Origin of the sequence: Arthrobacter sp. ZGTC212 (genome assembly GCF_002929255.1) — a bacterium.
GTDB lineage: Bacteria > Actinomycetota > Actinomycetes > Actinomycetales > Micrococcaceae > Arthrobacter_B > Arthrobacter_B sunyaminii.
Genome location: NZ_PJIJ01000002.1, coordinates 1 through 57,671, shown reverse-complemented (window position 1 = coordinate 57,671; position 57,671 = coordinate 1). Strand labels below are relative to the sequence as shown.

Below are 57,671 nucleotides of genomic sequence, written 5' to 3'. Positions count from 1 at the left end.
ATCCAGCTCCTGGAAGATGCCGGGCTCACTGCGGAGGTGCTTCCCGATCGGGTGAACAGCCGGGACATCCCGGACGGGTCCGTCGCCGTGCAGGCTCCGGCCTCGGGACTTGTGGACCGCGGCTCCGCAGTGACGCTAACCGTGTCCAAGGGTCCGGTGATGGTGCCGGTTCCGAACGTGGTGCGCCAGTCCCCCGACACCGCACGGGCGCAATTGGAGGACCTGGGCTTCCAGGTGCAGATCAGTGAACTGCTGGGCGGGCTGCTGGGCATCGTCCAGTCGCAGGATCCCAGCGGCGGATCCATGGCGCCGGAGGGTTCGGTCATTACGCTGCGCGTGGTTTAGGACCGCGGCGGCTGCGTTCAGCTGAACCTTCGTAACAGCGCAAAAAGTGCACGCCCCGCAGGGCGTGCACTTTTTGCGCTGTTAAGGACTACCCGTGCCGGGAAGAGCCGTCAGCTGTTAGTCCTTGCCGGACAGGCTAATCCTTGCGGGACAGGGCACCGGCAACGAGGAACGCCATTTCCAGGGACTGCATGTGGTTCAGCCGCGGGTCACACACAGACTCGTAGCCTTCGAGGAAAGCTTCCTGGTCAACGGGATCCGCGCCGCCCAGGCACTCAGCCACGTCGTCGCCCGTCATCTCCACATGCAGACCGCCGGGGAAGGTCCCCAGCGAACTGTGCACCTCGAAGAAGCCGCGGACCTCGTCCATCACGTCGTCGAAGTTCCGGGTCTTGTATCCGTTGGGTGACGTGACAGTATTGCCGTGCATCGGGTCCGTTACCCACAGGACCTGGGCTCCGGAAGCGGTGACCCGTTCCACCAGCGGAGGAAGCTTCTCGCGGATGTTCTGCGCCCCCATGCGGGTGATAAACGTCAGGCGGCCCGGCTCACGTTCCGGATCAAGCTTGTCGATCAGGGCAAGGGCATCCTCGGGCTTGGTGTTCGGGCCTAGCTTCACGCCAATGGGGTTGCGCACCTTGGAGAGGAAATCCACGTGGGCGGAGTCGAGATCGCGGGTGCGTTCTCCGATCCACAGGAAGTGGCCCGAAGTATCGTACGGACGGCCGGTGCGGGAATCGATCCGGGTCAGTGCCCGCTCGTAATCCAGCAGGAGCGCTTCGTGGCTGGCGAAGAACTCGACGCGCTTCAGGGCCTCGAAATCCGCTCCGCAGGCATCCATGAACCGAACCGCGCGGTCAATCTCGCGGGCCAGCGATTCATAGCGTGAATGCGCGGGGTTGGAGGTGAATCCCTTGTTCCAGTGGTGCACCAGACGCAGATCAGCAAAGCCGCCCTGGGTAAAGGCACGGATCAAGTTGAGCGTGGAAGCGGACGTATGGTAAGCGCGCACCATGCGCGCAGGGTTGTGCTCACGGGATTCGGGGGTGAAGTCGTACCCGTTCACCATGTCACCGCGGTACGCCGGCAGGGTCTGTCCCGCCCTCGTCTCATCGTTCGACGAGCGGGGCTTGGCAAACTGCCCGGCCATCCGTCCCATTTTAATCACCGGAAGGGATGCTCCGTAGGTGAGGACAACCGCCATTTGCAGGATGGTCTTCACCCGGGCGCTGATCTTGTCTGCGGTGGCGCCGTCGAAGGTCTCCGCGCAGTCTCCGCCCTGCAGCAGGAAGGCTTTGCCCTGGGCCGCTGCCGCCAAACGGTCACGGAGAATGTCCACTTCGCCCGCGAACACCAGCGGAGGCACCATGGACAGTTCGGCAATGGCTGCGTCATAACCCGGGTGATCGCGCCAAGAAGGCTGCTGTGCGATCGGCAACGACCGCCAGTCATCCAAGCCCGGATAGTCCGCCGCACCCTGCCGTGCTGCGGAGGAGGAATCTACTGCGTTGTCAACTGGAGTGTAGGTCACGCCTTTAAGGGTACTGTCTGGACGCCGCCCCGGCAGAAGTGTTCAACCTGCGGGCGTAACCTTGCGAGGCTTCGACGCAATATTGTTCCGCCGCCGGCCACTCCATCCGCCGGACCCGTCCGGGCCGCTGCACGCCGGCTAGCTATCTGCCGGGCCGGGCGGCCGGGCGCGCGCTCCGCCCCGGCAGGTCTCAGGCGCTGTGCGGCTCAGTGTCCTCGGGTTCGATGCCGGCGTCCGCCGGCGGCGTTTTCCGGCGGCCGATCGTGGTGACCGTGCCTGGTTTCCGAAGCGACCGCCGCGTGGGCGGCGGTACGGCTGCAGTCTTCTTCTGCTCGACTGCCGGTGCCGCGGGGCTGCCTTCGCCGTCGGCGCTGGCATCGCCGCCCGTGTCTGCGGCTGCCGGGACCGGCGCAGCAGCAGTTGCCGGCGTCGCAGGGCGGGAACGGCCTCCAGGCTGAACCGGCTGCGGTGCAGCCGTTCCGTTGCCAGCGCCGGCCTCACCGGAACGCGTTGCGCCGTGGTCGCTTCCGGGCAGGCGCACCGCCGCGCTGCGCGCTTCGGACCCCTTGGAGACCTTGCGTGCAGCAGCCTGCTTTTCCTTCATGGTGCTGGCATACACATCCACGTATTCCTGACCCGAAAGCCGCATCAGTTCGTACATGATCTCGTCAGTCACAGAACGCTGGATAAACCGGTCATTCTCCATGCCCGCGTACCGGGAGAAATCCAGCGGCTCGCCCACAATGATGCCAATGCGGCGGATATTGGGGATCTTGCGGCCGATCGGCTGGACCTTGTCCGTTCCGATCATGGCGACGGGGATCACCGGCACACCGGTCTTCAACACCAGCTTGGCCACCCCGGTCTTGCCGCGGTACAGCCGGCCGTCAGGGCTGCGCGTTCCCTCGGGATAGATGCCCAATAGACCGCCGTTCTCCAGCACGTCCACGCCGGCGTTCAGGGAACTTGCCGATGCGGCACCGCCGGAGCGGTCCATCGGCAGCTGATTGGTGAGCCGGAAGAAGGCGGCGGTGAGCTTGCCCTTGAGTCCCTTCCCGGTGAAGTACTCGGACTTGGCCAGAAAACTCACGGGGCGCGGCACCGCAAGCGGCAGGAAGATCGAATCGGAGAAGGACAGGTGGTTGCTCACCAGTACAGCCGGCCCTGTTTCGGGCACGTTGTCCATGCCTTTGACCCAGGGCCTGAAGAGCAGATTGACCACCGGCCCGATGAAAATGGTCTTCATCACCCAATAGAACACGTAGCCAGCTCTCCCGTCCGGACATAACAAATCAGGGACCCGGTTTGGTTTCCCACCTCCTACTCTATGCGCCCACTTGCCCCGGCTGTATTTAGGCACTCGGACGCGGCGCAACTTTGAGCGCTGCAGGGGTGGAAAAGCCGGTCCCGGATGCAACCATAGAGATATGACTTCCCCACCGGGCGCAGCCGCCTTTTCCAGCGACGGGCAAGGCGCAAACGCCGCCACAGGTGTTCTCCTGAGCCATGGGTTCACCGGCTCTCCGGTCAGCATGGCGGCTTGGGCACGGCACCTTGCAGACCAGGGGTACGCAGTGAGCCTTCCCCTCCTCCCCGGGCACGGAACCACCTGGCAGGATCTGGCACGCACCCCCTGGGAGCGCTGGTATGAAAGCTACGACGGCGCTTATCAGCAGCTTGCCGGCCGCACTGACCGCGTTGTTGCCGCCGGGCTGTCAATGGGCGGAACGCTCGCCCTGCGGCTCGCTGCCCACCGCACGGTGGCCGGGGTGGCGGTGGTGAATCCGGGCCTGACCATTGATGATCCGCGGGCGCGGTACTCCGGACTGCTCAAATATGTACTGCGGTCCGTGCCTGCCATCGGCAACAACATCAAGCTCCCGGGCCAGGACGAGGGCGCGTACTCGCGGACCCCTGTGGGCGGCGTCCACCAGCTGATGCGGCTGTTCAGGGACACGACGGCGTCCCTGCCGAGGATTACCGCGCCGGTCATTGTCTTTCGTTCCGCAGTGGACCCGGTGGTCCCGGAATCCAGCATGGATGTTCTTCGCCGGCATCTTGGCAGCGGTTTGGAGGTGGTCCCCTTGGAAAACAGCTACCATGTGGCCACCATGGACCACGATGCACCCTTAATTTTTGACCGTTCCCACCAGTTCATCCAAAGAATCAGCGCAGGTGCTGCAGCATGAAAGAACGTGAACCGGAGCGCAACGAATCCACCGACGAGGCGGTTTGGCTTGACCTCGTTTCGCGGCTGCAGAACATGCCGGCCGATGAAACCCACGGTGGACGGTCTGCGCCCAGTCCTCCCGGAGCAGCAGGCGTAGACGGACCGAAGGATGAACCGGCTGCCGGGGACAGACACGACACCGGGGGAACCAGCGGCCTCGGTGAAGCAGACAGCGGCCCGGCTGCTGCCGACGGTGCGGGCGGCGGTCCGGTTCCCCGGTCCGCCGCGGAGCGCACGCGCGCCATTTTCGAAAACCAGCCTTTCCGGACAGTTCCTCCCCGGGGGCCTCGCGACTACGACGAGCCGGAGGAACTCGAATCCGAGGGTGAGTTTGTGCCGCCGGAACCGCCGCCGTTCAGCACGGGTGAGCCGCTGGTGGTCCTGGCCTGGACGGGTGCGCTCGGCGGACCGATCCTGCTGCTGCTGTTTGCCATGTTCTGGCGGGGTGCGCCGGTGGCCGTGATTCTGGGCGTGATCGTGCTCTTTGTGGCTGCGGCCGGTTATCTGCTCTTCCGGCTGCCCCAGCACCACGACGACGACGGCGCAGCCGTCTAGCACACGGTCCCGCCGCCGCGTCCGACCCCGGAACGGGGCAGCCGTCGTCAGCGCCGGGCGGCGATCCGCGACAGGTCCGCTGCCCCGATCATTCCTGCAGCGGGCCCCAGAGCCGCCAGTTCCAGGCGCGCGGCCGGGCGGAACCCCCGTCCGGTCAGGTTTCGGGCAAAGGACCGCCGGGCAGGCTCCAGCAGGAGGTCCCCGGCCGCGCTCAGTCCGCCGCCCACCACAAACATCCCCGGGTCCAGGGCAGCAGCCAGGTTTGCCAGGCCAAGGCCCAGCCACTGGCCCACCTCTTCCAGCAGTTCCACGGATGCCTGATCGCCGTCGAGGGCCATTTTGGTGACCACGGCGCCGGTAATGTCGCTGATGTTTCCGTCCACGGCACGCAACAGTTCCTGTGCCACCGGAGAGTTGGCCGCTGCCAGTTCACGGGCCTCACGTCCGAGGGCATTGCCGGAGGCATACTGTTCCCAGCAGCCGCGGTTCCCGCACTCGCAGCGCTGTCCGCCGGGCATGATGATTTGGTGGCCGAATTCCCCGGCCACGCCAAAACGTCCACGCTCCAGGCGGCCGTCCATGATCATTGCGCCGCCTATGCCGGTGCCGAGCGTGACACAGACCAGCCGGCTCTGCCCCAGGCCGGATCCGAACCGCCATTCGGCCCAGGCTGCGCCGTCGGCGTCGTTGACCAGGTAGACACGCCGACGCAGCAGCCGTTCGAGGTTCTCCCGCAGGGGCTCGTTGCGCCATGCCAGGTGCGGGCTGAAAAGTACTGTACTTCCGGCCAGGTCCATCCAGCCTGCAGCACCGATGCCCACGGACCAGACATGGTGGTTGGCAGACAATTCGGCCACCAGGTCCTCGATGACCGACTCGACTTCCCGCGGGTCCTGTCCGGGCGTTGATCGGCGCGCCTCCGCGAGGACCCTGCCGTCGCCGTCGATGAGGCCGGCGGCAACTTTGGTGCCGCCAATGTCAATCCCGATGGCCAGCCCGCGCCGGCGCATCCGGTTGGGCAGCCGTATGGGCCGGCGTGCGGGAAAAGGTTCAGTTCCGCGGCGCTGCCACGGGATGGGTGACGAACGGGGTACGGGCGCTGGGGTTACGGGTGGCATCAATAGTCCATTCTATTCGCCGCTGCCCACACTCTGAAAGCGTTATTGGTTCGAGAAGTTACCGTCCGGTACTTAATGTGATCCACGTTATAGGCTGTTCGGTAATGTCTGCGTAATCGTCCGCGGGGCAGCCGGATATCAAAGGAGCTATCGTGCGTGAATACAGTGTTCCCCCTCTGGTGGAGTCTCCGCTGGAGTCCAACACCACCGATCTATTGCTGGAGCAGGCGGCCAAGCCCTCCAATCCGGCCCTGTTCTCGGTGCCGGGAGCGGACGGAGCGTGGGCCCCCATTACCGCCACTGAGTTCCTGAAGGATGTCCGGGCCCTGGCCAAGGGGTTTGCCGCTTACGGTGTTGAGCCGGGTGACAGGGTGGGCATCATGGCCCGCACCCGGTACGAGTGGACACTGGTGGATTTCGCCCTGTGGTTTGCCGGGGCGGTCTCCGTTCCGGTTTACGAGACTTCCTCACCGTCCCAGGTCGCCTGGATTCTTAGCGATTCGGGTGCTGTGGGCGTGGTTGTCGAAGCTCCCCGGCATGAGAACGTGGTCCGCCAGGCAGCCGTGGAGGAGGATCTGGCCGCTGTAAAGAACGTCTGGCAGATCGATGGCCCGGGGCTCGATGAGCTCCGGACGGCCGGAACAACGGTGTCGGACGAAGACCTTGAAGCGCGCCGCGCCAAGGCCACTCTGGACGACACCGCCACGATCATCTACACCTCCGGAACCACGGGCAGGCCCAAGGGCTGCGACTTGACGCACGGCAACTTCGTGAATCTGTCCCGCAACGCCGCCGCCGCCCAGCCCGAGGTGTGCCGCGAGGGCGCCCGAACCATCATGTTCCTGCCGCTGGCCCATGTGTTCGCGCGATTCATCTCAGTGTTGTGCGTGACCGCCGGCGCCACCGTGGGCCATACCCCGGACGTGAAAAACCTGCTTCCTGACCTGCAGAGCTTCCAGCCGGACTTCCTGCTGGTTGTCCCCCGCGTCTTCGAGAAGGTCTACAACTCTTCCATGCTCAAGGCCGAAGACGGCGGCAAGGGCAAGATCTTCCATGCCGGAGCCAAGACGGCCATCGAATGGTCCAAGGCAAAGGAAGCCGGCAAGGTCCCGCTGAGCCTCAAGGTCAAGCATGCCGTCTTCGACAAGCTTCTCTACGGAAAGATCCGCACTGCCATGGGCGGACAGGTCAAGTACGCGATCTCGGGAGGTGCACCGCTGGGTGAGCGGCTCGGCCACTTCTTCCACGGAATCGGCGTGACGGTGCTGGAAGGTTACGGGCTGACCGAAACCACCGCTCCCGTAACCGTCAACACCCCCAAGCTAACCAAGATTGGCACCGTTGGCGCGCCGCTGCCCGGCAACGCTGTACGCATCGCTGACGACGGCGAGATCCTGGCCAAGGGCATCAGCGTGATGAAGGGCTACTTCAACCGCCCGGACCTCTCGGCTGAGAACTTCACGGACGGCTGGTTCCACACCGGTGACATTGGCCAGCTGGACAGCGACGGCTTCCTGAAAATCACCGGACGCAAAAAGGAAATCATCGTCACCGCCAGCGGGAAGAATGTGGTTCCGGCGCTGCTGGAAGACAGAATCCGCGCCGATGCCATTGTCTCCCAGTGTGTCCTGGTGGGCGATCAGCGGCCTTTCATCTCGGCCCTGATCACCTTGGACGAGGAGGCCCTGCCGGGCTGGCTGGAACGGCACAAGCTGCCGGCCGGGACAACGGCAGCTGCAGCGGGCGAAACAGAGCAGCTGCAAACCGAGATCCAGGCGCTGGTGGACCGGGCCAACAAGCACGTATCCAAGGCCGAAGCCATCAAAGTGTTCCGGATTGTCCCGACTGACTTCACCGAAGCCAGCGGTCACCTGACGCCGTCCATGAAGATCAAGCGCGCCCAGGTTCTGAAGGATTTTTCCGCCGTGGTGGATGAGATCTACAGCGGCCAGAAAGTGTAACTGAGCGATACAGATGCAGGAGGCCGGTCCGGGGATACCCCGGCCGGCCTCCTGCATGTTGCGCTGAAGTTCTTGCGCCGCTCGCGGCCCTTAGTCGTTTTTGCCCGTCTTGAGGGAGAGCAGGGCATTCTCCACGACTTCGGTCAGGGCGGGATGGATCCAGTACTGGCCGGACGCCATGGACGAAGCATCCAGCCCGAAGGACATGGCCTGGATCAGCGGCTGGATCAGCATGGACGCTTCATGGCCCACAATGTGGGCGCCAAGGAGCTTTCCACTCTCTTTTTCGGCCAGCAGCTTCACGAAGCCAGTGCTGTCTTCCATGGCCCAGCCGTAGGCGGTGGACCCGTACTCCTGGACGGCCAGTGCCAGTTCCACTCCCCGGGCCTCCGTGTCCCGGCACGCTTCCTCCTCCGTCATTCCCACGGAGGCGATCTGCGGACTGCTGAAGACTGCCGAGGGAACAAAGCGGTGGTCGCTGGCCAGCAGATCGCCGGGGTGCACCAGGTTGTGCGCCACCGTGCGCGCCTCATGGTTGGCGACGTGCTTGAGCTGGAAGTCGCTGCTGACATCGCCGAGCCCCCACACTCCTTCAACCGGTTTGCCGTCCTTGAGCACACGCTGGAACTCGTCCACCACCAACCGTCCATCGGGGCGCAGGTCAAAACCGGCCGCTTCAACGCCGAGACGGTCGGTGTTGGGCACGCGTCCCGTTGCCACCAGGACCAGGTCGATGTCGAGCGTGCTTTCCCCCTCGGGCCCTCCCAGGGAAGCCTGCACGGATCCGTCGGGATTCTCCACCAGAGACCTAACCTCAGTGTTCAGCCGCACATCCCACTGTTCGGAGGCTGCCTCGGTGAAACGCTCGGATACGGTGGCATCCATTGCGCGCAAAAGGGGGCCGGACCGGGCGGCCATGGTGACTGTGGAGCCGAACGAGGAAAACACGAAGCCAAACTCGGCGGCAATGTAACCGCCGCCGATGATCAGGATCCGCTCAGGAAGTTCGGGGATGCGCATGACTGTGTCGGAAGTATGCACCTGGGGCAGGCTGATGCCGGGAATGTCCGGCAGCACCGGCCGCGATCCGGCCGCCACGACAATTTGGTCGGCTGTGATGCGCTGGCCGTCATCAGTCTCCAAAGCATGCTCGCTGGTGAAGCGGACGTAGCTGTCGTAGAGAGTGACGTTTTCCAGTTCATCTGCCCGGTAGCTGCGCCCGCCGGCGGAAATCGCGTCAATGCGGGTAAAGATGCGGTCGCGGATAGCCCGCCAGTGCACCTTGTCCAGGGTCAGGTCCACCCCCAGACGGGCGGCGTCGGTCCCGGTTGCTGCCAGCTGCGCGGGATAGACGTACATCTTGGTGGGAATACACCCCACGTTCAGGCAGGTCCCGCCAAAGGTGCCGCCGTCGATCACCGCCACTTTCCTGCCGTCCCAGTCTGGCGTGATCAGGGAGTTGCCGGAGCCTGAACCAATAATGGCCAAATCAAAGTGAGTCACGGGTCCAGTCTAGGGCGCAAAAAGGCCCCGTGATCCGTCAGCGGAATCACGGGGCCTTTCGCAGGAGCTACTGGCCGCGGGTTAGCCGTCGCTGGGCTCAATCACCACCAGGAGATCTCCACCCTGCACCTGTTCGACAGCCGAGATCGCCAGCCGGGCAACCGTTCCGGCAACCGGCGCCGTGATGGATGCTTCCATTTTCATGGCTTCGATGGTCGCCACGGTTTCACCGGCCGCCACTTCGTCTCCCGCCTTTACGGTGACGGTGACGGCTCCGGCAAACGGAGCCGCGACGTGACCGGGATTGCCCGGGTCCGCCTGCTCGGCAACCTTGACGTCGGATTTCACGCTGCGGTCGCGGACCAGCACGGGCCGCATCTGTCCGTTGAGCGTGGTCATCACGGACCGCATGCCCTTTTCATCCGGGTCGGAGACCGCTTCCAGGGTGGCGATCAGGCGCACACCCTTTTCGAGTTCAACCACGTGCTCGACGCCCTGCTGCAGTCCGTACAGGTAGTCGCGGGTGTCCAGCACGGAAACGTCGCCGTAGGTCTCGCGCACGGTGGCGAATTCCTTGGCCGGGCCGGGGAACAGCAGCCGGTTCAGCGTTTCCCGCCGGGTGGCCGAATCCCCTGCGAGGCCGGCACGGTCCACCTCGGTGAGTTCGGCGTCGCGCACCTTGATGTTGCGCCCCTGGAGGGCCTTGGTCCGGAAGGGTTCCGGCCATCCCCCGGGCGGGTTGCCCAGCTCGCCGCTGAGGAATCCGATGACTGAGTCCGGGATGTCGAAGTTCTGCGGGTTCTCTTCGAAGTCTTCAGGCGACACATTGCTGCCGACCAGCTGCAGAGCCAGATCGCCGACAACCTTGGAAGACGGGGTGACCTTGACCAGCCGGCCCAGGATGCGGTCCGCCGCGGTGTACATGTCTTCGATGGCCTCGAACCGCTCTCCCAGCCCAAGGGCGATGGCCTGCTGGCGCAGGTTGGAGAGCTGCCCGCCGGGGATTTCGTGCTGGTAGACCCGGCCGGTGGGTCCGGCCAGACCGGATTCGAACGGAGCGTAAACCCGGCGCACCGCTTCCCAGTACGGTTCCATGGCACTGACAGCGTCCAGGTCCAGGCCGGTGTCGCGGTCGGTATGAGCCATCGCTGCCACCAGGGCGGAGGCGGAGGGCTGGCTGGTGGTGCCGGCCAGGGATGCAGTGGCCACGTCAACCGCGTCCACACCCGCGTTGGCCGCAGCCAGCAGGGTGGCGAGCTGTCCGCCGGCGGTGTCGTGGGTGTGCAGGTGCACGGGCAGATCGAACCGTTCACGCAGGGCGGCCACCAGCTTGGCTGCGGCGGCGGGCCGCAGCAGTCCCGCCATGTCCTTGATGGCCAGGATGTGGGCTCCGGCGTCGACCATCTGCTGGGCCAGGTCCAGGTAGTAGTCCAGCGTGTACAGCTTCTCGTTGGGATCCATCATGTCCGCCGTGTAGCACAGGGCCACTTCAGCAACTGCCGTGCCGGTGGCCCGGACGGCGCGGATGGCCGGTTCCATCTGTTCTACGTCGTTAAGGGCGTCAAAGATGCGGAAGATGTCGACGCCGGCAGCGGCCGCTTCCTGGACAAAGGCTTCAGCCACCTCGGTCGGGTACGGGGTGTATCCCACGGTGTTCCGGCCGCGCAGGAGCATCTGGATGCAGATGTTCGGCAGAGCCTTGCGCAGGGATGCCAACCGTTCCCAGGGATCCTCGCCCAGGAAGCGGAGGGCGACGTCGTAGGTGGCACCGCCCCAGGCCTCCACCGACAGCAGTTGGGGCGTCAGCGCGGACACTGCGGGCGCAGCCAGCAGCAGGTCACGCGTGCGGACCCGGGTGGCGAGCAGCGACTGGTGCGCGTCCCGGAAGGTGGTGTCCGTGACGGCCAGCGCCTGCTGGGCGCGCAGCTCTGCCGCGAAACCCTCCGGGCCAAGCTCCTCCAGCCGCTGGCGCGAGCCGGGCCGGACTTCCGGCAGGTTGGCCGGCAGCTTGTCCGCGGGGTCGCTGTGGACGGGGAGCTCTCCGTGCGGCTTATTCACCGTGGTGTCGGCCAGCCAGTTCAACAGACGTGAGCCGCGGTCTGCGGAGCCGCGGGCGCTGAGCAGTTCAGGACGTTCCTCGATGAAGGAGGTTGCGACGTCGCCGGCAATGAAGTCCGGGTCATCGAGGACGGCCTGCAGGAACGAAATGTTGGAAGAGACGCCGCGGATGCGGAACTCGGCCAGAGCCCGCCGGGCACGGTTGACGGCTGCCGGGTAGTTGCGGCCGCGGCAGGTGAGCTTGACCAGCATGGAATCGAAGTGCGGGCTGATGTCGGCGCCGGCATAGACAGTGCCGCCGTCCAGGCGCACCCCTGCGCCGCCGGCGGACCGGTAGCCGCTGATCTTTCCCACGTCGGGGCGGAACCCGTTAGCCGGGTCCTCCGTGGTGATACGGCACTGCAGAGCAGCGCCGCGCACCCGCAGTTCATCCTGGCGCAGGCCAAGGTCCTCCAGTGTCTCGCCGGCCGCGATCCGCAGCTGCGACTGCACCAGGTCGACGTCGGTGATTTCCTCGGTAACCGTGTGCTCCACCTGGATGCGGGGGTTCATTTCGATGAAGACGTGCTGTCCGGCGCGTTCTCCCACCGTGTCAACAAGGAACTCAACCGTGCCGGCGTTTTCATACTTCAGCGCCTTGGCGAACTTCACGGCGTCCCGGTATAGGGCCTGCCTGATGTTCTCGTCCAGGTTGGGCGCCGGAGCGATTTCAATGACCTTCTGGTGGCGGCGCTGAAGGGAGCAGTCCCGCTCGAAGAGATGGATAACGTTGCCCTCGCCGTCGGCCAGGATCTGGACCTCGATGTGACGGGGGCGCAGCACTGCCTGTTCCAGGAAAACGGTGGAATCACCGAAGGCGGTGTCAGCTTCACGCATGGCTGCGTTCAGTGCCTCAGGCAGGTCCTTGGCGGTGTCCACGCGGCGCATCCCGCGGCCTCCGCCGCCGGCAACAGCCTTCACGAAAATGGGGAACCCGATGTCCTCGGCTTCAGCGAGAAGCTTTTCCGGGTCCGAGCTGGGCTGCGTGGAGCGCAGGACCGGGATGCCGGCTTCCCGCGCGGCATTAAGGGCATGGACCTTGTGTCCGGCCAATTCAAGGATGTCCGCGGCAGGGCCCACGAAGGTGATGCCTGCTTCCTTGGCTGCCCGGGCCAGCTGCGGGTTCTCGGAGAGGAAGCCGTAACCCGGGTAAATGGCATCGCACCCGGATTCCTTGGCAACGCGGATGATCTCATCCACGTCCAGGTACGCACGGACGGGGTGCCCCTCCTCGCCAATCAGGTACGCCTCGTCAGCCTTCTGCCGGTGAATCGAGTTGCGGTCCTCCTGCGGAAACACAGCTACCGTCTTGGCGCCCAGTTCATAAGCGGCCCTGAAGGCTCGGATCGCGATTTCACCGCGGTTGGCTACCAATATCTTCGAGAACATTGCGCTCCTGCATCGTTGCGGGTTGACGGCAGCTCGAAAGCGCTGCACTCTTCCGTGATTCTAGACCCGGCACTTCCGGCAGCAGCCAGGAAAGTGTTCCGGATCACCGTAAGTATTCTGCCTATTCTCCGCCACCCTGCAAAACCAGCGCTGCAGGAGTTACCTCCGGGCGTCACATAGAATGAGACAGCAGCCTCACAAGGGCCCCGCTCGTGATCCCTAGACACGTTAGGTTTTGGTTCAACAAGTGCAAGTAGTGAGCATCAGCAGTCTGAAGGGCGGCGTGGGCAAGACTTCCGTGACGCTTGGGCTGGCGTCGGCTGCACTGGCAGCAGGAATACCCACCCTCGTAGTGGACCTGGATCCGCACGCGGATGCGACCACCGGCCTGGGCGTCACAGCGGCAGACAAACCCGGCATCGGCGAAATGCTCAAGAACTCCCGGCGCGCCCAACTGGGGGACAACGTTGTTCCCAGCGGCTGGGTGGCTACTGACCGGCGTGCCAAGAACTCCGATCCCAAACACCGCCCTGTCCTTGACGTCGCCATGGGGTCCGCGTTTTCCGGCATCTATGACCGCCCGGATTTGGGCCGCAGGGACCTCAAACGCCTCTCCACCCTCCTGTCCCGTGTCAGCGGCTACGGACTGGTCCTCATCGACTGCCCGCCGTCACTGAACGGCCTGACGCGCATGGCATGGACGGCCAGCAACCGTGTCCTGCTGGTGGCGGAACCCGGACTCTTTTCCGTAGCAGGAACAGAACGGACAATGCGGGCACTGGAACTGTTCCGCAGGGAATTCGCCCCCAACCTTGCCCCTGCGGCGATCATTGCCAACCGGGTGCGGTCCGGTTCCAACGAGCACACCTTCCGGCTCGCCGAGATGAAGCAGATGTTCGGTGATCTGTTGCTGAGCCCCACTATTGCGGAGCAGGCCAACTGGCAGCAGATCCAGGGGGCTGCGCATTCCGTGCACCACTGGCCCGGGGAATCGGCCAAGCAGGCCGCAGGCACCTTTGATGCGTTGCTGAAGAACATCGTGGAAACCGGCAGCGTCCGCAACCGCGTTATCCGCCGGGCGGGCTAAGCACCCGCCGGGTGACTACCCGCCTGCCTGTTGGAGTTAATCAAATAACGCCGCCAGCCCCTTAGGGCCGGCGGCGTTAGTTGTAAGGAATAAGTCAGTAAGAAATAAGCAGCAACAGGCACCGTCTGAAACGTGCCCGTCCTGCGGAATCCGGCCTGTTTAGCTGATCTTGCGGGCAGTCCGGCGCTGGCTCAGTTCATCCCCGGGAAACTCGTGCTCGCTCACGTGCTCGCTGGGCAGCTGGGCCAGGCTTCCCTCGACTTCGCGCCAGACGCGTCCAACGGCGATTCCAAAAACGCCCTGTCCGCCCTGCACCAGGTCGATAACTTCGTCTGCCGAGGTGCACTCGTAGACACTGGCGCCGTCACTCATCAGCGTGATCTGGGCCAGGTCTTCGACACCTCGCTCACGCAGGTGTTCAACGGCAGTTCGAATCTGCTGGAGGGAAACGCCCGTGTCCAGGAGTCGTTTGACAACTTTGAGGACCAGAATGTCGCGGAATCCGTAGAGCCGCTGCGTACCTGAGCCCGCAGCACCCCGCACAGCGGGTTCCACGAGGCCTGTACGTGCCCAGTAGTCGAGCTGGCGGTAGGTGATCCCGGCCGCCTTGCAGGCTGTCGGACCGCGGTAGCCGGCGTCCTCGTCGAGAACGGGCAAATCCTCGGTGAACAGCAAGCCCTGGGCTCCGGGAACCTTGCCCGGCGCAGCGGCGTGGATGTGCTCGCCGGCATTGCCTTTCGGACTCACTTGTGCCTCCTTGTAGCGGTTCCCGGTGGGGGGGTCCGCACGGGACGCGGAGACGACGGGAACGACCATCTTCAGTGTGCCCCGCTGAGCCGCTCAAGGGAAGAAACCACGAATAGATCATGTGAATAAACCATGGGCTAATTCATGGGCCAAACCCGGGAGTGAGAAGAGCGGAGATCCGTGCATTGGGAACTCTATGCTTCGACGTTAGATCTGACCACGTCCAAGGTCAAAGATGCCCGCTCTTTTTCTCAAGGCGTGTCGGCTCAGCGCTCGAAGTCTTCGGGTTCAACGTCCGCCAGGAACTCACGGAATTGACGCAGTTCCTGCTCGGCGTTCTCCTGTTCTTCCTCTGCGGGATCCTCGTCTGTTGCCTCAGCGATCCGCACCCCGGCTTCGTCAAGGACTGCGTCAGCGCAGAAGATGGGACAGGGGGCCCGCAGGGCCACTGCAATCGCGTCGGAGGCCCGGGAACTCACAGTGACGCCGTTGTCGAAAACAAGCTCGGCGTAAAAGACCGTGTCCTCGACGGAGACAAGCCGGACCTCACTGACGCTGCGGCCCAGCGCAACCACCACCGAGGCCAAAAGGTCATGGGTCATGGGTCGCGGAGGAACGATTCCCTGCTGAACGAAGGCTATGGCACTGGCCTCCGGGGCCCCAATCCAGATCGGGAGGTGGCGCTCACCGTTGATCTCCTTCAGCAGCACGAGGGGCTGGTTGGACGGGAGTTCGATCCGCACGCCCACAACTTCGACTTCGCGCATGCTCTTCAGCTTTCCATTCGTGCGATGTGCCCGTTCACCAGGGCACTGTGCAGGTTGAGGCAGAGATCACTGATTTCCCGGGCTGTCTCCGCGGCCCGGGCTTTGGACGCAACATCGCGCCGGGAAGCCAGCGGTGCCACCACGCTTTCAACCAGCCCCAGCTCACGGTCGGCCGCGGCCCGGAACGGACGCAGGTGCCTGGGCTCAATCCCGTGGGACTGCAGCTTCGCGCAGGCACGTGCAACCTTCAACGCATGTTCGTCGTAGAGACCGTTCTCTGAACTGTTGTCGGGAGCTGCAATGAGGCCGTAATTGGCGAGGCTTTTCACCAAATCAGCCGATGCACCGGATTCCCTTACGAGCTCATTGAAGGTCAGCCCGCGGGCGAGCGTACGGGCGGAGAGCTCCCCCGCCAGCTGCTCGGACACCGCACGCGGAGTCAATGACATGCCGCCGGGCAGCGATTCGGGGCGCTCTCCCCGGTCAATGGCGTCCAGGTAGTCCTTGATGACCTTCAGCGGCAGATACTGGTCGCGCTGCAGCGCCAAAACGAACCGCAGCCGCTCGACGTCGGCCGTGGTGTATTTCCGGTAACCGGCTGCCGTCCGCTGCGGCGTCACCAAACCCTTTTCCTCCAGGAAACGGATCTTGGACGCACTGATTCCGGGGAAATCGGTGCTGAGTTCACCCAGCACCTCCCCGATATTGAGCACACGGCCGCGCAGGCGCTCGTTCCCCGTGCCAAGGGTCCGCCTGATGGGCTGTGATGCTGACATACCTGGTACCTATTCCCTCAGTGTTCCCGTGGACGTCCGGCCGGACACTTCTGTGCCGGTGTTTCCTACTGCTTTGCGGCGGTTGGCCGTGCAGCGTAGAAAGTCAGCCGGAACTTGCCGATCTGGACCTCATTGCCCGTACGCAGCAGCAGGGAATCCACACGGTCATTGTTCACGTAGGTGCCGTTCAGGCTCATCGAATCCACCACGCGGAATCCTTCGGGAGACCGGCGGAACTCCACATGCTTGCGGGAGACCGTCACGTCATCAAGGAACACATCCGCGTTTGGATGGCGTCCGGCTGTTGTCACATCCTGGTCCAGCAGGAATCTTGCCCCGCTGTTGGGTCCTGAATGCGCTATCAGCAGTGCCGATCCTGCAGGCAGTGCGGCAACTGCAGCCCGTTCATCTGTGCTGAGCTTGGGCTCGACAGTCGTATCGCTCTGCGGCGGCAGACTGATTGTAGTGGTGTCCTCGGCGCCCAATTCACGCCGTTCTCCGCTGTGGCCGGCGTTGTTGTCCTCGCGCGCCATGTTCCATCCTCCCCAAAAGATGCGGCCAACCAATTGTCCTGCTGGCTGGCCGCACAGTTCTGCTGACAAATTCTTGCCGTACCGGCTGTCCTAGCCTACCTGTTGGCGGGCGTTCCCGGCACTGAGCGTACTACGGGGGTTGCGGTCCCGAAGCTTCAAACACTTACATGGCGAACAGTGACAGCGCGGGCGCCGGGGTGAAATGCCCGGGATGCCAAAGAGGCGGGGCCCCAATGAAGGAACCCCGCCTCACCTGCGCTGCTGCGGCCGGGCGCCTGTTGCCGCCTTTCAGCGCCGGCGCCCCGGTACGGATGACTGCCGTGTTAGTCGTTAATGAGCGTCTTCAAGTCCAGGCCTGCGACGGGCATGGTCTCCTGGTACCTGGACGTGTCGGCATGGACGAGGGGATTGTCCCCGTACCAGGTCATTCCGTACGTCATGTCCTTGGGCTCCCATACCAGCGGCTCGTGATCCGGGTCGAAGAACGGGTACCCGCCGGAGTAAAGCTCAATCCGGTAACCCGAGCCCGGGTCGCGGACGTACAGGTACATGGCCTGTCCGACCCCGTGCTTGCCCGGACCCGCATCAATCTGGATGCCCAGATCCCGCAGCTGATCCACCGCTGTCAGGGCATCGTGCATGTTCTCAAGGGCGAAGGCGACATGATGGAACTGTGCGTCCTCGCCGGTCTGGGACGATCCGATCGCGATGTCGTGCAGTTTGGAATTCACGGACAGCCACGAGACATACGGAACGTCCGGATTATCCGGCAGCACCATTGCCTCGCGCCGCTTCATCCCCAGTGATTCACGCAGCCATCCCTCTGCCTGCGCCATATTCTGGACACTGGTCTGAATATTGAGGTGGTCGATCCGCTGGACACCCAGGCCCCGGCGGATTGAGCTGTTTCCGAAGAGCTTTGAGCGCATCCCCTCCGGCGCGAGGGGGCGCTCGATGCCGTAGTAGAGCTCGAGCGGGTGTCCGCCGCCCGGCAGGAGAAGCCGGACTGCCTCGCCGCGGCCGAGTTCCGTGCCGGCGCCGAGCTGGCGCACTTCGATGCCCTCCTCCACGAACTGGTCGTGGAACAGTTCAACATCCTGGGGACGGCTGACGCGCAGGCTCATGGTGTTGATCCGCGCCTCGTCCTGCTGCGTCAGTACCAGGGAGTGGTGGATCCGCTCCTGGTATCCGCGCAGGTAGGCAACGCCGTCGTCCTCCGCGGTGACCTCCATGCCAAAGATGTCACGGAAGAACCACAGGGACTTCTGCAGGTCCGGGGTGCCGATGTTGATGCCGCCTGCGTGGGCAATCGTGGGACCGGGATCATAGGTGGGGCGGGGTGCCATGCGTTTCTCCTTATTATGTTGTGGATCCGGATATGTCTTGTGGTCCAGGCTGGACCGATGGGCAATTAGGCCGCGGGTGAGCGGTAGTGCGCGTTTGCGGCCTCGACGATGGGACCGCGGGGGTGGGCAGAGCGTTTCTCGGCGTCGTCGCCAAAACCGTCGGGGTACCAGCTGGGTCCGTCGCCGAGGTGATCCAAAACCTCCCGGGCCACGGAAGCGGGGTCGGACGCCCGCACGCCGGGGGCGTCAAACTGATAGCCGAGACGCTCCATGGCGGGCGTGCGGGTCAGGCCCAGGCACAGCTCCAGGACGTCAACGTTGTAGGGACGCATTTCCACCCACAGCGCCTCGGCAAAGTTGTGCACAAAAGCCTTCGCCGCGGAGTAGAAACCGATTCCCGCGGCTCCGGCGAAGCCGCTCAGAGAACCGGTGAGCATGATGCCCCCGCGCCGCCGTTCCTGCATCGGCAGGCCAAACCGGCGGACCAGGGCGGCAGTGACCGTGATGTTCAGGTCGATAACCATCTGGGCGCGGTCCGCGTCGGACGTCACAATCTCGCTGCCGTAGGTGTTGGCGCCGGCATTGGATACCAGCAGGCCCACCTCGCGGTCCCCGAGGCACTCGGCGATCGAATCAACGGCACCTTCGGCGAGCAGGTCCTGCTCAATGGCGAGCACTTCGACGTCGTAGGCTGCGCGGACGGAGGCAGCCACCTCTGCGAGGGGCCCGGGCTTGCGCGCCACGAGGGCCACGTTGAGGCCCCGCCCGGCCAGCTCGTGCGCCAGCGCGGCGCCCACGCCCTCCGAGCCGCCGGCGATCAGTGCCCAGGGTCCGTACTTCTCGAAACCGCTCATTCCACGTTCCTCTCGTTCCCGGTCAAGCGCTTGTTTGCATCTCGAGCCACTGGTGATATTAGATACAAGCTAAAGGGAATTCGAAGGGGAATAACTGATGAGTCCACTGACCGGGATTGCCGCGCTCCAGGAGCGCATCCAACGCTTGGAAGATCACCAAGAGATACTCGGCGTGCTCGCCGCTTACGGTCCTGCCGTCGACAGCGGCAGCGCTGACGCCGTGGCTGAACTGTGGACCGGGGACGGCAGCTACACCTACAGCCTCGGTGACGGCGAGGCAACGCTGACCGGACCGGAGGACTTCCGCGGCATGGTGCACGGGCCCTCGCACCAGAAGATCATCGCGGAGGGCTCCAGCCATTTCCTGGGCATTCCGGACATCCGCGTGTCCGGCGACACCGCCGTCGCCACCGGTTACTCGATGCTGGTGCGGCACCGGGACGGCACTGATCCGGGCTATTACGTGGACCGGCTCTCCGCAAACCGCTGGGAGCTGGCCCGCACCGGATCGGGCTGGAAGGTCACCGCACGCACCAACTCACTGCTGGACGGCCGCGCCGCCTCCCGGCAAATGCTCGCCAAGGCAGGAAGTGCAGCGCTGTGACCGCGAACCACGATTCCCTCGAAGCCGGATTCAGCGCCGCGGCAGACCCGCTGTTCCGCGAGTTCAGCGTGAGGTCACTGCACCTGCGCAACCGGATCGTCATGTCCCCGATGACCCGCACCCACTCCCCCGGCGGGGTCCCGGGTGAGAAGGTTGCCCGGTATTACCGGCGCCGGGCTGAGGGCGGCACGGGGCTGATCATCACCGAGGGGGTGGCGATTGACCACCCGGCTTCGGTTGACCATGCCTGGGTGCCCAACATGTTCGCGTCTACTGCGCTGGACGGCTGGCGTTCCGTCGTCGACGGCGTGCACGAGGCCGGCGGACGCATCATCCCGCAGCTGTGGCATGTGGGACCCCTGTGGGGTGCGATGGGCGGAAGCCCGGCAGTCACCCCCATGCGGCCCTCCGGCCTGTGGGGAACACCCGGAATCACCACCTATTCAGATGATTATGTCCGTGCCTCCGAGCCCGTTACCCGCGTCATGACAACCGCAGACATCAACAGTGTCATTGAAGCCTTCCGGGCGGCCGCGCGCGGCGCCGTTGACGCCGGCTTTGACGGCATTGCCCTGCACGGGGGCCACGGTTACCTGCTGGATGCGTTCCTCTGGGCAGACACGAACCGGCGGGATGACGAATGGGGCGGTGACGCGGAACGCCGCGCTGCCTTCCCCGCTGCGGTTGTCCGGGCCATTCGGGAGGAGATCGGCGAGGAGCTGCCCATCTTCTTCCGGTTCTCCCAGCACAAGCAGCAGGATTTCGGTGCACGTCTGGCTAACACCCCGGAGGAGCTTGGCGCACTCCTGCGTCCGCTGGTGGAAGCAGGAGTGGACGTCCTTGACGCGAGCGCCCGCCGTTTCCAGGCACCGGCCTTCGAGGGCAGCGACCTGAGTCTGGCAGGTTGGGCAAAACAGCTCACGGGGGCGAGCAGCATGGCTGTGGGCAGCGTCGGCATCGGCTCCGCTATCAAGGACCGGCGCAGCAGCGGCAACCCGATCCTGGACAACCGCGACGAGCTCCTCCGCCGCCTGGACGACGAGGAGTTTGACCTCATCGCCATTGGACGGCTGCACCTTGCCGACCCTGATTTGGTGCGGACGCTGCGCAGCGGAGGGCCGTTGCCCCAGTATGACTACGGGAAACACGAATCAGCACTGTTGTAACCGGATCAACCAGTCCGAAAACCGTGCGCCCCGTTATCGGAGCGCACGGTCCGCCGGCTCAGTCGGAAACATCGAAACGCAGGATCCGGTCATCGCCGGGTTCCGGGTTGCCGCGCCCGTCGGTGTTGTTCGTAAGCACCCATAGGCTTCCGTCAGGGCCGCGGACGACGTCGCGCAGCCGCCCGTACTCCCGCGTCAGATACACGGTGGAAGTGTCTAAACCGGCGAGCGGTACCTCCAGCAGCCGTTCACCGCGCAGGTTGGCGATGTAGACGGAATTGCCGGCGACGGCGATACCGCTGGGGCTGGCATCGGCCGGTGCCCACTGCTGGACCGGGTCAATGAAACCCTCCGCTCCGGCGGTGCCTTCAACCTCCGGCCAACCGTAGTTTCCGCCGGGCTGGATCACGTTGAGTTCATCCCAGGTGTTCTGCCCGAACTCGCTGGCGTAGAGGACGCCCTCGGCGTCCCAGGCAATTCCCTGCGGATTACGGTGACCGTAGCTGTAAACCAGCGACCCGGGGAACGGATTGTCCTCCGGCACCCCGCCGTCGGGCATCATCCGCAGGATTTTTCCGGACAACGAGTCAGTGTCCTGGGCACTGCCCCTGTTCCCGGCATCTCCGGTAGTGGCGTACAGCATCCCGTCAGGGCCGAAGGCAAGGCGCCCTCCGTTGTGGATCGAACCGGCTTCAATGCCGTCCAGAATAATCTCCGGCAAGCCCAGACCCAGTGAACCGGCGGCACCAGAGAGTTCCCGGCGCTCAATCCGGTTCTCCCCGCCGGCGGTCAAGTACGTGTAGAGGTACCCCGCCTGAACGGCGATGCCGAGGAGGCCGCCCTCTCCCCTGTTGGCTGCGCCTCCGATGACACCTGCTTCGCGGCCCACGCCGTCGTCATCGAGTTCCACTATCCGCGCCGAATCACGTTCGCTGACCAGCGGGGTCCCTTCGTGGAAGGCAATGGACCACGGGGCATCGAGTCCGGCGGCAATAATCTCCGCCGCTGAGGTCCCGACCGCTGCCCCGTCCTGCGCGGGCGGGGCAGTGCAGCCGGTCGTCACCAGACCCACAACTGCCGCGGCCGCCGCGAGACGTGCTTTGCCCGGCATAGCTCTCCAGTCAGCGGGGAAGGGACAGCTCCCGGAGCTGCCGGCGGGAATTGATGTCCAGCTTGCGGAAGATGCTGCGCAGATGGGCCTCGATCGTGCGGGGGCTCAGGAACAACTGTGTGCCGACTTCCCTTGAGGTGGCGCCGGTGGCCACCAGACGGGCGATGTGCAGCTCATGGGCTGTAAGTGCATCGGCTGGCTGAGCGGTCCGCTTCCGCGGGTACTCCCCGGTGGCGCGCAGTTCACGTGCGGCGCGGGCAGCGAACGCCTCCGCGCCCATGTCCAACAGCATCCCGTGCGCGGTGCGGAGCTGTTCCCGCGCGTCCTGCCTACGACCCTCGCGGCGAAGCCACTCGCCGTAGACAAGGTGGGTGCGTGCCAGATGGGCGGCCATCCGGCAGCGCGCAAGCTGCTCAATCGCCTCACGGTAATGCTCCTCGGCGGTTGGCCCGGTGCTGGTCAGCGCCCGGGAACGCGCCGCCAGGCCGAGCCCCCAGGGAGTGCCGCTGGCGCGGGCCCGCGAGGTGAGCTCTTCCAGCGCCTCGGCGGCCAACTCCGGCTGCCCGGCACGGCACGCCGCTTCGATAAGTTCGGGATGGGCCAGGTTGTTGAACCTCGACGCTTCTGACTCGAACGCCCGGGTTGCCGCCACCTGCGCCGCCGGGTAGTCGCCCATACCGTTGTGCTGCACCGCCATTGCGTACTGTGCCAGGGACACCTCTGTGGCCTTCGCATTGCCGGCTGCATGCGCGGCAATGGTCGCGTATACCTCGGCAGTCTCGTCCGGACGACCGCGCCAGGCGGACAGGAAAAGCTGCGCATGGAGCAAGGGTGCCGCCCTGGTCGCGGCCACGATCGCCGTCTGCTCCTCGGCCTGGGCTAACTCACCGGAGAGCACCAACATAACGGACTGGCCGAGAAGTGCGCGTGGGAGTGCGGCCAGGGCGCCGGAATCACGGACCAGCTGGACCGGCCGGGCGGCCAGAGTGTGGAGCATCTCATCGTCGAAGACCGCCATGGCGGTTCGGCAGGCGAGCCATCCCCAGCGGCGGCGATGGGTCTCGCTCACCCCGTCGGTTACGCTCACCCCATGAATGTCCGGCTCGTGGCCGGCCTCGCTCTCATGGTCGGCAAATGCGGCCAACGCACGCCGCAGTCCGGGCAAGCCGGTTGAGTACCCCTCCGTGAACATCGTCACCAGCCCGGCGAGCAACAGATCCGCCGGCCTCGGCGGCCCCGTTGGGGGCGGCGCGGTCCGGGCAGCCTCGGTCACTGTCGGTACGCCGCGGCCGCTGCGGGAGTTGCCGGTGACAATCGCAGCATCCAGCGCACCCAGGTAGGTCTCCCGGGACAGCTCCGGGTCCAGCGGGGCGAGGCACTTGGCAGCTTCCAGCAGCATGGCCTGCCCTTCGCCGTCCCGCACGAGGTGGAACGAGATCCGGGCGCGCAGCAGTCCGAGTTGAGCCTGTTGCACGTCGTCGAGCGGCCCGGCCGCAGCGACCGTCAGCAGTTCCAAGGCGTCCGCGGAGGCACCGGCCTCATGTTTGGCATGGGCGGCTTCAAGCGCCCGGCATGCACGGGCGGCGGGGTCGGGGGTCAGCTTGGCCGCCTGCTCCAAGAAGGCCGCGGAGACAGCCAATCCGCCACGGGCGTGTGCCCGGCCGGCGGAGCGAATCAACTCCACGGCGGCGCCCTCATCGGTGCCCAGCACCGTTTGCGAGCGGTGCCAGGCGCGGCGGTCGGGGTCGACATCGGCATCGATGGCCGCGGCCAGCGCACTGTGCGCCCGGCGGCGATCCTGCGGGGCGGCCGCCCGAAGCACAGCCGAACGCACCAGCGGATGCCGGAACTGCACCCGGCTGTCAATCTCCAGGAGCCCGGAGGATTCAGCCGGTTCGGCGGCCTCGGAGGTGATCCCCAGATGTTTGGCCGCCCGCCACAGCAAGGCTGCCTCTCCGGTCGGATCCACCGCAGCGATCAACAGCAACAGTCGCGTCGGCACCGGCAGACCCGCCAAGCGGCGCCGAAAGGTCTCCTCGATGCGGTGCACGGTGTCCGGCACTTCAGGCAGCTCGATTCCTCCGGCCACCCACGGCGCGGGCGCGCTGCGGGCCAGCTCCAGCAGTGCGAGGGGGTTCCCGCGTGCCTCGGCGAGGATGCGGTCGCACATACCGTCGTCCAGTGATGTGCGGCCGGATCTGGTCAGCAGCACCCGCGCGTCGGCTTCATCGAGCCCGCACAGACACACAACGGACAACCCGTCGAACCAGCGAACGTCCCGGTCGGCGGGGTCCCGCAGCGCGAACACCAGCACTATCCCTTCCTCCGCCATCCGCCGCGCGACAAAACTCAGGACCTGGGCGGAGGCCTCGTCCAGCCACTGCGCATCATCGACAAGGCATAAAAGGGGGCCTTCCTCGGCGACCTCTGCCAGCAGGTGCAGAGTTGCCAGCCCAACGAGGAAACGGTCCGGCACTCCGCCGCTTTGCTGCCCCAGTGCCACACCCAGAGCGGCCTGCTGCGGTTCGGGCAGGGCCTCCAGCCGGTCAAGCAGCGGCGCACACAATTGGTGCAGTCCCGCGAAGGCGAACTGTGTCTCGGACTCCACTCCGACCAAGGACTGCACTCGGAACCCCGAGGATTCCGCCCTCCCCCGGGCGTACTCAAGAAGCATTGTCTTTCCAATACCGGCTTCTCCGCGCACCAGGATCACCCCGCTCTCCCCGGCTCGGGCCCGTGAGATCAGGTTGTCGATAGCTGCGCGCTCGGCCTGCCGGCCTAGGAAGTCCACCGGTGACGCTCCCTTCAAAGCATGCCCGGAGCCTATTAGGCAATTCTCACCTAGGCAAACGAAATCGGTCGATCCCAAGTGGGTAGGTATGGGCCGGGGACATGCAGGAAGGCCTACCGATGCGTCGGCGTCGCAGCGCGCAGCATCCTGAAGACACAGCCGCATTGCGGACTACGGCGTCAATGGGGGGCTGATCCGTTGTCACTAGAACCCGCACCCGTAGAGAGAGGAAATCAAAGCCATGAACCCCATCCAGGAACTCATCATCAACTTCCAGGAACTTGCCGCCCAAGTGCCCGAGTTCCTTCGGCCCTTCATCGTCATGCTCGCCGGGGCCGTTCCGTTCATCGAGGGCGAAGTAGCCTCCCTGATCGGCGTCGTCGGCGGCCTGAACCCCATCGTCGCCGGCAGCGCCGCCGCCGCCGGCAATTTCCTGAGCGTGCTCCTCGTGGTGCTCTTCGCCTCCCGGACCCGCACCGCCGTCGTAAAGCACAACCGGGGACGGGCAGCGGCCCGGAGCGCCGCTCTGGTCCCGGGGCCTGGCGGTTATGGCGGGAGTCCCATGTTGGAAGAGACTCCACCGGCCAAGCCCGAGTCCAAGGGCCGGCAGCGCTTCATGAAGTGGCTCGTCCGCTTCGGCGTCCCCGGCGCGAGCATCCTTGGACCCCTGGCGATCCCGACGCAGTTCACCGCCGCGATCCTCATCGCCAGCGGAACCGCTAGAGGCTGGGTGCTGCTCTGGCAAGCGGTGGCGATCGTCCTCTGGACCACCGTCGCCACCGTGTCGATCTGGGCAGCCCTCACTTACGTCGTCGGGGTCTGATCCACAGCGACCGCCCGGACCGCAGAGGTCCGGGCGGTGAACTCCGAGAGGAACAAAATGGCACCCTATAAGACGGTGAAGCCCGGCGACGGCCATACGCTTCCACCCTTCCGCTGGTGGCAGCTGTTCACCCGTTCCCTGCTGCACCTGCACCTCTCCGGCGAAGACGGGGTGCTGGAGACCTGGTCCGTCGATGTCCGGCATGGGGGTGACGAGGATGGAGAGGCGTATGTACGGCTCTACCGCAACGGCGTCAATCGAGCCCAGTCTTCACTCCCTGCCGCGTTCCCGGTGCCCGGCGGCACCATCGAGGTTGAGGTCAGCGGTTACGGGCTCAAACGCTCCCACTACGTGAGGTCCGACGGCTCGGAGCAGCAACTGGTACCCGATCCCGCCTCAGCCGAAGGCCGGCGTGCCCGCCTGCAGCAAACCAACCCGGCACTGAGCCGTGGTGTGGGCGCCGCGTCGGTGATCGTCCTTTTGTTCGCACTCGTGCTGGGCGTGCCCCAGGCCGTCGAACAGATCACGCTGTTCCCACCCATAGCGGAGAACGTGGGCACGTTTTACAGCCCCTTCACCCTTCCGGCTACAGCGAACATCGGGCTTGTCCTGGCAACGCTCGCAGCGAGCACGGAGCGCGCACTCCGTCTGCGATATAACCGCATCCTTGACGGCGGCTTTTTCGGAGGCGATGACTAGGTTGCTTTACGGCACTTTAAACGACAAAAGCCCGGCAGAACTTTCGTTCCGCCGGGCTATTTGTCGGGTTGACAGGATTTGAACCTGCGACCCCCTGACCCCCAGTCAGGTGCGCTACCAAGCTGCGCCACAACCCGCTGTTCTGCCGGAATGTTTCCGGCCGAAGCAACTCGAATACTCTACCCCATGATTGGTGCTTTTCCCCAATCGGGAAAGCCCCGGACGCCGCTGCGGCGTCCGGGGCCCGAAGTGCTAGCGGTTCTTGCCGCGCTTTTCACGCACGCGCATGTTGACTTCGATGGGAGTGCCCTCAAAACCGAACGTTTCCCGCAGGCGGCGGGTGATGAAGCGGCGGTAGCCCGGATCCAGGAATCCGGTGGTGAAGAGCACAAACTTGGGCGGGCGCGAAGAAGCCTGCGTGCCAAAGAGAATGCGGGGCTGCTTGCCGCCGCGCACCGGGTGCGGATGCGCTGCTACCAGCTCGCCAAGGAAGGCGTTGAGCTTGCCGGTGGGGATGCGCTTGTCCCAGCTCTCCAGGGCCTTGTCCAGAGCGGGGACGAGCTTGTCCTTGTGCCAGCCGGTCATGGCCGAGATGTTCACGTGCGGAGCCCACTCCACGTGGGCCAAGTCGCGCTCGATCTCGATCTGCAGGTAGCGGCGGCGTTCGTCGTCCAGCAGGTCCCACTTGTTGAAGGCCAGCACCAGGGCACGGCCGGACTCGATGGCCAGCTGCAGGATGCGCACATCCTGTTCGCTGAGGACTTCGTCCACTGCCAGGAGCACGACGGCAACCTCGGCCTTTTCCAGCGCGGACTGGGTACGCAGGGAAGCGTAGAAGTCAGCACCCTGTGCCATGTGCTGGCGGCGGCGGATACCTGCGGTGTCCACGAAGCGCCAGGTGCGCCCGCCGAGTTCAATGAGCTCATCGACCGGGTCGCGGGTGGTGCCGGCCGTGTCATCGACCACCACACGCTCGCTGCCGGCCAGCTTGTTCAGCAGCGAGGACTTGCCCACGTTCGGGCGGCCGATCAGGGCGATGCGGCGGGGGCCGCCGGACTTGTCCAGTCCGCCGTATGCCGAGTATTCCGGCAGGACCTCCATCATGGCGTCCAGCATGTCCGCGGTACCGCGGCCGTGCAGGGCCGACACGGGGTACGGCTCACCGAAGCCAAGGCCCCACAGCTGCGCTGCGTCGGCTTCATTCTGGATGTCATCCACCTTGTTGGCCACGACGACGACGGGCTTGCCCTTGCCGCGGAGCATGCGCACCACGGCTTCGTCGGTGGCGGTGATGCCCACTGTTGCATCAACCACCAGCAGTACGGCGTCGGCGACGTCGACAGCGACCTCGGCCTGCCCGGCCACACGGGCATGGATGCCGCGGGCGTCGTGCTCCCAGCCGCCGGTGTCCACGAGGGTGAAGTTAACACCGTTCCAGGTGGCCGGGTAGGACACGCGGTCACGGGTCACACCGGGGGTATCTTCGACGACGGCTTCGCGGCGGCCCAGGATGCGGTTCACCAGCGTGGACTTGCCCACGTTGGGGCGGCCCACAATGGCGACGACGGGATCCTGGCGCAGCGGGGCGTCTTCGTCGTATTCTTCGAAGCCGCCGGCGAGCAGCGCGGCGTCTTCTTCGTCAAGTTCGTAGTCGGACAGGCCGGCGCGCAGCGTTTCGGCACGCAGCTCGGTCTCGGCATCGTCCATGCTGGCCAGGCGTTCGTTTACCTGGTCCTCTCCGGCCGGAACGTATTCGTCCTGGCCAGTCTCGTCGCCGGCAGCGCCGGAGTATGAGGAGTTCGTCATTTTTGCTTTCTTTCCGTTGAGGTCTGCAGCACTGCAAGCAGGCCGTCTCCGGACGTTCAGCCCGGTAAGTTTGTGTGGGGTTCCGCGGGTGATAACACCGCAGTTCCACCAGTCCATTGAAACACGCGCGGCACCGGCAGGGCATTTGAGCCCTGCCGGTGCACTGCCATTGCGCTGCCGCCGGTGGTGTGGTCCTGACCCTAGTGGGTGCTGGCGTACACCACGTCCAGCACCGCCTGGACAGTCTCTTCAAAGTCCAGATCCGAGGAATCGATGGTGACCACGCCGTCGGCCGCCTGCTGGAAATTGACCACCGTGGAGTCCTTGGCGTCGCGGGTGATCACCTGTTCCTTGAGCTGCGCGGCGCTCTGGGTTCCGCCCAGCTGGACGCCGCGCCGGCGCAGGCGGGCTTCCTCGGACGCGGTGAGCAGGATCCGCACTTCCGCAAGGGGCGCGACGACGGTGGTGATGTCCCGGCCTTCGGCGACGATGCGCAGCCCCGAGTCCTTGATCAGCTGCTGCTGGCGGCGGACCAGCTCGGCGCGCGCACCCAGGGTGGTGGCCACCGCGCTGACCGAGGAGGAGACGATTGGTTCGCGGATGGCGTCGGTAACGTCACGGCCGCTGACGCGGACAAACTCGGCGTCCGGGGACGTGCTGAGTTCAATGTCCGCGGCACGGGCGGCGGCTTCGACTGCCGCAGCGTCCTCGAGGTCGATGCCGGCTTCCATGCAGTACAGCGTCACAGCCCGGTACATGGCCCCGGTGTCCAGGTAGGCGGCGCGAAGCCGGCGGGCCGCTTCACGGCTGATGCTGGATTTTCCTGATCCGGACGGGCCGTCGATGGCCACCACGAGTGGTTTTCCCAGCCGGAACTCTGCCGGATTGCGTTCTACAGTCACTGCACTACCTTCCACCCGCGGGCGCTTAGTTCATTTACCAGGCTGTGCACCCGGCTGGGCAGGACGGAAATCTCCGCCCGTCCCACCTGCTGGCCGGAGGAATGCTCCAGCCGCAGGTCTTCCAGGTTCACGCCAATTTCGCCGATCTCCGTCAGCAGCCGGGCAATCTGTCCCGGCGTGTCATCCACCAGGACGGTGAAGGACACGAAGGACTGCGGCGGAGCACCGTGCTTGCCCGGAATCCGGGCCTGCCCGGTGTTGCCCTCCGAGATCAGCTGCGCCATGTCCAGGCGGGCGCCGTCCGCCACCGGATCCTCCAGCGTGGAGATGAGCCGGTTCAAATCTTCGCGGACGCCGTAGAGAATTTCCACCAGCCGGGGAGCGTTGCCGGAAAGGATCTGCACCCACAGCTTGGGATCGCTGGCGGCAATCCGGGTCACGTCCCGCAGGCCGTTGCCGGCCAGTGCCATGGCCTGTGCCGGCGTGTCCTGCAGCCGGCTGGCCACCAGGGAGGACATGACCTGCGGCAGGTGCGAAATCAGCGCCACGGACTGGTCATGGTCCGCGGCACTCATCCGTGAGACCACGGCGCCGAGATCGATCGCGAGGGCCTCCGCGCACTTGACCGCCTGCGGAGAGCTTTCCGGCGACGCGCAGATGACCCACGGCATGGAGGTGAACAGCTCCCCCAGCGCGGCAACGGGCCCGGACTTCTCCCGGCCCGCCATCGGATGGGTGCCCACGTAGCGGGTCAGGTCCGCGCCGGAGGCGCGCAGATCCGCCAGCACTGCACCCTTGACGCTGGCAATGTCGACGACGACGGCGTCGGGCCAGTCCTTCAGCGCCTGCACGGCAAGCGCTGCAGTGACGTCCGGCGGCGCGGCGACCACAACCAGTTCAGGGGCGAAGCCTTCTTCCACCGTCTCCAGCAGCCGGCCGGCACCGATGTCCCGTGCCACGGCCGCTGTCGACGGCGAAATGTCGGACAACGCAACGTCGATGCCCTGCCCGCGCAGACCCAGCCCGATGCTGGTCCCGAGCAGGCCGGTTCCAATCACCAGGACGGGACCGGACAGGTGCGTGGCTGATCCCTGTGCCGCGCCCACTGCCTAGAGGCCTACAGAGGCGAGCAGGTGGCCAACTTCCGTGCGGCCGAGCACGCGGATGCTGCCCTGGCGCTGGTCGCCCACGCGGATCGGGCCAACCTGGGTGCGGACCAGACGCTCGACCGGGTGTCCGACAGCCTCAAACATACGGCGGACAATGCGGTTGCGGCCCGAGTGCAGGACAACCTCGACGAGGAGGTGGCCCGGTGTGGAGTCAACCAGCTTGAAGGAGTCCACCTGGGCGAAGCCGTCCTCGAGGTCCAGGCCTTCGCGCATCTGGGCGCCGACACCGTGGGCCATCGGCCCGCGGACCTGGACCAGGTAGGTCTTGGGCACTTCATAGGACGGGTGGGTGAGGCGGTTGGCGAGTTCGCCGTCGTTCGTCAGCAGCAGCAGGCCCTCGGTGTTGGTGTCCAGGCGGCCCACATGGAACAGGCGTTCGTGCTTGTTGGTGCTCTTGAGGAAGTCGCTGATGCACGGGCGGCCCTCGGGGTCGTCCATGGTGCAGACCACGCCGCTGGGCTTGTTGAAGACGTAGTACTTCAGGTGCTCGTCCAGCTGCAGGCGCATGCCGTCCACGTGGATGGCCACCTGTGCGGGATCAACGCGGACGCCAACCTCGGTGACAACTTCGCCGTCGACCTCTACGCGGCCTTCACGGATCATGTCCTCACAGACACGGCGCGAAGCCACGCCGGCCTGGGCCATGACCTTCTGCAGGCGGATGCCCTCGGGATCGTGGTGGTCGGAGATGACGGGCTTGGCCGGGCGGCGGGTGGTGGTGCGCTTGACCACACCGAGGTTCTGCCCGAAACGCTCGTTGCGGAACGCGCGGTCTCCGCTCTTGCGCTGGCCTGACTGCGGGCCGCCGGTGCGGGAGGCGCCGCCCTTGGTGCCGTACGGCTTGGCCGACTTTGATGCCCCGGCCTTGTAGCCTTCGGGCTTGAACTGGCCGGCACCGGGTTTGGAGGCGCCTGAGCCCCTGGGAGCACCTGCACCCTTGCCGTCAAAGGCGCGTGAGGCTGCTGACCGGAACTTTTCGGGGCGGCTTTCAGCGGACTCCTCGCGGGGGCGGTAGCCGTTGGCGCGGAATTCGCCGGCGCTCATGCCGGGGTCGCGCTTGGCGGCGGCACGGCCGCCGGTGCGGGAGCCGGCAGGCTTGGAGCCCTTGCCGAAGGATTTGCCGCCGGCAGCTCCGCCGCCGCCTCGCGGGTTGTTACGGCCTGATCCGGAGCGGGGTGCCTGTGTCATAAAAAGTCCTTCGGGTGTAGCGGTTAGTAAGTAGTGTCTTCAAATTCAGCCAGGTTTTCCAGCCCGGGCAGGTGCGGTGCAAGCCGCGGAAGTTCGTTGAGGTCGCCAAGTCCCAGCCGTTCCAGGAAGTACGGCGTGGTCCGGTACATCATTGAGCCGGTCTCGGGTTCCACTCCGGCATCGTCGATGAGTCCGCGCTGGACCAGGGTCCGTACAACGGAGTCCACGTTGACACCCCGGATGGCAGATACCCGCGCCCTGGAAACAGGTTGCCGGTAGGCAATCACTGCCAGGGTTTCCAGTGCAGCCTGAGTCAGACGAGCACTCTGGCCGCCCAGGACGAACTTCGAGACCACGGGTGCAAACTCGGCGCGGGAGTAGATCCGCCAGCCGCCGGCCACATCCCGCAGTTCAAAACCTCGTATTGAAGTAAAACTACGTACTGTGCCACCGGGTCCTCCCCCAGTATAACCGTCATACTCGCGCTGCAGTTCCGAGAGGATGTCCTGCACCGCCGGCACCGGGACCTCCAGCACCTCGGCGAGCTCTGCGGGGGTGACCGGTTCATCCACCACCATCAGGACCGCTTCGACCGCCGCCCGGAGGTCGGCGGGTTCCGGGGCAGAGTCAGCAGAGTCAGGCTGCGCCAACGGGTCCTGCGGCATTTTCCTCCAAAGAGATGTCATGAGTGTCAGTGTTCTTGATAGATCCGTCCCTGCCTGCGTCCTTAACTGCCGGCCAGGCTCCGGGGGCCGCCGACCAGCTGATCGATAGTTCACCCAGCGGATCCGGCTGCTCGAAGGTAACAGCGCCGTCCCGGAACAATTCCAGCAGCGCCAGGAACCGGGCTACCGCCACGGAGCTGCCGGCGTCGTCCACCAGCGCCGCAAACGTCAGTTTGCCCGCCGCCATGAGCCGGCGGGCAATAATGTCCGCCTGCTCGCGCACGCTGACCTTGGGGGCGTGCAGGTGGGTCAGCCCCACAGCGGTGGGTTTGGCCGCCCGCGGGGTAAGGGCTTTGGCGGCCAGAGCGGCGAAGTCCTGCGGGCCGGTCCGCCAGATCAGTTCCGGAAGCATGGCCGCAAACTGCGGTTCGAGGGTTGCCCGGCGCGGAAAACGCTCAGCTTCGTCCTGTAGACGGGCATCCAGGATGCCGGCAATTTCCTTGAAGGCGCGGTACTGCAGGAGCCGGGCGAAAAGCAGGTCCCGTGCCTCCAGCAGGGCCACGTCTTCGGCGTCCTCAACGTCTCCGGCCGGCAGCAGGCGGGCCGCCTTCAGATCCAGCAGGGTGGCGGCAATCACCAGGAATTCGCTGGCTTCATCCAGTGCCCACGCCTGCTCAGCGTTGCCCAGAGCCCTGATGTAGCCAATGAAGTCATCGGTGACATCGGCGAGGGCAACCTCGGTGATGTCCAGTTCGTGCTTGGAAATAAGGCTCAGGAGTACGTCGAAGGGGCCGGTGAAATTCTCCAGCCGGACCCGGAAGCCGCGGACGGGCGGGGATTCGGATTCCTTGGCCGCGGAATCCACAGTGCCTGCTGCCATAGCAGTTAGGGGGCGCCGCCGCGGGAAATCAGTTCCTTGGCGAGGCGGCGGTAGGAGTCGGCACCGGGGTGGGTGCCTGCGTAGCTGGTGATCGGCTCTGCGGCCACGGTGGCATCGGCAAACTTGATGGTCCGCTTGATGACGGTCTCGAAGACTTTGTCGCCGAAGGCCTCCACCAGCCGGGAGATAACTTCGCGGCTGTGGAGGGTCCGTGCGTCGTACATGGTGGCCAGCACGCCGTCGATCTGCAGTCCCGGGTTCAGCCGGTCCTGGACCTTCTCGATGGTTTCCACAAGCAGTGCGACGGCACGGAGGGCGAAGAATTCACAGATCAGCGGGATGATGACGCCGTGTGCGGCGGTCAGCGCGTTGACGGTCAGCAGTCCCAGGGAGGGCTGGCAGTCGATGAGGATGACGTCGTAGTCGTCCGAAACCTTGCGCAGTGCCCGCTCCAGAACCTGCTCGCGGGCCACTTCGTTCACCAGCTGCACTTCGGCGGCAGACAGGTCGATGTTGGCGGGCAGCAGGTCAATGTTCTCGATGCCGGTCTCGTGGATGGCCTCGCGGATGTCCACCTTGCGGTCCATCAGAACGTTGTAGACGGTGAGGTCCAGTTCGTGCGGGTTGGTTCCGAGCCCGGCGGACAGAGCACCCTGCGGATCGAAGTCCACCAGCAGGACCTTGCGGCCGGCTTCAGCCAGCGCGGCACCCAGGTTGATGGTGGACGTGGTCTTACCCACGCCGCCCTTTTGGTTCACCATCGCGATGATCCGGGCTGGTCCGTGGGAAGTGAGCACCGGAGGTTCAGGGAATTCCGTCAGCGGGCGGCCTGTCGGCCCCATCACGGACTCGGCTGCGTCCTGTGTTGCGTCCTGCAGAGTTGTTGAACTCTGATCGCTGCTCACGTAATAATCCACGCTTCCGTCTCTAGCTGTCCTGCGGGCTGTCCCTGTCAAGATTACAGCCGTGCAACACCTATACCGCGAATCGGCGCGGTGGAACGCCCGCGAGCCTTGACTCTCTACTAGAGGTAGAACGTTGGCTTCGGGCCGCCGTTTGCGAGTGAAGTTCCGGGCTCCCGGGCTCTCGACCCTCGTGCATGACGGTCCCAAAATCTTCCGCCGCGAATCTTTCGTGCAGATAACGGGGGCATTTGCTCTCGCTGCGGATCCTTCGTGCAGCTAACGGGCCTAAAACCTTCCCTCGCAAAACCTTCGTGCAGATGACGGGCCCAAAGCGGGTTTGCCCCGGAATGAGCCCGTTATCTGCACAGAGAATTTCGGCAAAGCCCGTGAGGTGCACGAAGGAACCCGACGTGCCGATGGAGCACGACAAGCCTCCGTTCCACGGAGGAAACGGCCCAGCCGGAACGCCGAGGGGCGCTCCCGCTGTTGCGGAAGCGCCCCTCGGTGTTGCGGTGCGGCGTTGGATGAACCCGGCGTAAGCCTTAGCGGGCTGCCGTGGTTTCCAGCTCGGGTTCCGGAACCTGCGGCTCCTCATGGGCGTCGTCCATGGTTGATTCATCGAACGGACGTTCGCGGTTCAGCACCGCATTGACCTGCTCTTTGTCGATTTCCTTGGTCCAGGTACCGATCAGGACCGTGGCGACTGCGTTGCCGGTGAAGTTGGTCAGCGCGCGTGCTTCGGACATGAAGCGGTCGATGCCGACGATCAGGCCCACGCCCTCCACCAGGTCGGGGCGGTGAGACTGCAGGCCGCCGGCCAGTGTGGCCAGGCCGGCGCCGGTGACACCGGCAGCACCCTTGGAAGCAATGATCATGAAGACCAGCAGGGAAATCTGCTCACCCAGTTCCAGCGGCATGTTCATGGCAGAGGCCACGAACAGGGCGGACATGGTGAGGTAGATGGCAGTGCCGTCCAGGTTGAACGAGTAACCGGTGGGTACGGTCACGCCGACCACCGGCTTGGAAATGCCGAGGTGCTCCATCTTGGCGATCAGGCGGGGCAGCGCCACCTCGGAGGATGAGGTGGAGAAGATGAGCAGGTATTCCCGCCCCAGGTAGCGCATGAGCTTGAAGATGTTCACGCCGGTGCAGAGCTTCAGCACGCCGCCCAGGATCACGGCAATGAACAGGGCACAGGTGATGTAGAAGGCGATCATCAGCACCGCCATGCTCTTGATGGCTTCAACGCCGGTTTCGCCAACGACGGCGGCAATGGCACCGAAGGCGCCGATGGGTGCGAGCCACATGATCATGCCCAGGATGCGGAAGACCAGTTTCTGGATCTGTCCGATCAGGGTGAGGATCGGGGCTCCGGTGGAACCCATCTTCTGCAGGGCGAACCCGACAAGCAGGGCAACGAACAGGGTCTGCAGAATGCTCTCACCGGTCAGCGAGGACAGCAGCGTGGTGGGGATGATGCTCAGGATGAAGCCCGCCATGCCTTCTGCGTCTTCAGCAACCTTCGGTGCATTTTCGGCACCTGCGGCAATGTTCAGGCCCTCGCCCGGGTGGATCAGGTTTCCAACCACAAGACCGATGGCCAGCGCGAAGGTGGACATGACAATGAAATAGCCCAGAGCCAGGCCGCCGACTTTGCCGACCGTGGCTGCTTTGGCGATCGAGCCAATGCCGAGGACAATTGTGCAGAAGATGACCGGTGCGATCATCATCTTGATCAGGCCGATGAAGGCGGTACCAACCGGCTTCAGCTCCTTGGCGAATTCAGGCTGCACAAGCCCCAAAGTGGCACCGAGAACCACCGCAAGAATTACGGCAATGTACAAAAAGTGTGTTCTGTCCTTCTTGCGCGGGCTCTTCGGTGAGCCGGCGCCGCGGGGAATAGTGGCAGATGCCATGTGTACTGCTCCTAGGCTTGGTTTCTGATGTATCCCTCAGCGGCACCGAGACTGCGGTTCTCCGCCAGATGCGGAGCCGTACGGGAATCGCCGGGAACAAGTCATTCGTACACATCGTCAACCGGCGCTGTGATGACTGTCACGGTTGTGGTCATACTGTTCTCGGCCGGGAACAGTTCCCGGTATCGGGCGGCAGCCAGCAAAATGAGCGGGAAAGAAGATCATTGCGGAAATGGAGCCTGGCCAGCCGGCTGCTTATAGGACAGCTGGCGTTTCTTGTGTGCCTGTCAGCAGGGCTGTCCCTGGCGCTCTTTCATCAAACTGAACAGCACAGCTTCGAAGAGTCCGCAGAGACGATGCTGGCGGTGGCCGGAACCGTTGCGGCCGATCCCTATGTCCTGGAAGCGGTGACCGCCGAAACGCCGGACAGGACTTTGCAGCCCTATGCCCGTGCCGTCATGAGTGCTGCCCATATCGATTTCCTCACCATCATGGCTCCGGACAGGACCCGGTACACGCACCGTAACGACGACGAGATCGGGAAACCGTATGTGGGATCGGTGGAGCATGCCCTCGCCGGCCAGTCCTTCACCGAAATCTATACCGGCACGCTGGGGCCGTCAGTCCGCGCCATCGTTCCCGTCTTCGGCGCGGAGGGGGAAGTCAAGGCGCTGGTGGCCGCCGGCATTACCGTTGACCGCGTTGCCATAGCGCGCAACGCCGAGCTGCCTGCCGTGTTCCTCATCTCCCTGGGCGCCCTCGCGTGCGGAACGCTCGCCTCGTACCTGTTATCCCGGTATCTTCGCCGCACCACCCGGGACCGGCGGCCGGATGAACTCCTGAGCATGTTCGCGTTCCATGATTCCGCCCTGCATTCCCTGCGCGAAGGTCTGGTGCTGCTCAACAACGACGCCGAACTGGTGCTCTACAACGACCGGGCTGCAGAACTGCTGGGGCTCCCGGCCGACGGCGGCAGCCGGCCCACGGGCCCCCGCGAGTTGGGCCTGCCGGGACCGCTGGCCGATCTGCTCTGCGAAGGCCGGACAGCAGAAGATGAATTCCACTTCGCCAGCGACCGCATCCTGGTCGTGAACCAGTCGCCGGTCATGACCCCAAAATCCGCGAACGGCCGTATCCGGCTCATCGGCGCCGCCGGCAGCCGGGCAACAGCACGGGACACGCGCAGGGCACGCATCGGAACCGTAACCACCCTGCGGGACCACACCGACATAGCCGCAATGACCGGAGAACTGCAGTCCATGCACACCCTGACCGAAGCGCTCCAGGCTCAGGCGCACGAGCACGCCAACCGTCTGCACACGCTGGTCTCCCTGATTGAGCTCAATCGTCCCGCTGATGCACTCGAATTCGCCACCCGCGATCTGGAGCAGTCCCAGCAGCTGGCCGACGACGTCGTCGCCTCCGTGGGCGAGCCCGCACTGGCGGCACTGCTCACCGGCAAGGCCGCTCAGGCCCGCGAGCGCGGCATCGGCCTGCAGATTGATCTCAAAGACGCGCCCCCCGGGAGAGCCGCTGCCCTGGACCTGGATCCGGGAGATCTGGTCACGATAGTGGGCAACCTGATCGACAATGCTTTTGATGCCGTGGCCGACACCCCGGAGCCGATGGTGACCGCGCGGTTTGCGGTGGTTGAGGACGGCGGCGGCAGGCCCGTTTTTGAGATTGGCGTACGGGACAACGGACCCGGCATTCCGGAGCCGTCCACCGAGCAGATCTTTCATCAGGGCTTCAGCACCAAGGATCCCAAGGCGCTGCTTCCCTCCGGTACCGGAGGCACCGGCCGGGGCATTGGACTTCCCCTGGTCCGCCAGGCAGTGCTGCGCCTGGGCGGCTCACTGCATCTTGATCCGGGTGGGCAACCGGACCGCGGTGCACGTTTCACTGTGCTGATTCCCCTGCCTGCCTCCCTCCCCCTGACTCTCAGTGGGGCTCCCCAGTGAATGCTGAGCGGGACATCACCGTGCTTGTGGTGGAAGATGAAGGCATTGTTGCGCAGGCCCACGCCGAGTATGTGCGCCGCAGCCCCGGATTCTCGCTGGCCGGCGTCGTGCACACGGGTACGGAGGCCATTACCTTCCTCAACGCCTCAGCCACCGCCCGCAGCGGTTCCGTCTATGACGCCGGGAAGCGCGGAGTCGGCACTGAAAACCCGAAACCCGCCGTGGACCTCATCCTGCTGGACATGAATCTTCCGGACCTGCACGGCTTGGACGTCCTGCGCCGGATCCGCGGTGCGGGCGTGCCCGCCGACGTCATTGCGATTACCGCAGTGCGGGATGTCGCCGTCGTCCGCAGCGCCATGTCCGCCGGGATTGCGCAGTACCTGATCAAGCCTTTCACCTTCTCCGCCTTCAGCGCCAAGCTGGCCTCCTACCGGGAATACCATCTCAACTTGGCGGGGCAGGGAACTTCCGCCACTCAGTCCGAAGTGGACCGTGCGCTGGCGGCACTGCGGCCCACGGTGTCGTCCGCACTACCCAAGGGACTGTCCCCCGAAACTCTGGCAACGGTCTCCGAACTGCTGAAGAACGCACGGATACCGATGTCTGCCAGCGAAGTATCGGAGGCACTGGCCATGTCCCGGATAACGGTCCGGCGTTACCTCGAGCATCTGGACGAGCAGCGTGCCGTAGCGCGGAACCCGCGCTACGGCACGCGCGGCCGCCCGGAGCTGGAGTATCACTGGCGGCGGTGAACCCCGGCAAGGGGCGGGGCGTTGTTGTCAGGATTCGGACCGGCGGCGTGGTGCAGGGAAGACCGGGGCACGGTCCGTTACCCTCTCCGGATGGCTACTCTTGTGCTTCCCGACGAAACATTCCACTCCTCTTGGCTCGAGTGCGCAGCGGAGTTCGACGGCGCCCACCGGGACGGTGCAGGCGGAGAGGACTGGCCGCTCGAAGACCTGAGGGATCCCGGCTCTTTCCGACGGTTCGTGGCCGAACTCCATGCCGAGGCCCTGCCTGAAACTGCACGGAAGCCCGGGTATGTCCCCTGCACCTACCTGTGGCTCGTCGACGATGAAACCGTGATCGGCTCCCTGGCCATCCGGCATGAGCTGAACGACTTCCTCCTTAACGAAGGCGGACACATTGGCTATAGCGTGCGACCGTCGGCGCGGCGCCGCGGCCACGCCGCCCGGGCGCTGAAGAACGCCTTGCCTATCGCCCGCCAACTGGGAATTTCTCCGGTCCTGGTCACCTGCGATGAAGACAACGACGCGTCCCGGGCAACCATCGAGAAGAACGGCGGCATCCTGGAAGACATCCGCCACGGCAAGCGCCGCTACTGGATTCCCACAGCATAGGAGGACATAAGCGCCCGGCGCCGCGTATCCCGGTCATCCCCGCTCAACACCCGGCCGCAGCAGGGGCAGCAGGGTATCGATAACCCCCGGATCTTCAATGGTGGACGGCACTGTATAGGCATCGCCGTCGGCGATCTGGCGCATGGTCTTGCGCAGGATCTTGCCGGAACGGGTCTTGGGCAGTGCCTCGACCACCTGAACGTCCTTGAAGTCCGCCACCGGCCCGATGGACTGGCGCACCAGCTTCACCAGGTCCGTGCGCAGCTCCTCCACGCCAATGTCAGAGCCGGCCTTCAGTACCACATAGCCGCACGGCCGCTGCCCCTTCAAAGAATCAGCCACCCCGATCACGGCACACTCGGCGACCGCGGGATGCGTGGCCACGATCTGCTCCATCGCGCCGGTGGACAGCCGATGTCCGGAGACGTTGATGACATCGTCGGTGCGGCCCATGATGAACACGTAGCCGTCCTCATCCACGTAGCCGGAGTCTCCGGTGGTGTAGCAGCCCTCGAAGATTTCCAAGTAGGAGGACCGGAACCGGTCATCGCTGCCCCACAGCGTGGTGAGCGTTCCCGGCGGCAGCGGCAGCCGCAGCACAATGTTGCCCTCCTCGCCGGCCGGAACCTCCGCGCCGTTGCCATCCACAATCGCCAGGGAAAACCCGGGCACCGGAACCGTCGCGGAGCCGGCCTTGATCGGCAGCTGCTCCAGCCCCAGTGGGTTGGCGCAGATTGCCCAGCCGGTCTCCGTCTGCCACCAGTGGTCCACCACCGGCACATCCAGCGCACGCCCGGCCCAGGTAAAGGTCTCCGGGTCCAGCCGCTCCCCCGCAACAAACAGGGTCCGCAGCCGGGAGAGATCGTAGTCGGCCATCAGGGCGGCATCCGGGTCTGCCTTGCGGATCGCCCGCAGCGCAGTGGGGGCCGTGAAGAGGACATCCACCCGGTGCTGGTCCGCCACACGCCAGAAGGCCCCGGCGTCCGGCGTGCCCACCGGTTTGCCCTCATAAAGAACGGTGGTGGCCCCGGCGATCAGCGGCGCGTACACAATGTAGGAGTGCCCCACCACCCAGCCCACGTCCGAGGCGGTCCACATCACCTGGCCTGGACCGATGTCGTAAATGTTGCGCATGGACCAGGCCAGGGCGACGGCGTGGGAACCGTTGTCACGGACAACCCCCTTGGGTGCGCCGGTGGTGCCCGACGTGTACAGGATGTAGAGCGGATCCGTCGCAGCCACGGAGACCGGACCTGCGGGGGAAGCAACGGCAGCGAGCGCGTCCCAGTCATGCCAGGCGGTGCCGTGGGCGCCGTCGTACTCCTGGGCGGTGTGGGTAAACCCGTCGCGTTCGGCAACCACCACGTGGTTGACCCGGTGGGTCGCAGCGTCGAGCGCGTCAGCCACGTTGGGCAGGTATTCCACCGTACGTTTGGGCTCCACACCGCCGCTGGCCGTAACGACGACGGCGGGCCGGGCATCGTCGATGCGGGCCGCCAGCTCCTTCGGGGCAAAGCCGCCAAAGACCACTGAATGGATGGCTCCCAGCCGGGCTGCGGCGAGCATGGCGATCACGGCCTGCGGAATCATGGGCAGATAGATGATGACCCGGTCCCCTGCCTCCACTCCGAGCCCGCGGAGCACACCCGCGAAGGTCTCAACCTCGGCCAGGAGCTGGCTGTAGGTATAGGTGCGGGTAGTACCGAGCATCGCCGAGTCATAGATCAGGGCATCAGCGTTTCCCCTGCCGGCGGCCACATGACGGTCAAGGGCGTTGTAGCTGGTATTGAGGTGGCCGTCCGGGAACCAGCGGTACAGCGGAGCACCCGACTCGTCCAGGGCCCGCTGCGGGGCGGTGTCCCATTCCACCAGCGACGCGGCTTCCAGCCAAAAGGCTTCAGGATCGCTGAGGCTGCGCGCATAGGACGATGCGTAGCCGCCGTCCGCGCCCCCTGCGGCTGAACCGGCTGCGGTGTTCGGTGCTTCGTTTCCTGCATCCAGGCCAGAGCTCATGAATCCTCCTCGATTCGCAATGTGATACCGATCACCCTAGGGCAGGTGGACGCCCGGTACCAACTGAGCTGTGTATACATGACACAAAGCGAAGTCAGGCCAGCTAGCTGTTTTTGCACTAGGAACCCGATCTTGTGTATACACTGATGAGGTACATCACATTCGGAACAGTCCAGTCCCGCCGGCTGGCCACACGCGTAAAGGAGCGCCAATGAGGGCAAGCGACCGCGCCTACCGGGCGCTCCGCGAAGACATCGTGACCGGCAGGCTCCTGCCGGGAACTGTCCTGGGCGAAGTTGAGCAGTCTCAGCGCCTGGGAATTTCCCGCACGCCGCTGCGCGAAGCACTGAGCCGACTGACAGCGGACGGTCTGGCCGCACCGCACAACGGCCGCGGCGTCGTCGTCACGAAGATTTCACCCGAGACCGTCACCGAGCTGTTCGAGCTCCGCCAGGCGCTGGAATGCAAGGCGGCCTCGCTCGCCGCCACCCGCGGGGAACCCGAGCTCTTCACCGCCCTGCGCCGGGACTTCGAGCAGGCAGCGGACCTCATCGTGCAGGAAACCGGGCAGGATCCGTCCCGCTCGGCCTACTACGCCCTGGTGGCCCGGCTGGACGAGGCCATTGATACCGCCGCGGCCAACGCCTACCTGGGCCAGGCTCTTGCCAATGTTCGGCTGCATCTGGCCCGGGTCCGGCGGCTGGCCAAGGACAATCCGGAACGGCTGCTCGCCACCGCCGGCGAACATGCCACCATTGCCGCCGCCATCGCCTCCCGGGATCCGGCGCTGGCTGCCGCCGCCACCTCGGTCCACCTGCACAAGTCGCTGGAACACTTCCTTGCGGCTGCCGGTCCGCCCGGCTAAGCGCCGTTCCAGGCGCCCCAACACCTCACGACAGCATCACCAGCAAAACGATCACCGACAAACGCTCCGCCACATTCGTTCCCAGAACATCCCCGAAAGGACACATAATGAATCTCCACAAAGTGCGGGTCCACCGCAGCGATGAGAACCTTGCCCGCGAAGACCAGCTGGCCTACAAGATCGCCGAGGTCGCCGCTGACCCCGTTGCCGTCACTGACGAGGTCACGGACATGGTCATCAACCGCATCATCGACAACGCCTCGGTGGCCATCGCTTCCCTGAACCGCGGGCCCATCGTCGCCGCCCGCGCCCAGGCACTGTCCTTCTCCCCCTCCGCCCACGGCAAGGGCTCGGCCGTCTTCGGCGTCGAGCAGAAGACCTCCCCGGAGTGGGCCGCCTGGGCCAACGGCGTTGCCGTTCGCGAACTCGATTACCACGACACCTTCCTGGCTGCCGAGTACTCCCACCCCGGTGACAACATCCCGCCGCTGCTCGCCGTCGCGCAGCACACCGGTGCCTCCGGCGCCGACCTGATCCGCGGCATTGCCACCGGCTACGAAATCCAGGTGGACCTGGTCAAGGCCATCTGCCTGCACAAGCACAAGATCGACCACGTAGCCCACCTCGGCCCGTCCGCAGCCGCCGGCATCGGCACCCTGCTGGGCCTCGACGTCGACACCATCTTCCAGGCCGTTGGCCAGGCACTGCACACCACCACCGCCACCCGGCAGTCCCGCAAGGGCGAAATCTCCACCTGGAAGGCGCACGCTCCGGCGTTTGCCGGCAAGATGGCCGTTGAAGCCGTGGACCGTGCCATGCGCGGACAGACCTCCCCCACCCCGATCTACGAGGGCGAAGACGGTGTCATCGCCTGGATGCTGGACGGCCCCGACGCCGCCTACGAGGTTCCGCTGCCCGAGGCCGGCGAAGCCAAGCGCGCCATCCTGGACACGTACACCAAGGAACACTCCGCCGAGTACCAGGCCCAGGCCTGGATCGACCTGGCCCGCAAGATCCACCGCGAACACCCGGAGGCAGCCGACGCCTCACAGGTAGCCAGCGTGCTGATCGCCACCTCGCACCACACCCACTACGTGATCGGCTCCGGCGCCAACGATCCGCAGAAGTACGATCCCACGGCCTCACGCGAGACCCTGGACCACTCCATTCCGTACATCTTCACCGTTGCCTTGCAGGACGGCTCCTGGCACCACGTGGACTCCTACGCCCCCGAGCGTGCCGGCCGCGCCGACACCGTGGAGCTGTGGAACAAGGTCACCACCGTGGAGGATCCGGAATGGACCCGCCGCTACCACTCGCTGGACATCAATGAAAAGGCGTTCGGCGGCAAGGTCACCATCGTCCTGAACGACGGCACCGAGATCACCGACGAAATCGCCGTCGCCGATGCGCACCCGCTGGGCGCCAAGCCGTTTGCCCGCGAACAGTACATCAACAAGTTCCGCACCCTGGCCGCCGGCCTGGTCTCCGAAGAGGAGATTGAGCGGTTCCTGACCACCGTCCAGCGCCTGCCCGAACTGGCTGCAGGCGAGCTGGACCAGCTGAACATCACCGCAGCCGAGGGCGTCATTGACCCGGCCAACGCCCCGAAGGGACTCTTCTAAATGCTGTACTCCTCCGTAACTCCCGAAGCCAAGCGCATTGCCTTCCGCGAAGGCCTCGCTTCCGGCACGCTCCAGCAGTTCCCGGGAGCGTTCAACCCGCTCTCTGCCCGCCTGATCGAGGAAAAGGGTTTCGACGGCGTCTACATCTCCGGCGCAGTCCTCGCCAATGACCTCGGCCTGCCGGACATCGGCCTGACCACCCTGACCGAGGTGGCCACCCGTGCCGGGCAGATCGCCCGGATGACGGACCTGCCCGCCATCGTGGATGCCGACACCGGTTTCGGCGAGCCGATGAACGTGGCACGCTCCATCCAGGAACTCGAGAACGCCGGCCTGGCGGGCTGCCACATCGAAGACCAGTTCAACCCGAAGCGCTGCGGCCACCTGGACGGCAAGAACGTCGTGGACCTGGACACCGCCACCAAGCGGATCCGGGCCGCTGCGGACGCACGCCGCGATCCTAACTTCCTGATCATGGCGCGCACCGACATCCGCGCCGTCGACGGCCTTGAAGCGGCGCAGGACCGGGCCCGTGCCCTCGTGGACGCCGGAGCGGACGCCATCTTCCCCGAGGCCATGAAGACGCTGGAAGAGTTCGCCGCCATGCGCGACGCCGTGGACGTGCCGATCCTGGCCAACATGACCGAGTTCGGCAAGAGCGACCTGTTCAGCTACGACGAGCTGGCCTCGGTGGGCGTGAACATGGTCATCTATCCGGTGACCCTGCTGCGCAGCGCCATGGGGGCCGCGGAACGCACGCTGGAGACCATCAAGGCCAAGGGCACCCAGCAGGATGACGTGCCCAACATGCTGACGCGTGCACGTTTGTACGATCTGGTGGATTATGAAGCCTACAACCACTTCGACACCTCGGTCTTCAACTTCCAGATTCCGGGCAAGCACTAGCTTTTTCCTGCCGGAATCCCCCCGCAACACCACCGCGACAAAGGAGTCTTTCGTAATGTCAGATGATCAGATCCACAAGGGACTGGCGGGTGTCCTCGTTGACACGACCAAAATTTCCAAGGTCAACCCGGAAACCAACTCGCTGCTGTACCGCGGGTATCCGGTGCAGGAACTGGCTGCCCACTGCAGCTTCGAAGAGGTCGCCTACCTGCTCTGGAACGGCGAGCTGCCCACTGCGGATCAGCTGGCCGAGTTCACCTCGGGCGAGCGGGCGCAGCGCGCCCTCACCCCGGAGCTGAAGGCCGTCATCGATGCCCTGCCGACCACGTGCCATCCCATGGACGTGTGCCGCACCGCGGCATCCGTGCTGGGTGCATCGCATGAGCTGGCCGAGGATTCCTCGGTGCAGGCGAACATGGAGAAGTCCGTGAGCCTTTTCGCTGCCATGCCTGCAGTGGTGGCCTATGACCAGCGCCGCCGCCGCGGGCAGGACGTAGTGGAGCCCCGCGACGATCTGGACTATTCGGCGAACTTCCTCTGGATGACGTTCGGCGAGGAAGCCGCTCCCGAGGTCGTGGAGGCGTTCAACGTTTCGATGATCCTGTACGCGGAGCACTCCTTCAATGCCTCCACGTTCACCGGCCGCGTGATCACATCCACGCTTTCGGACCTGCACTCGGCTGTGACCGGCGCGATCGGCGCACTCAAGGGCCCGCTGCACGGCGGTGCCAATGAGGCCGTGATGCACACGTTCGAGGAGATCACCGCCAGTGCCGGGGAAGGCGACGTCGCGGCTCATGCCGCCGGCTGGCTGGACACCGCCCTGGCGGAGAAGAAGAAGATCATGGGCTTCGGCCACCGCGTGTACAAGAACGGCGACTCGCGCGTGCCCACCATGAAAGCCTCCATGGACAAGATGGTCAAGCATTACGACCGGGCGGACCTGGGCGAGCTGTACGCGGCGCTGGAGTCGGCCATGGGTGAACGGAAGAACATCCTGCCGAACCTGGATTATCCGGCCGGGCCGGTTTACCACATGATGGGTTTTGACACGCCCACCTTCACGCCGCTGTTCGTGGCCGCCCGGATCACCGGGTGGACGGCGCACATCATGGAGCAGCTGGAAGCCAACTCCCTGATCCGTCCGCTCAGCGCCTATGACGGCGCTGAGGAACGGCACGTAGGCTAAGCAGCCGACAAGACAGCACGCCAAGCGCCCGTTGCAGGGATTCCTGCAGCGGGCGTTTGCGTAGTGAGTCCCTCCGGTCCGTATACACTTCCTGCTAACCCGGAAGGACAGACCGTGACGCGCATTCCTGCACTGGCTTTGATTCTCACTGCTGCCGCTGTTTCCGCTGTCTCCTGCAGCGCCGGTGCCGATGATCCGCAGACGAGGCCGGAGCCCGCAAATGCGTGGGCCGATGAGGTGTATCAGCTGCAGCAGGAGATCACGTCTGAACGCGGTGACGGGAACTTCACGGAGAGCCGCATGGGCGGAGGCGCTGTTTCCGCCGGCGAGGAGACGAGCCTGAGATTCCATCCCATCGTTTCAGGACCGATAGCAGCGAGCTTCCTCTGCGACACCGGAACCGTCTCCCTCTCGATAACCGGAGGGCCCCGCACCACCATAGAATGCGGGCAGGTCCAGACCTTCAGCGGCGTGCAACCCTATGAGTTCGACGCCGGGCTCATGGTCACCGTCGGATCCGAACAGGACGCCCGCTGGGCGGTGGAGTTCAGGAGCGGAGACTAGGCCAGCGGAGGTTCCGCGGCGAAGATCCGCGCGGAGACATCCTGATGCGCCAGCCGGGCAAAGCGGTCAGGAAAAGACCACGCCGGCAACGCTCTCGTTGTCCTGAGCCAGGGTGACGACGGCGTCGAAGTACCGTCCGGCGAGGACCTCCGGCATCCAGTGGGCCGAGTCCGGCCACATCTGCGCATAGGGCACCTCTCCCACCCGGTACCAGGCGGGAATGATTTCCGGCGACGGCGCCGGCTCCCCTGCCCAGCTCCGGGTCCGGTAGACGACGGTGGACATGTCCCACTCCGGGCGGGCCGGGAACACGAACTCGATTGTCCCGGCGAGTTCCAGGTCTCCTTCATCCACCGTGACACCGGATTCCTCGAACACCTCGCGCACCGCAGCCTGGGCAGGGGTTTCCCCCGCTTCCACGTGGCCGCCAAGGGTCACGATCCGGCCGATGCCGAAACCCGTCTGCTTTAGGCCCATCAACACTTCGGCACCGTGCTCCGGGGTGTCGCGCATCAGGAAGCACAGGACCACCGGCACAGCCCGGGAAGGTTGTACCGGGGAGTTGCTGCCCGGCCCGGAATTGTCCACGGCGTCGTTCATCTCGTCATTCACAGTGCCCTGGGGTGCGCGGCGGCGTAAACCTCGCGCAGGGTTTCGGCTGTCACCAGCGTGTATACCTGGGTGGTCGTCACCGACGCGTGCCCCAGCAGCTCCTGGACCACGCGGACGTCGGCTCCGCCTTCCAGCAGGTGGGTGGCGAACGAGTGCCGCAGCGTGTGCGGAGAAACGTCCCTGCCGATCTGTGCCTTTTCCGCTGCGTTCTTGAGAATGGTCCAGGCACTCTGCCGGCTGAGGCGGCCGCCGCGGGCGTTCAGGAACAGCGCGGGGGTGCCCTTGCCCTTCACTGATGCGGCGGGCCGGCCGCGGACCAGATACTCGTCCAGGGCACGGGCGGCGTAGGAGCCCAGCGGCACCAGACGCTCCCTGGATCCTTTGCCGAACAACCGCACGACGTCGGGACCGTTGGCCGGGATCCGTTCCAGCGACAAGTCATCGATATCCAGGCCGACGGCCTCGCTGATGCGTGCCCCGGTGGAGTAGAGGAATTCCAGCAGGGCACGGTCGCGCAGCCCCGTGGGCGTTTCGGTGGAAACTGCCTCCAGGATCCGCGTGACTTCGTTGACGCTGATGGCCTTGGGCAGACGCTTACCTGGCAGCGGCGGATGCACGTCCGCCGCCGGGTCCGCCGTGGTGAGCCCTTCCAGTGCCCAGAACTTGTGCAGTCCTCGGACAGCAACCACGGTGCGTGCTGCCGAGCGGACGCTCAGGGCGGAGGCGCCGTCGGAGCCTTCGACGATGGACTGCGCGAAGGCAGTGACATCGTGCCGCGAGATGCGGGCGACGTCCTCTACCCCGCGGGAGGCCAGGAAACGGGCATAGCGGAGCAAATCGCGGCGGTAGGCATCCAGGGTGTTGACGGCCAGTCCGCGCTCCACGGCCATGTGCTGCAGGTAGCCGCCAATCTCGCGGCCGACGGCGGTGGTGCGCAGTTCGTCAGCGGCGGACGGACCCTTGGGAACAGGAGTTTTCTTGGGTGCGGCGGTGTTCTTCGCAGTCGGTGGTGTTGTTTCGGCAGCCGTGCCGCCGGCAGTCTTTGCCTCCGTTGCGGTTCCGGCTGCCTTCGCCGCGGCTTCGCCGTCCGCCTTATCCTGGGCCAGTGCCGCCCGCAGAAGTTCGGCCGGTGAGTCCAGCTTCAGTGTGGCGTTGATGGAGGAGAAGTCGAAAACGACTGTGTCGTTTAGCTGCGCAGCAGACGGCGGTTGGAACGGCGAAGCAGTGCCGGCTGGTACCGGCGCAGGAGTGTGTCCGCCTGCAGGGAGATCGGAGGCGGGCATGGCAGTCTGTGTCCTAAGAAGAAACGGGGCCCTGCGGCCAGGTGGAGTGCTGGGAGTGGTGCTCCGGCCAGGGAGCATCGGCAGGGCGCAGGTTCGCAAAACCGGAGGGACGGGCTGCCGCAGCGGCCAGGACACCGGCTACGGCCGAGGGGCTGTGGAGGCGGCCGTCCAACGCCGCCTGGACGGCGTCGTCGAGGTCCACCCACATGGTGCGGATTTCCGCTTCCTCGTGGGTGCGCTCGTGCCGGTCCGCTTCGGGAACCTCGGTGATGCCGCGCGCCAGGTAAATGCGCAGGGCCTCGCGGGAGGAGCCGGGCGAGAGGAAGAGGTCCGTGAGGACATTCCACTGGCTGGCTTCAATATCGGCTTCTTCGGCCAGTTCCCGGGCTGCCCCCACCTGGAAGTCTTCGCCGTCAATGTCCAGCAGACCGGCGGGGATTTCCCAAAGGGTCATCCGCACCGGGTGCCGGTACTGGTTAATCAGCAGCACCTGGCCGGCGTCGTTCATGGCCAGGATGGCCACCGCGCCCGGGTGGCGGATGTAATCGCGGACCAGGGGTTCGCCGTCGGCGGTCAGCTGGAACTTCTCACTGACCACGTCCCAGACCCGCCCGGTGTATTCCACGGAGGAGCTCAGCAGGCGGCGGGGACTTTGTTCGTCGGCGAACCCTCTGGTCTCGCTCATGGGGTTGTTAGCCCTTTCCGTTCTGGTGTGCCAGAGCGGCCTTCACCAGACCGGCGAAGAGCGGGTGCGGGCGCGTGGGACGGGAGCTGAGCTCCGGGTGCGCCTGCGTGGAGACGTAGTACGGGTGCACGTCCGCCGGAAGTTCAACAAACTCCACCAGTCCGCCGTCAACCGTGGTGCCGGAGAAGGACAGGCCTGCCTCGGCGATCTGGTCGCGGTACTGGTTGTTGACCTCGTACCGGTGGCGGTGGCGTTCGGCCACTGCAGTCTTGCCGTAGGTCTTGGCCACAACCGAACCCTCTTCGAGTTTGGCGTCCCACAGACCCAGGCGCATGGTGCCGCCCATGTCACCCTCGCCGGAGACAATGTGCTTCTGCTCCGCCATGGTGGCGATGACCGGGAACTTGGTGTCCGGCTCGAACTCCGAGGAGGACGCGCCTTCCAGCCCAACCACATTGCGGGCGTATTCGATGACCATGCACTGCAGGCCAAGGCACAGGCCCAACGTGGGGAGTTTGTTTTCCCGGGCGTAGGTCAGTGCTCCGAGCTTGCCTTCAAGTCCGCGGATGCCGAAGCCGCCGGGAACACAGATGGCGTCGACGTCGGCCAGGGCCTCTGCCGCGCCTTCGGGCGTTGCGCACTCATCGGAGGGAACCCACCGGATGTTGACCTTGGTCTTATTGGCGAAGCCGCCGGCGCGCAGGGCTTCGGTCACAGAGAGGTAGGCGTCCGGCAGGTCCACGTACTTGCCGACCAGGGCAATGTTCACGTGGTGCCTGGGGTTGTGGACAGCTTCGAGGAGCTTGTCCCACTTGGTCCAGTTGACGTCCTTGAACTTCAAGTCCAGGTGCTGGACGATGTACGCGTCCAGGCCCTGGGAGTGAAGGGTCTTGGGGATGTCGTAGATGCTCGGGGCGTCCGGGCAGCCGATCACGGCATCAACATCGACGTCGCACATGCGGCCGATCTTGTTGCGCATGGCGTCCGGCACCGGGCGGTCCGAGCGGATGACGATAGCGTCCGGCTGGATACCGATGGACCGCAGGGCAGCCACGGAGTGCTGGGTCGGCTTGGTCTTCAGTTCCTGGGACGGGCCGATGTACGGCACGAGGGAAACGTGCAGGAAGAAGACGTTGTTGCGGCCGATGTCCTGGCGCACCTGGCGTGCGGCCTCCAGGAAGGGCTGGGACTCGATGTCGCCAACCGTGCCGCCGATTTCGGTGATGATGACGTCGGGGGTCTTCTTCGCCTCGGAGGGCAGGCGCATCCGGCGCTTGATCTCGTCGGTAATGTGCGGAATTACCTGAACGGTGTCACCGAGGTATTCGCCGCGGCGTTCCTTGGCGATAACGGTGGAGTAGACCTGACCGGTCGTGACGTTGGCGGAGCCGTCGAGGCTCTCGTCAAGGAACCGCTCGTAGTGTCCGATGTCGAGGTCAGTCTCGGCACCGTCGTCGGTCACGAAGACTTCGCCGTGCTGGAAGGGGTTCATTGTGCCCGGATCCACATTGAGATAGGGATCGAGCTTCTGCATGGTCACCGCTATGCCGCGCGACCTCAACAGATGGCCGAGACTTGACGCTGTCAGTCCCTTACCGAGTGAGGACGCCACGCCACCGGTGACGAAGATGTGTTTGGTCGTAGAAGACGACTTGGGAAACCTGGAATTTGATCGCTGCACCACGGAGTTCGAGCCTATCACCTTTTGTAGTTCTGAGTTTGTCGTCATGGAATTCTTCCTGCGGCACTGGACTACTGACGCGGCGGATGTCCCGCCGCTGCCAGGAGTTCGACGGCGTGTGCCCGGGCGGACTCGGAGTCCTCCTGGCCTGCAAGCATCCTGGCAAGTTCCTTGATCCGCTCTGCATCGTCCAGAACGGTAACGTCACTGGCGGTTACGCCTGTTCCATCTTCCCCCATTGCGGACATCTTAATCACGCGGATGTGATGGTCGGCAAACGCGGCCACCTGCGGAAGGTGGGTGACCACAATCACCTGCACGTGCTTCGCGAGCATGGCCAGCCGGCGCCCGATTTCGACAGCCGCCTTTCCGCCGACCCCGGAGTCCACTTCATCGAAAATGAAGGTGGGAACGGGGTCCACTTCGGCCAGCACCACTTCGATGGCCAGCATGACGCGGGAGAGCTCACCGCCGGAGGCGCCCTTGCCCAGCGGCCGTGCCGGGGCACCGGGATGCGGCTGCAGGAGGAAGGAGATGCTGTCCGCTCCGTGCATACTCAGCTCATCCACCGCTGTGACCTCGATGACCAGGTTGGCATCGGCCATGGCCAGGGCGGACAGCTCGTCGCTGACCCGCTGTGCCAGGTCAGCAGCGGCTTCGGTCCGCAGCTTGGTCAGGTCAGCTGCCGCTGACGTGAGTCCGGCCTGCAGATCGGTGATTTCCGCTTCCAGCGCTTCGATCCGGCTGCCGTCGTCGCCAAGCTCCGCCAACCGGGCACGGCTGGTCTCGGCCCATTCCAGGACTTCGTCCACGGACGGAGCAAATTTGCGGAGCAGCGCGGAGATTTCAGCCCGGCGGGTTTCCACTTCGGCCAGCCGTTCCGGGCCTTCCCCGTCCAGGGAGGCACTGTAGCTGGCCAGCTCAGCGGCTATGTCGGTCAGGATGTAGCCAACCTCGGCCAGCCGTTTGGCTGAGTCAGCCAGTGCCGGGTCGTGTTCGCCGGCCAGCTCAAGCTGGCGTTTCGCTGCATCCACGAGGGAGGTGGCATCGGACCCGTCGGAGAAGTCACCGGCGATCAGAGCCTGATGTGCACCCACGGCGGCGGTGCGCAGCTCTTCGAAGTTGTTGAGCCGGGTTGCTTCGGCCTTCAGGGTTTCGTCTTCGCCCGGCAGCAGTTCCAGGGCATCGATTTCCTCCAGTGAAGCCGAAAGGTACTCCGCTTCCCGCAGGCGCTCACGGGCCTGGTTGCGCAGATCGGCCAATTCGGTGACCGCAGCGCGCCAGCGCGTGTAGTCCGCCTGGTAGGACGACAGCAGGGACGCCAGCACCGGACCGGCGTACTTGTCGAGTGCCTCCCGCTGGGCCGCTGTGCTCTTGAGCCGGAGCTGGTCCGACTGCCCGTGCACCGCCACCAGGTGCTGGCCCACTTCGGCAAGGACGCCCACCGGAGCGGACCGTCCTCCTACGTGTGCACGGCTGCGGCCCGCCGCGTTGACGGTTCGGGCGAGCATCAGCTCGGTGACGCCGTCGTACGTTTCCAGTTCAGCGCCTGCCTCCTCTGCCCGGGTGACGGCGGCATTTTCCGGCGGAAGCCGGACCACAGCTTCCGCAAGGGCAGCCTTTGCTCCGGTGCGCACGGCTCCGGCGTCGGTCCGTGCACCCAGCAGCATCCCCAGGGCCGTAATGACCATGGTTTTACCGGCACCGGTTTCGCCGGTGACCACGGTGAATCCCGGCCCTAGTTCCAGCGTGGCGTCCGTGATGACACCGAGGTCCCGGATTCGGATTTCTTCAATCATGCCGGTCCTCCGCTGTCTGCCGTGTGCCGTGAAATTTCCACGCTGTCCGAAAGGTCCCCCGGGCTGCCGACCGGGCCGCGCCAGCCTTGGGTGGGAAGCTGGAACTTGCGCACCAGGCGTTCCGAGAACGGTGTTGAGTGGGTACGGGCAAGCCGCACCGGAATGGCGGAGCGGGTCACTTCCACCCGCGCTCCCGGCGGCAGTTCCACGCTGCGCCGGCCGTCGCACCAGAGCACTCCCGCAGCATCTGTGCGGGTCAAGACCTCCACGGCAAGAATGGACGCAGGGGCGACTACAAGCGGCCGGGAAAACAGTGCATGTGCGCTGATGGGCGCGATCAGGAGCGCTTCCACCTCGGGCCACACCACGGGGCCGCCGGCCGAGAAGGAATATGCTGTGGAGCCCGTGGGAGTAGCCAGGACCACGCCGTCGCAGCCAAAGGAGCTGATGGGTCGGGCATCGACCTCCACCACTACCTCGAGCATCCGCTGCCGGTCGGCCTTTTCTATGGCGGCCTCGTTCAGCGCCCAGGTGTGGGCAATCAGCTGATTCTCGAACCAGACTTTGACGTCGATGGTCATGCGCTCTTCAACGGTGTAGGCCCGCTCGACCACCCAGTGCACGGTCTGTGCAAGATCGGCGCGTTCGCTTTCGGCCAGGAAGCCCACGTGGCCCAGGTTCACGCCCAGCAGCGGGACGTTCGTATCGCGAACCAGTTCTGCGGCACGCAGGATGGTGCCGTCCCCTCCCAGGACCATGCCCAGATCCACACCGTCAAGGGCAACGTCTTCGTCGAGGATTTCAGTGGGTGCGGTCAGGACGCCGTAAACCGACTGGATATCCTCCAGGTCCTTGCGCCGCATGACCGGAATCAATCCGGAAGTGTGGAGCTGGGTGCACGCTTCCTGGGCGGCAGCCATGGCAGCCTGCCGGCCGGTGTGGGCCAGCACGAGTATCCGTCTGCTCATGTGCGTATCGTCCTGTTCCGCCCCCGAGGGAGCTGATTGGAATTCCGTCAGTCTTCGGCGGGGCGTTCCCCGTCTGCAAACCGATCAGCCGGCTTACTTCCGGCTCCATCAAACCTGTCAAAGGCCTCATCCACCAAACGCCGGGCGGTTCCCTGTGCATTCGCGGGCGGCTCCGCAACCGATGTTCCAGGTGCTGGCACCTGCAGCCACAGGAAAAACTCAACGTTGCCGTTCTGGCCCGGCAGCGGGCTGGGCGCCAGGCCGCCAATACGGAGGTTCGCCGTCAGGGCAGACTCCACCACCCGTGCCACTGCCATTCGGTGCTTTTGGGGGTCAAGAACAACCCCCGCCTTCTCCAGCTTCTCACGGCCCACTTCAAACTGCGGCTTGACCATCAGCAGCAGGTTTCCTCCCGGGCGCGTCGCTTTCGCCAGGGCAGGGACCACCATGGTCAGGGAGATAAAGGAGAGGTCGGCCACCGTCAGGTCCACCGGTCCCCCGATGTCCTCCGGATCCAGGTACCGCACATTCATGCCTTCATGCACATCAACGCGCGGGTCCCGGCGCAGCACCTCCACCAGCTGATCGTGCCCGACGTCGACGGCCACCACGCGAGCTGCGCCTCCCCGCAGCAGGACATCAGTGAAACCACCGGTCGAAGCACCGGCGTCCAGGCAGCGAAGTCCCGCGGGCTGCACCTGCGGGAAAGCGACAAGCGCGCCTGCGAGTTTGTGTCCGGCGCGACTGACATAGTCTGGGACGCCGTCGTCGAGCACTGACAGGGTGTCCTCATCTGAGACGGAAGCCGACGCCTTGCCGAGAACGGCGCCCGCCCGGGAAACCCGGCCGGCAGCAATGAGTTTGGCGGCGTGGGTCCGGGAACGGGCCAATCCCCTGGTTACCAGTTCCTGGTCAAGTCTTGCCACGTTCTAGCGCTCCTCTGAAACATCGGCGTTCAGTTGGGCCAGGAGACCGTCGTGAAGCGCTGTATACACGGCAAGGTGTTCGGTGGTGGGCATTGCCGGGACGTCCCTAACAGCGGCCAGGGCGGCATCAACCGCCGGATCCTGCGTGGTCACCAAAACGGAAGGCCAGGAGCCGGCGGCACCCGCCGACTCTGTCCTTGTGTTCTCCATCTGGCTGTCATCCATCCGGCGTTTGCCCATCCCTTGTCCAACGTTTCGAATCCAGCCTATCCGCCGGCAGTGACAGTCCAGCTGAGCACCGGCGCAGTCGCATTCTCCTCGTGAGGACGGGCGTTCCACCATGCGGCGCAGGCTGCACGCCAGCTATCCAAATCGGTGCTATCGCCCGTGATTTCCACGGTGTTCCCGTTGACTCTGGCAACGGCAGTACCGCAGCGGCTAACGCCGTCGGCCGTTTCAACCTCGGGGTACGGCCGGTAGAGCGCGTCGAGGTTTTCGACCAGATACGTCGGCCTCTCCTGCGTGCGGGCTGCCAGCGCCGTCTGAGGTGTGTCAACGCCGGTAAGCACCATTGCCGTCGCGAATCCGGCGTTGTTGCCGCCCAGGATGTCAGTGTCCAGCCGGTCGCCAACCACCAAAGGCGCCTTGGCCTTCAGATGGCGTGCCGCTGTCAGGAACAGCGGAGCCTCGGGCTTTCCCGCCACCAGGGGCGTCCTGCCCGTGGCTGCAGCGACGGCGGCCACGAGGGTTCCGTTGCCGGGAGCGATCCCCCGGGCCTGCGGAATGGACATATCAGTGTTCGTGGCAACCCAGACAGCGCCGCGGCCGACGGCGAAGGCCGCCTCCGCGAGATCTTTCCAGCCAAGTGCGGGATCAAAGCCCTGGATGACGGCGTCGGGGCGGTCATCAGCGGAAAGCACCGGGACCAGACCCTGTTCACGCACCTGCTCGGTAAGCCAGGCGCTTCCGGTTACCAGGACCGTTGCGCCGGCCGGAACGGAAGCTGCCAGCAGCTCCGCACCGGCCTGCGCGGATCCGAACACGGTCTCCGCTGTTGCCGGCGCCCCCAGCTCGCGCAGATGCGCGGCCACGGTTTCGGAGGAACGCGAGGCATTGTTGGTGACGTAGGCGAGCTGCACACCCACGCCGTCGAGACGCTGCAGCGCCTCGACGGCCCCTTCAATGGCATGCGGACCCGCGTAGACGACGCCGTCCAAGTCCGAGAGGACGGCGTCGTATCCGGCAATCAGCGAATTGTCCGCCATGGTGTTACGAGCGATCCTCGTCGACGTCACCGGAAGGTGCGTCGGCGGAGAATTCCTCGTTGTCATTGCCGTCGTCGTGCTGTTCGACGGTGTTGTCGTCGTCCTCTTCCTCAGCTTCGAGGACGCCGATCACGCCTTCCTGGTCATCGGAAGGCAACGTGTCGACGTCGTCCGTCAGGTCCAAGTCGCCGTTGGCATCTGCCGGCTCGGTTTCAACCGGAGCAGCGAAGGGGGTGTCCGAACGCTCAGCACCGCGGTGATCGTCGCGGCTTTCACGGTCCTCGCGGCCGCGGCGCGGTTTCTCCGGCTTTTCCTCTTCGTCGTCGAGGTCGTAGATGTCCGGCTCAGCGAATTCCCCGATACCCAGTGCCTTTTCGGCCAGCAGCGCACGGTTGCGCCACTGCTCAACTTCTTCGTTGCGGTCTGCCAGCTCGAGGGCGTCAGCATAGGCACGGAAGAGGCGGGGGCTGAAGGAGAACGCACGGTTCTTGTCCAGCTGCGGGATTTCCAGTGCGGTCACGGCCGCGTCGTACTGCTCCATGTCCATCCGTGCACCCGATGCCACGATGGCCATGTCCACCTGACCTGCTGTGTCCAGTTCCTTCGCCTCGTCCGAACGTGCAATGTCCAGGGCGCGGTCCGCACGGCCGAGGCCGCGTTCGCAGTCGGCCATCATGGCCAGGTAGGCATTGGAGCCACTGATTCGGCGGTAGGTCCGGAATTCGCGCAGAGCTTCCGCAAAGTTCTCCGAAGCGTACGCCGTGAGGGCTACTGCCTCACGGACTGCCGCCATGCGTCCGCCGCGGCGGCTGGCAGCCAGCGCATGCTGGAAGGCCAGCTCAGGGTCGATGTCGATCAGGCGTCCGGCCATGACCAGGTGCTTGGAGACCCACTCGCCGTTGACTTCTTCCAGGACACGCAGCTGGGCGCGGGTGACCTTGTCCAGTTCCTGTCCTGTGACATCGTCATCGATCTCGGGGGAACGCTCACGGTCGGGGCGGTTGGCGCTGCGCAGATCGCGTGCGTTGTGCTTGTGCTCAACAACCGGCGCATCCTCGCCCCGGGCCGGCCGGTCCTTCGAGAAGGACGGCTTACGGTCGCCACGGTCGCCGAAGGACGGCTTACGATCGTTGTCGCGAGCCGGACGACGGTCATCTCCACCACGGGCAGGACGGTCACCGAACGACGGCTTACGATCGCCACGGTCACCGAAGGACTTCCGCTCACCATCACGCGGCGGACGACGATCGTCACCACCGAAGGACGGCTTACGGTCGTTGTCGCGTGCCGGACGGCGGTCGTCTCCACCGCGGGCCGGACGGTCACCGAATGAAGGCTTACGGTCACCGCGGTCACCAAAGGACGGCTTACGATCACCGCGGTCACCGAAGGACTTCCGCTCACCGCTGCGCTCAGAGAACGGCTTGCGCTCACCATCACGCGGCGGACGACGATCGTCACCACCGAACGACGGCTTGCGATCACCGCGGTCACCGAAGGACGGCTTACGGTCGCCGAAGGACGGCTTACGGTCGTTGTCGCGGGCCGGACGGTCACCAAAGGACGGCTTACGGTCACCGCGGTCACCAAAGGACGGCTTACGATCGCCACGGTCACCGAAGGACTTCCGCTCACCGCTGCGCTCAGAGAACGGCTTGCGCTCACCATCACGCGACGGACGACGATCGTCACCACCAAACGAAGGCTTACGATCACCGCGGTCACCGAAGGACGGCTTACGATCGTTGTCGCGAGCCGGACGACGGTCATCTCCGCCACGGGCAGGACGGTCACCGAAGGACGGCTTACGGTCACCGCGGTCCCCGAACGCCGGCTTACGGTCGTTATCGCGTGCCGGACGACGATCGTCGTCACCGCGAGCAGGGCGGTCCCCGAAGGACGGCTTGCGATCCTTTGAGTAAGGCTTGCGTTCTGAGGACGCGCCGCGATCACCAAAGGACTTCCGCTCACCGTCACGCGCAGGCCTGCCGCCGAAGGACGGCTTGCGGTCTTCGAAACGCTTAGGAGCATTCCGGTCGTTGGTGGCGGGACGTCCGCGGTCATCCCGCTTATCTGACGAGCTGCTGCTGTGGGCGGCGTTGCTTCCGGCGCCGCGCTGATCCCTGTTATTTTGCTCTGACATGCTGGTGAGTTCCTCTCGTCGTGAGCCGACCAACGGAATTTACTGCAGTCGCTCGTCACTATGGATATATAAAAGTCGGTTAGAAAGTTTGGGGGCCTAAAGAGGCACAGTCTGATTCTAGTCCAGGTACGTTCCGGGATGGACATCCCTTACCGTGAAGCGCTGCAGGGAATAGGTGAGTCTTCCCACCTCCCGGCCCACGACAGCAGCGATCTGGGCCCAGGGCGGGGCCTTAAACAGTTGAGGCCCGTACCAAAAGGTACGGGCCTCAACCTCTGAACAAATATTGTCCGGCGGTGACCTACTCTCCCACACCCTCCCGGATGCAGTACCATCGGCGCAGTGGGTCTTAGCTTCC

Annotated in this window: 48 protein-coding genes, 1 tRNA gene and 1 pseudogene (1 of these 50 running past the window's edge); 17 read left to right on the top strand and 33 right to left on the bottom strand. The window is 65.1% G+C overall.

What is annotated here, in order from left to right:
- A protein-coding gene (locus CXQ89_RS06895; protein ID WP_104160753.1) for a Stk1 family PASTA domain-containing Ser/Thr kinase crosses the window boundary here: on the top strand, positions 1–345 show its final stretch. It extends 1,836 nt beyond the left edge of the window; 345 of the gene's 2,181 nt are visible here — the last part of the coding sequence; the start codon falls outside the window, past its left edge; the stop codon is at positions 343–345.
- Between the two features lie 136 nt (positions 346–481).
- On the opposite strand, the gene CXQ89_RS06890 is transcribed toward CXQ89_RS06895, so the two are convergent.
- Together CXQ89_RS06890 and CXQ89_RS18790 are read right to left on the bottom strand one after the other, a co-directional pair.
- Positions 482–1,876, bottom strand: a complete 1,395-nt coding sequence (locus tag CXQ89_RS06890; RefSeq protein ID WP_104102953.1) for a class II 3-deoxy-7-phosphoheptulonate synthase — start codon at positions 1,874–1,876, stop codon at positions 482–484.
- Positions 1,877–2,479: 603 nt separating this feature from the next.
- Positions 2,480–3,137, bottom strand: a pseudogene (locus CXQ89_RS18790) (lysophospholipid acyltransferase family protein); the annotation flags it as partial.
- Between the two features lie 166 nt (positions 3,138–3,303).
- Between CXQ89_RS18790 and CXQ89_RS06880 the strand changes: the two are divergent.
- On the top strand, positions 3,304–4,065 hold the full coding sequence (locus tag CXQ89_RS06880; RefSeq protein WP_104160751.1) for a carboxylesterase: 762 nt from the start codon (positions 3,304–3,306) through the stop codon (positions 4,063–4,065).
- Positions 4,062–4,661: a hypothetical protein gene (locus tag CXQ89_RS06875; RefSeq protein WP_104160750.1), complete on the top strand. Its 600-nt coding sequence runs from the start codon at positions 4,062–4,064 to the stop codon at positions 4,659–4,661. The genes CXQ89_RS06880 and CXQ89_RS06875 overlap by 4 nt, the downstream gene beginning before the upstream one ends.
- Before the next feature lie 47 nt (positions 4,662–4,708).
- On the opposite strand, the gene CXQ89_RS06870 is transcribed toward CXQ89_RS06875, so the two are convergent.
- The gene (locus CXQ89_RS06870) at positions 4,709–5,779 is read right to left on the bottom strand and encodes an ROK family glucokinase (protein ID WP_104160749.1); all 1,071 of its coding nucleotides are present in this window, start codon (positions 5,777–5,779) and stop codon (positions 4,709–4,711) included.
- 152 nt (positions 5,780–5,931) lie between these two features.
- Between CXQ89_RS06870 and CXQ89_RS06865 the strand changes: the two genes are divergently transcribed.
- Positions 5,932–7,740, top strand: coding sequence for a long-chain fatty acid--CoA ligase (locus tag CXQ89_RS06865; protein WP_104160748.1), 1,809 nt, complete (start codon positions 5,932–5,934; stop codon positions 7,738–7,740).
- Between the two features lie 90 nt (positions 7,741–7,830).
- Here CXQ89_RS06865 and CXQ89_RS06860 read toward each other — a convergent pair whose 3' ends face one another.
- Complete coding sequence (locus tag CXQ89_RS06860) at positions 7,831–9,243, bottom strand: mycothione reductase (RefSeq protein ID WP_104160747.1); 1,413 nt, start codon at positions 9,241–9,243, stop codon at positions 7,831–7,833.
- 81 nt (positions 9,244–9,324) lie between these two features.
- Positions 9,325–12,729 (bottom strand): pyruvate carboxylase, encoded by a 3,405-nt coding sequence (locus CXQ89_RS06855; protein ID WP_104160746.1) that lies wholly within the window; start codon positions 12,727–12,729, stop codon positions 9,325–9,327.
- 247 nt (positions 12,730–12,976) lie between these two features.
- Between CXQ89_RS06855 and CXQ89_RS06850 the strand changes: the two genes are divergently transcribed.
- Entirely contained in the window at positions 12,977–13,816 is an 840-nt protein-coding gene (locus CXQ89_RS06850) for a ParA family protein (protein WP_104054716.1), read from the top strand.
- Positions 13,817–13,975: 159 nt separating this feature from the next.
- On the opposite strand, the gene CXQ89_RS06845 is transcribed toward CXQ89_RS06850, so the two are convergent.
- The 6 genes from CXQ89_RS06845 to CXQ89_RS06820 form a co-directional block, all read right to left on the bottom strand.
- Entirely contained in the window at positions 13,976–14,563 is a 588-nt protein-coding gene (locus tag CXQ89_RS06845) for a MerR family transcriptional regulator (protein WP_104054717.1), read from the bottom strand.
- Positions 14,564–14,829: 266 nt separating this feature from the next.
- A complete protein-coding gene (locus CXQ89_RS06840; protein ID WP_104160745.1) occupies positions 14,830–15,330 on the bottom strand; it encodes a bifunctional nuclease family protein in 501 nt (166 codons plus the stop codon).
- Between the two features lie 5 nt (positions 15,331–15,335).
- The gene (locus tag CXQ89_RS06835) at positions 15,336–16,106 is read right to left on the bottom strand and encodes a MerR family transcriptional regulator (protein ID WP_104054719.1); all 771 of its coding nucleotides are present in this window, start codon (positions 16,104–16,106) and stop codon (positions 15,336–15,338) included.
- Positions 16,107–16,171: 65 nt separating this feature from the next.
- A complete protein-coding gene (locus CXQ89_RS06830; RefSeq protein ID WP_104054720.1) occupies positions 16,172–16,639 on the bottom strand; it encodes an FHA domain-containing protein in 468 nt (155 codons plus the stop codon).
- Positions 16,640–16,962: 323 nt separating this feature from the next.
- Positions 16,963–17,985: a VOC family protein gene (locus CXQ89_RS06825; RefSeq protein WP_104054721.1), complete on the bottom strand. Its 1,023-nt coding sequence runs from the start codon at positions 17,983–17,985 to the stop codon at positions 16,963–16,965.
- Positions 17,986–18,050: 65 nt separating this feature from the next.
- On the bottom strand, positions 18,051–18,839 hold the full coding sequence (locus CXQ89_RS06820; protein ID WP_104160744.1) for an SDR family oxidoreductase: 789 nt from the start codon (positions 18,837–18,839) through the stop codon (positions 18,051–18,053).
- A gap of 97 nt (positions 18,840–18,936) precedes the next feature.
- On the opposite strand from CXQ89_RS06820, the gene CXQ89_RS06815 reads away from it, so the two are divergent.
- Together CXQ89_RS06815 and CXQ89_RS06810 are read left to right on the top strand one after the other, a co-directional pair.
- Positions 18,937–19,443, top strand: coding sequence for a nuclear transport factor 2 family protein (locus tag CXQ89_RS06815; RefSeq protein WP_104054723.1), 507 nt, complete (start codon positions 18,937–18,939; stop codon positions 19,441–19,443).
- Complete coding sequence (locus CXQ89_RS06810) at positions 19,440–20,609, top strand: 12-oxophytodienoate reductase (protein WP_104160743.1); 1,170 nt, start codon at positions 19,440–19,442, stop codon at positions 20,607–20,609. Before CXQ89_RS06815 ends, CXQ89_RS06810 begins: the two co-directional genes overlap by 4 nt.
- 58 nt (positions 20,610–20,667) lie before the next feature.
- Here the strand turns inward: CXQ89_RS06810 and CXQ89_RS06805 are convergent, their stop codons facing one another.
- Together CXQ89_RS06805 and CXQ89_RS06800 are read right to left on the bottom strand one after the other, a co-directional pair.
- Entirely contained in the window at positions 20,668–21,720 is a 1,053-nt protein-coding gene (locus CXQ89_RS06805; protein WP_104160742.1) for a sorbosone dehydrogenase family protein, read from the bottom strand.
- Between the two features lie 10 nt (positions 21,721–21,730).
- Complete coding sequence (locus tag CXQ89_RS06800) at positions 21,731–24,511, bottom strand: AAA family ATPase (RefSeq protein ID WP_219815570.1); 2,781 nt, start codon at positions 24,509–24,511, stop codon at positions 21,731–21,733.
- A gap of 241 nt (positions 24,512–24,752) precedes the next feature.
- Here CXQ89_RS06800 and CXQ89_RS06795 point away from each other — a divergent pair, with 241 nt between their 5' ends.
- Both CXQ89_RS06795 and CXQ89_RS06790 read left to right on the top strand, forming a co-directional pair.
- The gene (locus CXQ89_RS06795; protein ID WP_104160740.1) at positions 24,753–25,334 is read left to right on the top strand and encodes a small multidrug efflux protein; all 582 of its coding nucleotides are present in this window, start codon (positions 24,753–24,755) and stop codon (positions 25,332–25,334) included.
- A gap of 57 nt (positions 25,335–25,391) precedes the next feature.
- Entirely contained in the window at positions 25,392–26,033 is a 642-nt protein-coding gene (locus CXQ89_RS06790) for a hypothetical protein (RefSeq protein ID WP_104160739.1), read from the top strand.
- 63 nt (positions 26,034–26,096) lie between these two features.
- Here CXQ89_RS06790 and CXQ89_RS06785 read toward each other — a convergent pair.
- The 9 genes from CXQ89_RS06785 to CXQ89_RS06745 form a co-directional block, all read right to left on the bottom strand.
- A tRNA-Pro gene (locus CXQ89_RS06785) sits at positions 26,097–26,170 on the bottom strand.
- A gap of 115 nt (positions 26,171–26,285) precedes the next feature.
- Positions 26,286–27,839, bottom strand: a complete 1,554-nt coding sequence (gene der, locus CXQ89_RS06780) for a ribosome biogenesis GTPase Der (RefSeq protein ID WP_104054741.1) — start codon at positions 27,837–27,839, stop codon at positions 26,286–26,288.
- A 200-nt stretch (positions 27,840–28,039) separates the two neighbouring features.
- Positions 28,040–28,741: a (d)CMP kinase gene (cmk, locus tag CXQ89_RS06775; protein WP_104160738.1), complete on the bottom strand. Its 702-nt coding sequence runs from the start codon at positions 28,739–28,741 to the stop codon at positions 28,040–28,042.
- Positions 28,738–29,847, bottom strand: a complete 1,110-nt coding sequence (locus CXQ89_RS06770; protein WP_258059939.1) for a prephenate dehydrogenase — start codon at positions 29,845–29,847, stop codon at positions 28,738–28,740. Before CXQ89_RS06770 ends, cmk begins: the two co-directional genes overlap by 4 nt.
- Before the next feature lie 3 nt (positions 29,848–29,850).
- Complete coding sequence (locus CXQ89_RS06765) at positions 29,851–31,098, bottom strand: pseudouridine synthase (protein WP_104160737.1); 1,248 nt, start codon at positions 31,096–31,098, stop codon at positions 29,851–29,853.
- Positions 31,099–31,121: 23 nt separating this feature from the next.
- Positions 31,122–31,763 carry an SMC-Scp complex subunit ScpB gene (gene scpB, locus CXQ89_RS06760; RefSeq protein ID WP_104160736.1) on the bottom strand — a complete coding sequence of 214 codons (642 nt, stop codon included), beginning with the start codon at positions 31,761–31,763 and terminating at the stop codon, positions 31,122–31,124.
- Positions 31,735–32,643, bottom strand: coding sequence for a ScpA family protein (locus tag CXQ89_RS06755; RefSeq protein ID WP_104160735.1), 909 nt, complete (start codon positions 32,641–32,643; stop codon positions 31,735–31,737). Before CXQ89_RS06755 ends, scpB begins: the two co-directional genes overlap by 29 nt.
- A 5-nt stretch (positions 32,644–32,648) precedes the next feature.
- Positions 32,649–33,548: an AAA family ATPase gene (locus tag CXQ89_RS06750; RefSeq protein WP_104054892.1), complete on the bottom strand. Its 900-nt coding sequence runs from the start codon at positions 33,546–33,548 to the stop codon at positions 32,649–32,651.
- Positions 33,549–34,090: 542 nt separating this feature from the next.
- The gene (locus tag CXQ89_RS06745) at positions 34,091–35,464 is read right to left on the bottom strand and encodes a cation:dicarboxylate symporter family transporter (protein WP_104054746.1); all 1,374 of its coding nucleotides are present in this window, start codon (positions 35,462–35,464) and stop codon (positions 34,091–34,093) included.
- A 224-nt stretch (positions 35,465–35,688) separates the two neighbouring features.
- Here CXQ89_RS06745 and CXQ89_RS06740 point away from each other — a divergent pair, with 224 nt between their 5' ends.
- The 3 genes from CXQ89_RS06740 (at position 35,689) to CXQ89_RS06730 (ending at position 38,789) form a co-directional block, all read left to right on the top strand.
- Complete coding sequence (locus CXQ89_RS06740) at positions 35,689–37,425, top strand: ATP-binding protein (RefSeq protein WP_104160734.1); 1,737 nt, start codon at positions 35,689–35,691, stop codon at positions 37,423–37,425.
- The gene (locus tag CXQ89_RS06735; protein WP_104160733.1) at positions 37,422–38,180 is read left to right on the top strand and encodes a response regulator; all 759 of its coding nucleotides are present in this window, start codon (positions 37,422–37,424) and stop codon (positions 38,178–38,180) included. The genes CXQ89_RS06740 and CXQ89_RS06735 overlap by 4 nt, the downstream gene beginning before the upstream one ends.
- Positions 38,181–38,270: 90 nt before the next feature.
- Positions 38,271–38,789 carry a GNAT family N-acetyltransferase gene (locus CXQ89_RS06730; protein ID WP_104160732.1) on the top strand — a complete coding sequence of 173 codons (519 nt, stop codon included), beginning with the start codon at positions 38,271–38,273 and terminating at the stop codon, positions 38,787–38,789.
- A 33-nt stretch (positions 38,790–38,822) separates the two neighbouring features.
- Here CXQ89_RS06730 and CXQ89_RS06725 read toward each other — a convergent pair whose 3' ends face one another.
- Positions 38,823–40,802: an AMP-binding protein gene (locus tag CXQ89_RS06725; protein ID WP_104160731.1), complete on the bottom strand. Its 1,980-nt coding sequence runs from the start codon at positions 40,800–40,802 to the stop codon at positions 38,823–38,825.
- Between the two features lie 211 nt (positions 40,803–41,013).
- Between CXQ89_RS06725 and CXQ89_RS06720 the strand changes: the two genes are divergently transcribed.
- The 5 genes from CXQ89_RS06720 to CXQ89_RS06700 all read left to right on the top strand — a co-directional run bounded on the left by CXQ89_RS06720 (position 41,014) and on the right by CXQ89_RS06700 (position 45,951).
- Positions 41,014–41,667 carry a GntR family transcriptional regulator gene (locus CXQ89_RS06720; RefSeq protein ID WP_104160730.1) on the top strand — a complete coding sequence of 218 codons (654 nt, stop codon included), beginning with the start codon at positions 41,014–41,016 and terminating at the stop codon, positions 41,665–41,667.
- A gap of 107 nt (positions 41,668–41,774) precedes the next feature.
- Positions 41,775–43,292: an MmgE/PrpD family protein gene (locus CXQ89_RS06715; RefSeq protein ID WP_104160729.1), complete on the top strand. Its 1,518-nt coding sequence runs from the start codon at positions 41,775–41,777 to the stop codon at positions 43,290–43,292.
- Entirely contained in the window at positions 43,293–44,198 is a 906-nt protein-coding gene (prpB, locus tag CXQ89_RS06710; RefSeq protein ID WP_104054753.1) for a methylisocitrate lyase, read from the top strand.
- A gap of 55 nt (positions 44,199–44,253) precedes the next feature.
- On the top strand, positions 44,254–45,387 hold the full coding sequence (locus tag CXQ89_RS06705; RefSeq protein WP_104054754.1) for a bifunctional 2-methylcitrate synthase/citrate synthase: 1,134 nt from the start codon (positions 44,254–44,256) through the stop codon (positions 45,385–45,387).
- A gap of 114 nt (positions 45,388–45,501) precedes the next feature.
- Positions 45,502–45,951 (top strand): hypothetical protein, encoded by a 450-nt coding sequence (locus CXQ89_RS06700; RefSeq protein ID WP_104160728.1) that lies wholly within the window; start codon positions 45,502–45,504, stop codon positions 45,949–45,951.
- 66 nt (positions 45,952–46,017) lie between these two features.
- Here the strand turns inward: CXQ89_RS06700 and CXQ89_RS06695 are convergent, their stop codons facing one another.
- The 10 genes from CXQ89_RS06695 to CXQ89_RS18785 all read right to left on the bottom strand — a co-directional run bounded on the left by CXQ89_RS06695 (position 46,018) and on the right by CXQ89_RS18785 (position 57,313).
- The gene (locus tag CXQ89_RS06695; protein ID WP_308471679.1) at positions 46,018–46,563 is read right to left on the bottom strand and encodes an 8-oxo-dGTP diphosphatase; all 546 of its coding nucleotides are present in this window, start codon (positions 46,561–46,563) and stop codon (positions 46,018–46,020) included.
- Positions 46,560–47,501 carry a site-specific tyrosine recombinase XerD gene (gene xerD / locus CXQ89_RS06690; protein ID WP_104054893.1) on the bottom strand — a complete coding sequence of 314 codons (942 nt, stop codon included), beginning with the start codon at positions 47,499–47,501 and terminating at the stop codon, positions 46,560–46,562. The genes CXQ89_RS06695 and xerD overlap by 4 nt, the downstream gene beginning before the upstream one ends.
- Positions 47,502–47,859: 358 nt before the next feature.
- Entirely contained in the window at positions 47,860–48,531 is a 672-nt protein-coding gene (locus CXQ89_RS06685) for an NUDIX hydrolase (RefSeq protein ID WP_104054757.1), read from the bottom strand.
- A gap of 7 nt (positions 48,532–48,538) precedes the next feature.
- Complete coding sequence (locus tag CXQ89_RS06680) at positions 48,539–50,233, bottom strand: CTP synthase (protein WP_104054758.1); 1,695 nt, start codon at positions 50,231–50,233, stop codon at positions 48,539–48,541.
- 50 nt (positions 50,234–50,283) lie between these two features.
- Positions 50,284–52,011, bottom strand: a complete 1,728-nt coding sequence (gene recN, locus CXQ89_RS06675) for a DNA repair protein RecN (RefSeq protein WP_104160726.1) — start codon at positions 52,009–52,011, stop codon at positions 50,284–50,286.
- Positions 52,008–52,979: an NAD kinase gene (locus tag CXQ89_RS06670; protein ID WP_104102902.1), complete on the bottom strand. Its 972-nt coding sequence runs from the start codon at positions 52,977–52,979 to the stop codon at positions 52,008–52,010. The genes recN and CXQ89_RS06670 overlap by 4 nt, the downstream gene beginning before the upstream one ends.
- A 47-nt stretch (positions 52,980–53,026) precedes the next feature.
- On the bottom strand, positions 53,027–53,905 hold the full coding sequence (locus tag CXQ89_RS06665) for a TlyA family RNA methyltransferase (protein ID WP_104160725.1): 879 nt from the start codon (positions 53,903–53,905) through the stop codon (positions 53,027–53,029).
- Between the two features lie 3 nt (positions 53,906–53,908).
- On the bottom strand, positions 53,909–54,145 hold the full coding sequence (locus CXQ89_RS06660; RefSeq protein ID WP_104160724.1) for a hypothetical protein: 237 nt from the start codon (positions 54,143–54,145) through the stop codon (positions 53,909–53,911).
- Positions 54,146–54,171: 26 nt separating this feature from the next.
- Positions 54,172–55,170 carry an HAD-IIA family hydrolase gene (locus CXQ89_RS06655; protein ID WP_104160723.1) on the bottom strand — a complete coding sequence of 333 codons (999 nt, stop codon included), beginning with the start codon at positions 55,168–55,170 and terminating at the stop codon, positions 54,172–54,174.
- Positions 55,171–55,174: 4 nt separating this feature from the next.
- On the bottom strand, positions 55,175–57,313 hold the full coding sequence (locus tag CXQ89_RS18785) for a hypothetical protein (RefSeq protein ID WP_258059937.1): 2,139 nt from the start codon (positions 57,311–57,313) through the stop codon (positions 55,175–55,177).
- Positions 57,314–57,671 lie beyond the last annotated feature (358 nt).

Bases quoted from the DNA above. Each gene is read 5' to 3' on its own strand.
- CXQ89_RS06880 (WP_104160751.1), top strand. From the start codon at position 3,304: ATGACTTCCCCACCGGGCGCAGCCGCCTTTTCCAGCGACGGGCAAGGC.
- CXQ89_RS06875 (WP_104160750.1), top strand. From the start codon at position 4,062: ATGAAAGAACGTGAACCGGAGCGCAACGAATCCACCGACGAGGCGGTT.
- CXQ89_RS06870 (WP_104160749.1), bottom strand. From the start codon at position 5,779: ATGCCACCCGTAACCCCAGCGCCCGTACCCCGTTCGTCACCCATCCCG.
- CXQ89_RS06855 (WP_104160746.1), bottom strand. From the start codon at position 12,729: ATGTTCTCGAAGATATTGGTAGCCAACCGCGGTGAAATCGCGATCCGA.
- CXQ89_RS06840 (WP_104160745.1), bottom strand. From the start codon at position 15,330: ATGCGCGAAGTCGAAGTTGTGGGCGTGCGGATCGAACTCCCGTCCAAC.
- CXQ89_RS06835 (WP_104054719.1), bottom strand. From the start codon at position 16,106: ATGTCAGCATCACAGCCCATCAGGCGGACCCTTGGCACGGGGAACGAG.
- CXQ89_RS06830 (WP_104054720.1), bottom strand. From the start codon at position 16,639: ATGGCGCGCGAGGACAACAACGCCGGCCACAGCGGAGAACGGCGTGAA.
- CXQ89_RS06825 (WP_104054721.1), bottom strand. From the start codon at position 17,985: ATGGCACCCCGCCCCACCTATGATCCCGGTCCCACGATTGCCCACGCA.
- CXQ89_RS06820 (WP_104160744.1), bottom strand. From the start codon at position 18,839: ATGAGCGGTTTCGAGAAGTACGGACCCTGGGCACTGATCGCCGGCGGC.
- CXQ89_RS06815 (WP_104054723.1), top strand. From the start codon at position 18,937: ATGAGTCCACTGACCGGGATTGCCGCGCTCCAGGAGCGCATCCAACGC.
- CXQ89_RS06805 (WP_104160742.1), bottom strand. From the start codon at position 21,720: ATGCCGGGCAAAGCACGTCTCGCGGCGGCCGCGGCAGTTGTGGGTCTG.
- CXQ89_RS06795 (WP_104160740.1), top strand. From the start codon at position 24,753: ATGAACCCCATCCAGGAACTCATCATCAACTTCCAGGAACTTGCCGCC.
- CXQ89_RS06790 (WP_104160739.1), top strand. From the start codon at position 25,392: ATGGCACCCTATAAGACGGTGAAGCCCGGCGACGGCCATACGCTTCCA.
- der (WP_104054741.1), bottom strand. From the start codon at position 27,839: ATGACGAACTCCTCATACTCCGGCGCTGCCGGCGACGAGACTGGCCAG.
- CXQ89_RS06765 (WP_104160737.1), bottom strand. From the start codon at position 31,098: ATGACACAGGCACCCCGCTCCGGATCAGGCCGTAACAACCCGCGAGGC.
- scpB (WP_104160736.1), bottom strand. From the start codon at position 31,763: ATGCCGCAGGACCCGTTGGCGCAGCCTGACTCTGCTGACTCTGCCCCG.
- CXQ89_RS06755 (WP_104160735.1), bottom strand. From the start codon at position 32,643: ATGGCAGCAGGCACTGTGGATTCCGCGGCCAAGGAATCCGAATCCCCG.
- CXQ89_RS06745 (WP_104054746.1), bottom strand. From the start codon at position 35,464: ATGGCATCTGCCACTATTCCCCGCGGCGCCGGCTCACCGAAGAGCCCG.
- CXQ89_RS06730 (WP_104160732.1), top strand. From the start codon at position 38,271: ATGGCTACTCTTGTGCTTCCCGACGAAACATTCCACTCCTCTTGGCTC.
- CXQ89_RS06725 (WP_104160731.1), bottom strand. From the start codon at position 40,802: ATGAGCTCTGGCCTGGATGCAGGAAACGAAGCACCGAACACCGCAGCC.
- CXQ89_RS06720 (WP_104160730.1), top strand. From the start codon at position 41,014: ATGAGGGCAAGCGACCGCGCCTACCGGGCGCTCCGCGAAGACATCGTG.
- CXQ89_RS06715 (WP_104160729.1), top strand. From the start codon at position 41,775: ATGAATCTCCACAAAGTGCGGGTCCACCGCAGCGATGAGAACCTTGCC.
- prpB (WP_104054753.1), top strand. From the start codon at position 43,293: ATGCTGTACTCCTCCGTAACTCCCGAAGCCAAGCGCATTGCCTTCCGC.
- CXQ89_RS06705 (WP_104054754.1), top strand. From the start codon at position 44,254: ATGTCAGATGATCAGATCCACAAGGGACTGGCGGGTGTCCTCGTTGAC.
- CXQ89_RS06685 (WP_104054757.1), bottom strand. From the start codon at position 48,531: ATGAGCGAGACCAGAGGGTTCGCCGACGAACAAAGTCCCCGCCGCCTG.
- recN (WP_104160726.1), bottom strand. From the start codon at position 52,011: ATGATTGAAGAAATCCGAATCCGGGACCTCGGTGTCATCACGGACGCC.
- CXQ89_RS06670 (WP_104102902.1), bottom strand. From the start codon at position 52,979: ATGAGCAGACGGATACTCGTGCTGGCCCACACCGGCCGGCAGGCTGCC.
- CXQ89_RS06660 (WP_104160724.1), bottom strand. From the start codon at position 54,145: ATGGGCAAACGCCGGATGGATGACAGCCAGATGGAGAACACAAGGACA.
- CXQ89_RS06655 (WP_104160723.1), bottom strand. From the start codon at position 55,170: ATGGCGGACAATTCGCTGATTGCCGGATACGACGCCGTCCTCTCGGAC.
- CXQ89_RS18785 (WP_258059937.1), bottom strand. From the start codon at position 57,313: ATGTCAGAGCAAAATAACAGGGATCAGCGCGGCGCCGGAAGCAACGCC.